At 72.3% G+C, this 55,348-nt stretch carries 59 protein-coding genes (2 of these 59 cut by a window edge); 25 read left to right on the top strand and 34 right to left on the bottom strand.

Annotated features, from left to right (window positions below; translation table 11 throughout):
- Together mgtA and KIT14_20920 are read right to left on the bottom strand one after the other, a co-directional pair.
- Positions 1-1,990: the 5' portion of a magnesium-translocating P-type ATPase gene (mgtA, locus tag KIT14_20925; protein ID MCW5892986.1), read on the bottom strand. Its footprint begins 590 nt before the window's first position; 1,990 of the gene's 2,580 nt are visible here — the first part of the coding sequence; the start codon lies at positions 1,988-1,990; the stop codon falls past the left edge of the window.
- A gap of 43 nt (positions 1,991-2,033) precedes the next feature.
- Positions 2,034-2,318: a hypothetical protein gene (locus KIT14_20920; GenBank protein MCW5892985.1), complete on the bottom strand. Its 285-nt coding sequence runs from the start codon at positions 2,316-2,318 to the stop codon at positions 2,034-2,036.
- A gap of 179 nt (positions 2,319-2,497) precedes the next feature.
- Here KIT14_20920 and KIT14_20915 point away from each other — a divergent pair, with 179 nt between their 5' ends.
- The 7 genes from KIT14_20915 (at position 2,498) to KIT14_20885 (ending at position 9,361) form a co-directional block, all read left to right on the top strand.
- Complete coding sequence (locus tag KIT14_20915) at positions 2,498-3,403, top strand: SMP-30/gluconolactonase/LRE family protein (GenBank protein ID MCW5892984.1); 906 nt, start codon at positions 2,498-2,500, stop codon at positions 3,401-3,403.
- Positions 3,404-4,378: a hypothetical protein gene (locus KIT14_20910; protein MCW5892983.1), complete on the top strand. Its 975-nt coding sequence runs from the start codon at positions 3,404-3,406 to the stop codon at positions 4,376-4,378.
- 126 nt (positions 4,379-4,504) lie between these two features.
- Positions 4,505-5,935: an aldehyde dehydrogenase family protein gene (locus tag KIT14_20905; protein ID MCW5892982.1), complete on the top strand. Its 1,431-nt coding sequence runs from the start codon at positions 4,505-4,507 to the stop codon at positions 5,933-5,935.
- Positions 5,932-6,408 (top strand): pyridoxamine 5'-phosphate oxidase family protein, encoded by a 477-nt coding sequence (locus KIT14_20900; GenBank protein MCW5892981.1) that lies wholly within the window; start codon positions 5,932-5,934, stop codon positions 6,406-6,408. Before KIT14_20905 ends, KIT14_20900 begins: the two co-directional genes overlap by 4 nt.
- On the top strand, positions 6,405-7,226 hold the full coding sequence (locus KIT14_20895; protein ID MCW5892980.1) for an enoyl-CoA hydratase/isomerase family protein: 822 nt from the start codon (positions 6,405-6,407) through the stop codon (positions 7,224-7,226). The genes KIT14_20900 and KIT14_20895 overlap by 4 nt, the downstream gene beginning before the upstream one ends.
- Before the next feature lie 56 nt (positions 7,227-7,282).
- Positions 7,283-7,606: a hypothetical protein gene (locus KIT14_20890; protein ID MCW5892979.1), complete on the top strand. Its 324-nt coding sequence runs from the start codon at positions 7,283-7,285 to the stop codon at positions 7,604-7,606.
- Positions 7,607-7,885: 279 nt separating this feature from the next.
- The gene (locus KIT14_20885) at positions 7,886-9,361 is read left to right on the top strand and encodes a hypothetical protein (protein MCW5892978.1); all 1,476 of its coding nucleotides are present in this window, start codon (positions 7,886-7,888) and stop codon (positions 9,359-9,361) included.
- A gap of 13 nt (positions 9,362-9,374) precedes the next feature.
- Here the strand turns inward: KIT14_20885 and KIT14_20880 are convergent, their stop codons facing one another.
- From KIT14_20880 to KIT14_20850, 7 genes are read right to left on the bottom strand one after another with little or no spacing between them, the layout of a single operon-like run.
- Complete coding sequence (locus tag KIT14_20880) at positions 9,375-9,764, bottom strand: pyridoxamine 5'-phosphate oxidase family protein (protein ID MCW5892977.1); 390 nt, start codon at positions 9,762-9,764, stop codon at positions 9,375-9,377.
- 8 nt (positions 9,765-9,772) lie between these two features.
- Entirely contained in the window at positions 9,773-9,976 is a 204-nt protein-coding gene (locus KIT14_20875) for a TOBE domain-containing protein (GenBank protein MCW5892976.1), read from the bottom strand.
- 47 nt (positions 9,977-10,023) lie between these two features.
- The gene (locus KIT14_20870) at positions 10,024-10,326 is read right to left on the bottom strand and encodes a Smr/MutS family protein (protein ID MCW5892975.1); all 303 of its coding nucleotides are present in this window, start codon (positions 10,324-10,326) and stop codon (positions 10,024-10,026) included.
- On the bottom strand, positions 10,323-11,168 hold the full coding sequence (locus KIT14_20865) for an alpha/beta fold hydrolase (GenBank protein ID MCW5892974.1): 846 nt from the start codon (positions 11,166-11,168) through the stop codon (positions 10,323-10,325). The genes KIT14_20870 and KIT14_20865 overlap by 4 nt, the downstream gene beginning before the upstream one ends.
- Positions 11,161-11,871, bottom strand: coding sequence for a dienelactone hydrolase family protein (locus tag KIT14_20860; GenBank protein MCW5892973.1), 711 nt, complete (start codon positions 11,869-11,871; stop codon positions 11,161-11,163). Before KIT14_20860 ends, KIT14_20865 begins: the two co-directional genes overlap by 8 nt.
- Before the next feature lie 16 nt (positions 11,872-11,887).
- Positions 11,888-13,336, bottom strand: coding sequence for an amidase (locus KIT14_20855; protein ID MCW5892972.1), 1,449 nt, complete (start codon positions 13,334-13,336; stop codon positions 11,888-11,890).
- A 52-nt stretch (positions 13,337-13,388) separates the two neighbouring features.
- Positions 13,389-14,141, bottom strand: a complete 753-nt coding sequence (locus KIT14_20850; protein ID MCW5892971.1) for a 1-acyl-sn-glycerol-3-phosphate acyltransferase — start codon at positions 14,139-14,141, stop codon at positions 13,389-13,391.
- Between the two features lie 46 nt (positions 14,142-14,187).
- On the opposite strand from KIT14_20850, the gene KIT14_20845 reads away from it, so the two are divergent.
- Complete coding sequence (locus KIT14_20845; GenBank protein ID MCW5892970.1) at positions 14,188-14,562, top strand: VOC family protein; 375 nt, start codon at positions 14,188-14,190, stop codon at positions 14,560-14,562.
- On the top strand, positions 14,559-15,485 hold the full coding sequence (locus KIT14_20840; GenBank protein MCW5892969.1) for an MBL fold metallo-hydrolase: 927 nt from the start codon (positions 14,559-14,561) through the stop codon (positions 15,483-15,485). The genes KIT14_20845 and KIT14_20840 overlap by 4 nt, the downstream gene beginning before the upstream one ends.
- Here KIT14_20840 and KIT14_20835 read toward each other — a convergent pair.
- The 10 genes from KIT14_20835 to KIT14_20790 form a co-directional block, all read right to left on the bottom strand.
- Positions 15,443-16,417: a fatty acid desaturase family protein gene (locus tag KIT14_20835; GenBank protein MCW5892968.1), complete on the bottom strand. Its 975-nt coding sequence runs from the start codon at positions 16,415-16,417 to the stop codon at positions 15,443-15,445. The two genes, KIT14_20840 and KIT14_20835, sit on opposite strands and share 43 nt — an antisense overlap.
- Complete coding sequence (locus KIT14_20830) at positions 16,417-17,277, bottom strand: PaaX family transcriptional regulator (GenBank protein ID MCW5892967.1); 861 nt, start codon at positions 17,275-17,277, stop codon at positions 16,417-16,419. The genes KIT14_20835 and KIT14_20830 overlap by 1 nt, the downstream gene beginning before the upstream one ends.
- 32 nt (positions 17,278-17,309) lie before the next feature.
- Positions 17,310-17,447, bottom strand: coding sequence for a hypothetical protein (locus KIT14_20825; GenBank protein MCW5892966.1), 138 nt, complete (start codon positions 17,445-17,447; stop codon positions 17,310-17,312).
- A 93-nt stretch (positions 17,448-17,540) separates the two neighbouring features.
- On the bottom strand, positions 17,541-18,749 hold the full coding sequence (locus KIT14_20820) for a CoA transferase (protein ID MCW5892965.1): 1,209 nt from the start codon (positions 18,747-18,749) through the stop codon (positions 17,541-17,543).
- An 18-nt stretch (positions 18,750-18,767) separates the two neighbouring features.
- Positions 18,768-19,205 carry a PaaI family thioesterase gene (locus KIT14_20815; GenBank protein MCW5892964.1) on the bottom strand — a complete coding sequence of 146 codons (438 nt, stop codon included), beginning with the start codon at positions 19,203-19,205 and terminating at the stop codon, positions 18,768-18,770.
- A gap of 49 nt (positions 19,206-19,254) precedes the next feature.
- Positions 19,255-19,920, bottom strand: coding sequence for an HAD-IA family hydrolase (locus tag KIT14_20810; GenBank protein ID MCW5892963.1), 666 nt, complete (start codon positions 19,918-19,920; stop codon positions 19,255-19,257).
- A complete protein-coding gene (locus KIT14_20805; GenBank protein ID MCW5892962.1) occupies positions 19,920-21,188 on the bottom strand; it encodes an MFS transporter in 1,269 nt (422 codons plus the stop codon). The genes KIT14_20810 and KIT14_20805 overlap by 1 nt, the downstream gene beginning before the upstream one ends.
- Before the next feature lie 5 nt (positions 21,189-21,193).
- The gene (locus tag KIT14_20800) at positions 21,194-22,003 is read right to left on the bottom strand and encodes an enoyl-CoA hydratase/isomerase family protein (GenBank protein MCW5892961.1); all 810 of its coding nucleotides are present in this window, start codon (positions 22,001-22,003) and stop codon (positions 21,194-21,196) included.
- Positions 22,000-22,656: a nitroreductase family protein gene (locus KIT14_20795; protein ID MCW5892960.1), complete on the bottom strand. Its 657-nt coding sequence runs from the start codon at positions 22,654-22,656 to the stop codon at positions 22,000-22,002. Before KIT14_20795 ends, KIT14_20800 begins: the two co-directional genes overlap by 4 nt.
- Before the next feature lie 23 nt (positions 22,657-22,679).
- Entirely contained in the window at positions 22,680-24,005 is a 1,326-nt protein-coding gene (locus KIT14_20790; protein ID MCW5892959.1) for an aminopeptidase P N-terminal domain-containing protein, read from the bottom strand.
- Between the two features lie 93 nt (positions 24,006-24,098).
- Between KIT14_20790 and KIT14_20785 the strand changes: the two genes are divergently transcribed.
- Genes KIT14_20785 through KIT14_20770 form a run of 4 tightly spaced genes read left to right on the top strand, consistent with a single transcriptional unit; the run spans position 24,099 to position 28,044 of the window.
- Positions 24,099-24,650 (top strand): GspH/FimT family pseudopilin, encoded by a 552-nt coding sequence (locus tag KIT14_20785; protein ID MCW5892958.1) that lies wholly within the window; start codon positions 24,099-24,101, stop codon positions 24,648-24,650.
- Between the two features lie 13 nt (positions 24,651-24,663).
- Entirely contained in the window at positions 24,664-25,074 is a 411-nt protein-coding gene (locus tag KIT14_20780) for a hypothetical protein (GenBank protein ID MCW5892957.1), read from the top strand.
- Positions 25,058-25,900, top strand: a complete 843-nt coding sequence (locus KIT14_20775; protein ID MCW5892956.1) for a hypothetical protein — start codon at positions 25,058-25,060, stop codon at positions 25,898-25,900. Before KIT14_20780 ends, KIT14_20775 begins: the two co-directional genes overlap by 17 nt.
- A 14-nt stretch (positions 25,901-25,914) precedes the next feature.
- On the top strand, positions 25,915-28,044 hold the full coding sequence (locus KIT14_20770) for a hypothetical protein (protein MCW5892955.1): 2,130 nt from the start codon (positions 25,915-25,917) through the stop codon (positions 28,042-28,044).
- Positions 28,045-28,081: 37 nt separating this feature from the next.
- On the opposite strand, the gene KIT14_20765 is transcribed toward KIT14_20770, so the two are convergent.
- A complete protein-coding gene (locus tag KIT14_20765) occupies positions 28,082-28,351 on the bottom strand; it encodes a hypothetical protein (protein ID MCW5892954.1) in 270 nt (89 codons plus the stop codon).
- A 51-nt stretch (positions 28,352-28,402) separates the two neighbouring features.
- On the opposite strand from KIT14_20765, the gene KIT14_20760 reads away from it, so the two are divergent.
- Complete coding sequence (locus KIT14_20760) at positions 28,403-28,771, top strand: hypothetical protein (protein ID MCW5892953.1); 369 nt, start codon at positions 28,403-28,405, stop codon at positions 28,769-28,771.
- Here KIT14_20760 and KIT14_20755 read toward each other — a convergent pair.
- From KIT14_20755 to KIT14_20745, 3 genes are read right to left on the bottom strand one after another with little or no spacing between them, the layout of a single operon-like run.
- Positions 28,755-29,600, bottom strand: a complete 846-nt coding sequence (locus KIT14_20755; protein MCW5892952.1) for a 2-oxo acid dehydrogenase subunit E2 — start codon at positions 29,598-29,600, stop codon at positions 28,755-28,757. The two genes, KIT14_20760 and KIT14_20755, sit on opposite strands and share 17 nt — an antisense overlap.
- The gene (locus KIT14_20750) at positions 29,590-31,125 is read right to left on the bottom strand and encodes a GMC family oxidoreductase (GenBank protein MCW5892951.1); all 1,536 of its coding nucleotides are present in this window, start codon (positions 31,123-31,125) and stop codon (positions 29,590-29,592) included. The genes KIT14_20755 and KIT14_20750 overlap by 11 nt, the downstream gene beginning before the upstream one ends.
- Positions 31,122-31,559, bottom strand: coding sequence for a hypothetical protein (locus KIT14_20745; protein MCW5892950.1), 438 nt, complete (start codon positions 31,557-31,559; stop codon positions 31,122-31,124). The genes KIT14_20750 and KIT14_20745 overlap by 4 nt, the downstream gene beginning before the upstream one ends.
- A gap of 1,085 nt (positions 31,560-32,644) precedes the next feature.
- Here KIT14_20745 and KIT14_20740 point away from each other — a divergent pair.
- The 4 genes from KIT14_20740 to KIT14_20725 all read left to right on the top strand — a co-directional run bounded on the left by KIT14_20740 (position 32,645) and on the right by KIT14_20725 (position 35,396).
- Complete coding sequence (locus KIT14_20740; GenBank protein MCW5892949.1) at positions 32,645-33,250, top strand: hypothetical protein; 606 nt, start codon at positions 32,645-32,647, stop codon at positions 33,248-33,250.
- A gap of 25 nt (positions 33,251-33,275) precedes the next feature.
- A complete protein-coding gene (gene arsS, locus KIT14_20735) occupies positions 33,276-34,241 on the top strand; it encodes an arsenosugar biosynthesis radical SAM protein ArsS (GenBank protein ID MCW5892948.1) in 966 nt (321 codons plus the stop codon).
- Entirely contained in the window at positions 34,241-34,927 is a 687-nt protein-coding gene (locus KIT14_20730) for a TIGR04283 family arsenosugar biosynthesis glycosyltransferase (protein ID MCW5892947.1), read from the top strand. Before arsS ends, KIT14_20730 begins: the two co-directional genes overlap by 1 nt.
- Before the next feature lie 109 nt (positions 34,928-35,036).
- Positions 35,037-35,396 (top strand): Hpt domain-containing protein, encoded by a 360-nt coding sequence (locus KIT14_20725; GenBank protein ID MCW5892946.1) that lies wholly within the window; start codon positions 35,037-35,039, stop codon positions 35,394-35,396.
- A gap of 9 nt (positions 35,397-35,405) precedes the next feature.
- Here KIT14_20725 and KIT14_20720 read toward each other — a convergent pair whose 3' ends face one another.
- On the bottom strand, positions 35,406-37,076 hold the full coding sequence (locus KIT14_20720) for a hypothetical protein (GenBank protein MCW5892945.1): 1,671 nt from the start codon (positions 37,074-37,076) through the stop codon (positions 35,406-35,408).
- 78 nt (positions 37,077-37,154) lie between these two features.
- Entirely contained in the window at positions 37,155-38,354 is a 1,200-nt protein-coding gene (locus tag KIT14_20715; GenBank protein ID MCW5892944.1) for an MFS transporter, read from the bottom strand.
- Between the two features lie 88 nt (positions 38,355-38,442).
- On the opposite strand from KIT14_20715, the gene glgX reads away from it, so the two are divergent.
- The 3 genes from glgX (at position 38,443) to KIT14_20700 (ending at position 42,471) form a co-directional block, all read left to right on the top strand.
- Complete coding sequence (glgX, locus tag KIT14_20710; GenBank protein MCW5892943.1) at positions 38,443-40,548, top strand: glycogen debranching protein GlgX; 2,106 nt, start codon at positions 38,443-38,445, stop codon at positions 40,546-40,548.
- Between the two features lie 67 nt (positions 40,549-40,615).
- Positions 40,616-41,539 carry an SDR family oxidoreductase gene (locus tag KIT14_20705; protein ID MCW5892942.1) on the top strand — a complete coding sequence of 308 codons (924 nt, stop codon included), beginning with the start codon at positions 40,616-40,618 and terminating at the stop codon, positions 41,537-41,539.
- Positions 41,540-41,544: 5 nt separating this feature from the next.
- A complete protein-coding gene (locus tag KIT14_20700; GenBank protein ID MCW5892941.1) occupies positions 41,545-42,471 on the top strand; it encodes an SDR family NAD(P)-dependent oxidoreductase in 927 nt (308 codons plus the stop codon).
- Positions 42,472-42,475: 4 nt separating this feature from the next.
- Here the strand turns inward: KIT14_20700 and KIT14_20695 are convergent, their stop codons facing one another.
- The 5 genes from KIT14_20695 to KIT14_20675 all read right to left on the bottom strand — a co-directional run bounded on the left by KIT14_20695 (position 42,476) and on the right by KIT14_20675 (position 45,617).
- Positions 42,476-43,177 (bottom strand): site-2 protease family protein, encoded by a 702-nt coding sequence (locus tag KIT14_20695; protein MCW5892940.1) that lies wholly within the window; start codon positions 43,175-43,177, stop codon positions 42,476-42,478.
- Between the two features lie 147 nt (positions 43,178-43,324).
- A complete protein-coding gene (locus tag KIT14_20690) occupies positions 43,325-43,600 on the bottom strand; it encodes a hypothetical protein (GenBank protein ID MCW5892939.1) in 276 nt (91 codons plus the stop codon).
- A 272-nt stretch (positions 43,601-43,872) separates the two neighbouring features.
- A complete protein-coding gene (locus tag KIT14_20685) occupies positions 43,873-44,325 on the bottom strand; it encodes a TIGR03668 family PPOX class F420-dependent oxidoreductase (GenBank protein MCW5892938.1) in 453 nt (150 codons plus the stop codon).
- The gene (locus KIT14_20680) at positions 44,288-45,298 is read right to left on the bottom strand and encodes a ribonuclease Z (protein ID MCW5892937.1); all 1,011 of its coding nucleotides are present in this window, start codon (positions 45,296-45,298) and stop codon (positions 44,288-44,290) included. Before KIT14_20680 ends, KIT14_20685 begins: the two co-directional genes overlap by 38 nt.
- Before the next feature lie 88 nt (positions 45,299-45,386).
- Entirely contained in the window at positions 45,387-45,617 is a 231-nt protein-coding gene (locus tag KIT14_20675) for a hypothetical protein (GenBank protein MCW5892936.1), read from the bottom strand.
- A 93-nt stretch (positions 45,618-45,710) separates the two neighbouring features.
- Between KIT14_20675 and KIT14_20670 the strand changes: the two genes are divergently transcribed.
- Genes KIT14_20670 through KIT14_20660 form a run of 3 tightly spaced genes read left to right on the top strand, consistent with a single transcriptional unit; the run spans position 45,711 to position 48,594 of the window.
- Entirely contained in the window at positions 45,711-47,225 is a 1,515-nt protein-coding gene (locus tag KIT14_20670; protein MCW5892935.1) for a hypothetical protein, read from the top strand.
- A gap of 3 nt (positions 47,226-47,228) precedes the next feature.
- Positions 47,229-47,498: a DUF4911 domain-containing protein gene (locus KIT14_20665; protein ID MCW5892934.1), complete on the top strand. Its 270-nt coding sequence runs from the start codon at positions 47,229-47,231 to the stop codon at positions 47,496-47,498.
- 22 nt (positions 47,499-47,520) lie between these two features.
- On the top strand, positions 47,521-48,594 hold the full coding sequence (locus tag KIT14_20660) for a ferritin-like domain-containing protein (GenBank protein MCW5892933.1): 1,074 nt from the start codon (positions 47,521-47,523) through the stop codon (positions 48,592-48,594).
- Positions 48,595-48,695: 101 nt separating this feature from the next.
- Here KIT14_20660 and tatC read toward each other — a convergent pair whose 3' ends face one another.
- Both tatC and tatB read right to left on the bottom strand, forming a co-directional pair.
- Entirely contained in the window at positions 48,696-49,529 is an 834-nt protein-coding gene (tatC, locus tag KIT14_20655; protein ID MCW5892932.1) for a twin-arginine translocase subunit TatC, read from the bottom strand.
- Positions 49,530-49,574: 45 nt separating this feature from the next.
- Positions 49,575-49,901, bottom strand: a complete 327-nt coding sequence (gene tatB / locus KIT14_20650) for a Sec-independent protein translocase protein TatB (protein ID MCW5892931.1) — start codon at positions 49,899-49,901, stop codon at positions 49,575-49,577.
- Positions 49,902-49,980: 79 nt separating this feature from the next.
- Between tatB and KIT14_20645 the strand changes: the two genes are divergently transcribed.
- Positions 49,981-51,006, top strand: a complete 1,026-nt coding sequence (locus KIT14_20645) for a histone deacetylase (GenBank protein ID MCW5892930.1) — start codon at positions 49,981-49,983, stop codon at positions 51,004-51,006.
- A gap of 51 nt (positions 51,007-51,057) precedes the next feature.
- Here KIT14_20645 and KIT14_20640 read toward each other — a convergent pair whose 3' ends face one another.
- Both KIT14_20640 and KIT14_20635 read right to left on the bottom strand, forming a co-directional pair.
- Positions 51,058-53,010 (bottom strand): peptidoglycan DD-metalloendopeptidase family protein, encoded by a 1,953-nt coding sequence (locus tag KIT14_20640; GenBank protein MCW5892929.1) that lies wholly within the window; start codon positions 53,008-53,010, stop codon positions 51,058-51,060.
- A gap of 256 nt (positions 53,011-53,266) precedes the next feature.
- Positions 53,267-55,348, bottom strand: partial view of a PBP1A family penicillin-binding protein gene (locus KIT14_20635; protein ID MCW5892928.1) — the 3' portion only. It continues 210 nt past the right edge of the window; the window shows 2,082 of its 2,292 coding nt (coding positions 211-2,292); the start codon falls outside the window, past its right edge — the gene reads right to left on this strand; it ends in the stop codon at positions 53,267-53,269.

The raw sequence follows: 55,348 nt of genomic DNA, 5'->3' as shown, positions 1-55,348 counted from the left end.
TGAACATGTTGCCGAAGTTCGCGCTCGTCGCCATGAAGACGTACTTGAGCGTGTTGGCGAAGGTGCGCCGGCCCTCGCGGACGCCGTCGAGCAGCACGGCGGGGTCGCGGTCGAGGAGCACGAGGTCGGCGGCGTCGCGCGCCACGTCGACGGCGCCCTCGACGGACATGCCGACGTCGGCGGCGTGCAGCGCGGGGGCGTCGTTGATGCCGTCGCCGAGGTAGCCGACGACGTGGCCCGCCTTCTGGAAGGCGCGGATCACGCGCTCCTTCTGGTTGGGCTCGATCTCCGCGAAGACGTCGACCTCGTCGACCCGGCGCACGAGGGCGTCCTCGCTGGTGTCGCGCAGCTCGGGGCCCGTCAGCAGGCGCGGCACCGGCAGGCCGACCTGGCGGGCGACGGTGGTGGCGATGCGGCGGTCGTCGCCGGTGATGACGCACAGGCGCACGCCCAGGGTGCCGAGCTCGGCGAGGGTGGCGGCGACGCCCTCGCGCGGCGGGTCGGCAAAGGTGAGGAGGCCGACGAACGTCATGGCCGCCTCGTCGTCGCGCCCCACGCGGGCGTCGCCGGGCATGGCGCGCACCGCCACCGCGAGCGTGCGCAGGCCCTCGGCGGCGAGCGCGGCGACGCGCGCGTCGATGTCGTCGCGCAAGACGTCCAGGGTGCAGGCGCGGCCGGCGGCGTCCTCGCACTGCGTGCAGACGTCGAGGACGGCGCGCACGGCGCCCTTGGTCAGAAGGAGGCGGCCCTCGGGGCCGTCGAGCAGCACGCTGAGGCGCTTGCGCACGAAGTCGTAGGGGAGGTCGTCGAGCTTGCGCCAGTCCTCGAGGTCGGGCGGCGCGGCGGCGCGCACGGCCTCGTCGATCGGGTTGCGGAAGCCGGTCTGGTGGAGCGCGTTCAGCGCCGCGTAGCGCAGCGTCCGGGCGCTCGGCGTGCCGTCGGGGGCGATCGCGGCGTCGAGGCGGACGCAGCCTTCGGTGAGCGTGCCGGTCTTGTCGCTGCACAGGACGTCGACGCTGCCGAGGTTCTCGATCGCGGTGAGCCGCTTGGTGATGACCTTCTTGCGCGCGAGGCGCTTGGCGCCTGCCGCCAGGTTGACGCTCACGATCGCGGGCAGGAGCTGCGGCGTCAGGCCCACGGCGAGCGCGAGCGCGAAGAGCAGCGATTCCAGCCAGGGTCGCTGGAGGCCGACGTTGACCGCGAAGATCCCGCCCACCAGGAGCAGCGTCACCTGGGCGAGCAGCGCGCCGAAGCGGCGGAGGCCGCGCTCGAACTCGGTCTCCGGCGGGCGCAGGCGCAGCCGATCGGAGATGGCGCCGAACTCCGTGTCGGGCCCGGTGGCGACGACGACCGCGGTGCCCGTGCCGCTGGCGACGTGGGTGCCGAGGAAGAGCGCGTTCGTGCGCCGCGCGAGCGGCAGGTCCGGCGCGAGCACGGCGGGCTCCTTCTCGACCGGAAACGTCTCGCCCGTGAGCGCCGCCTCGACGACGTGGAGGTCGCGCGCCGCCAGCAGGCGTGCGTCGCCGGGGACGGCGTCGCCCGCCGAGAGGGTCACGACGTCGCCCACGACGAGATCGCCGATCGGGATCTCCTCGGCCCTGCCGTCGCGCAGCACGCTCGCGGTCGTGCGTACGGTGGCCATGAGGCTGCGGACGGCGTCGGCCGCGTCGTGCTCCTGCCACACGCCGAGCCCCGCGCTCGCGAAGACGATCACCAGGATGATGGTGCCGTCCTGCGCGTCGCCGAGGCCGAACGAGAGCACGGCGGCGCCGAGGAGGAGCAGGACGATCGGGCTGCGCAGCTGCTCGGCGAAGAGGGCGCCGATGCCGCGCTCGTCGCGTGGCGGGCGCCGCGCCGCCGCCGCCGCGAGACGCTCCGCGGCCTCGGCGGCCGCGAGCCCGGTCGCGCGCGTGCCGAGGCGCGCCAGGAGCGCGTCGGCCGGCCTCGGACCAGAAGGGCGCGGGCGCCGCCATCGTGCGTGCGCCCGCAGTGCCCGGTGCCGCGCCGCGGTGCAAGCCGCGCGGCGTCCGGGCTCAGTAGCAGTAGGTCTCGTTGCCCCAGCGCTTGCAGGTCGACGGGTCGTTCGTCCAGCGCTGGACGAAGAGGCCGGACTGGTCGATTTGCTTGCGCGGGATGGCGCCGGCGAATCCCTGGGCGCGGGTCTCGACGTTGGCGTTGGCGTCGGTCTGCGTGCCGAGCGTCACCGGCAGGCCGCTCCAGTCGCACTTCAGCTGGCTGCCCACGCGCTCGCAGGCGACGGCAGCGCTGAGCGGTGCTGCGGCGAGCGCCGCGGCAAAGAGCAGAATCGCGCGGGTCATGGGGAACCTCCTTGTCGTCGATCGGATGCCGCGACGGCGCGAACGTGTCGTCCGCACGCGGGGGAAGGCACGCCGGGCGGACGTCCGCGCGGCGCGGCCATCGCTTCCGTTGCAATCGCGTTGCCAGCCGGCGGCGGCGCCTGCTGGTGCGCCGCGCGCGCCCCGTGCTAGCCGGCGCCATGCGCCAGATCGCGTCCGGGCTCCAGTTTCCCGAAGGCCCCATCGCCATGGCGGACGGCAGCGTCCTCGTGGTGGAGATCCGCCGCGGCACGCTGTCGCGGGTCGCGACGGACGGAACGGTACACGTCGTCGCGGAGTGCGGCGGCGGCCCGAACGGGGCGGCCATCGGTCCCGACGGTGCGGTGTACGTCTGCAACAACGGCGGCTTCGAGTGGCACGACATCGCCGGCATCGTCGTCCCCGGCAACCAGCCGCCCGACTACATCGGCGGACGCATCCAGCGCGTCGAGCCGGCGACGGGACGCGTCACCGATCTCTACGTCGCCTGCGACGGCCGGCCGCTGCGCGGGCCGAACGACATCGTGTTCGACGATCGGGGCGGCTTCTGGTTCACCGACCACGGCAAGGGGCGCGAGCGCGAGCGCGACCGCACCGGGCTCTTCTACGCGCTGCCCGACGGCAGCAGCATCCGCGAGGTGGTGTTCCCGCTCGAGGCTCCGAACGGCGTCGGTCTGTCGCCCGACGGGAAGACGCTCTACGTCGCCGAGACGTTCACGGGACGCGTCTGGCAGTGGGAGGTGGTCGGGCCGGGCGAGCTCGCGGCCGCCATGCCGTTCGCGCCCGGCGGCGCCGCGCTGCTCGCGGGCCTGCCGGGGTTCCAGCTGCTCGACTCGCTGGCGGTCGACGGCGCCGGCAACGTCTGCGTCGCCACGCTCGTGAACGGCGGCATCACCGTGATCGCACCCGACGGCACGATCCTGGAGCACGTGCCGACCGGCGATCCGCTGACGACGAACGTCTGCTTCGGCGGGCCCGATCTGCGCACCGCGTACGTCACCTGCTCCGGTACGGGTCGGCTGATCGCGCTCGAGTGGCCGCGCCCCGGCCTGCGCCTGGCGTACTGAGTGGGCGCCCGCGGCGACGTCCACGGCTGGGGCGGCCTGTGGCTCCGGCGCGGCCCGCTCGCGCTCGGCCTCGTGCCGCAGGTCGGCGGGCGGATCATGAGCCTACGCTGGCGCGAGCGCGAGCTCGCCTGGGTCCATCCGGCGCACCGCGGCGCGCGGCTCGACGTCGGCGCGGCTGCCGATCTCTCGGCGCTGCGCCGCCGGGTCGGCTTCGTCCACTGGGGCGGCGACAAGACGTGGCTGGCGCCGCAGGAGCGCTGGCCCGATGCGGTCGCGTTCCTCGACCTCGACGCCGGCGTCTGGACCGCGACGCCGTCGGGCGCGGGCGCGGTGGCGATGACGAGTCCGGTCTGCCGCGAGACCGGGATGCGGATCACGCGCGTCGTCGCGCTCGGCGATGCCGATGGCGTCTTCACCGTGACCCACGTGCTCGAGAACGCCGGGCGCGCCCCCGCGACCTGGGGCGCCTGGGACGTGCAGCAGCTCGCCGCTCCCGGCGTCGCGTTCCTGCCGCGGCGCACGGCGGGCTCGGCGTTCGCCGACGGCGTCAAGGCGTATGCGGCCGAGGGCGACTCGGAGGGCCTGCGCGCGACGGTGCTGCGCCCGCTCGGCGACGTCGTCGCGATCGACTGCGCGACGCCGCGCTGGTGCAAGTACGGCGCCGACGCCGACGAGGGCTGGGTGCTCGGCGTGCAGCGGCTGGGCGACGTCCACATAGCGCACGTGAAGGCCGTCGTCCCGGATCCGGCGCGCCGCTGGGGACACGGGTGCGCGGCCGAGGTGTTCTGTGCGGTGACGCATCCCTACTTCGAGCTCGAGGTGCACGGGCCGCTCGCGACGCTCGCACCGGGCGAGCGCGCGATCTGCGTCGAGCGCCGCTGGGTGGGCGACGTCGACGCCGTGCCCGCGACGCGCGACGCGGTGCGCGCGTTGGTCGCGCGCGCCACGTCGGCGTGCGCGTCCCTGCTGCGTTGACCGTTCTTCGCGACCGGTGTTAGGTCGGCGCGAGCACGCCCATCGCTCGCAGGAGGTGTCGTCATGGGAGCCGCAGCGCAGCTGGAGCCCGAGGTCGCCCGCTTCGTCGGCGCGACCGCCCGCAAGATGCTGATCGACGGGAGGTGGGTCGACGCCGCGTCGGGCAAGACCTTCGAGACCCCCGACCCCGCCACCGGCAAGACGCTCGCCCGCGTCGCCGAGGGCGACGCGGAAGACATCGACCGTGCCGTGAAGGCGGCGCGCCGCGCCTTCGACGCCGGCACCTGGACGCGGCTCGGTCCGCACGAGCGCGAGCGGCTGCTGCTGCGTGTGGCCGACCTGATCGAGCAGCACGCGGGCGAGCTGGCGCAGCTCGAGACGCTCGACAACGGCAAGAGCCTCTTCGAGACGACGAACGTCGACGTGCCGCAGGCAGCGACCGTGTTCCGCTACTACGCTGGCTGGGTGAACAAGATCACCGGCGACACGAATCCCTCCGACCTCGACTTCTTCAACTTCACGCTGCGCGAGCCGGTCGGCGTCTGCGGGCAGATCATCCCCTGGAACTTCCCGCTGCTGATGGCGGCGTGGAAGCTCGGCCCGGCGCTCGCCTGCGGCAACACCGTGGTCTTGAAGCCCGCCGAGCAGACGCCGCTCACGGCGCTGCGCCTCGGCGAGCTGCTGCTCGAGGCCGGCATCCCCGAGGGGGTCGTCAACATCGTGCCCGGCTTCGGCGAGACGGCGGGCGCGGCGCTGGTCCGCCATCCGCTCGTCGACAAGATCGCCTTCACCGGCTCGACGGAGGTCGGCAAGGAGATCCACCGCGAGACCGCCGGCACGCTGAAGCGCGTGTCGCTCGAGCTCGGCGGCAAGTCGCCGAACATCGTCTTCGCCGACGCCGACGTGGAGGCGGCGGTGAAGGGCGCCATCACCGGCGTCTTCTTCAACCAGGGCCAGGTCTGCTGCGCCGGCACGCGGCTCTTCGTCGAGGCGAAGGTGCACGACGACTTCGCCGACGCGCTCGCGAAGGCCGCCGGCGGCATGAAGCAGGGCCCGGGCCTGGCGCCCGGCACGCAGGTCGGACCCCTCGTCAGCCAGGAGCAGCTCGAGCGCGTCACCGGCTACCTCGACGTCGGCAAGCGGGAGGGCGCGACGGCGCTCACCGGCGGCGAGCGCAACACGGGGCCGGGCCTGGAGGGCGGCTACTTCGTGAAGCCGACCGTGTTCACCGGCGTCCGCAACGACATGCGCATCGCCCGCGAGGAGATCTTCGGGCCGGTGGTCTCGGTGATCCCGTTCACGGACGAGAACGACGCCGTCCTCCAGGGCAACGACACGTTCTATGGGCTCGCCGCCGGCGTGTGGACGCGCGACGTCTCGAAGGCGCACCGGGTGGCGCGCGCGATCCGCGCGGGCACGGTGTGGGTCAACTGCTACAACGTCTTCGACGCGGTCTCGCCGTTCGGCGGCTACAAGCAGAGCGGCTACGGCCGCGAGCTCGGCAAGCAGGCGCTCGAGCTCTACACGCAGACCAAGGCCGTCTGGATGCGCATATGAGGAAGGTCGCCGACTTCGCCGAGATTGCCGACGAGTTCGCGCGTCGCTGGAAGCGCACCGTCTGGGCGCCGATGACGACGGTCGACGCGCGGGGTCGTCCGCGCAGCCGCATGATCCATCCCTACTGGGAGGGCAGCGTCGGCTGGGTGATCACGTTCCGGCACTCGGCGAAGGGCCGCGACCTCGACGGCGTGCCGTTCGCGTCGTTCACGTACTGGGACCAGACCAACGAGCAGGTGCACGTCGAGTGCGCCGTCTCCTGGGTCGACGACCTCGCCGAGAAGCAGCGCGTGTGGAACGTCTTCAAGGACGCGCCGCCGCCGCACGGCTACGATCCCGGCATGTTCTTCAAGGAGGGGCCGGCCGATCCGCAGTGCGGCGTCGCCCGCCTCGATCCCTGGCGTCTCGAGCTGTGGTCGCTCGCCGACATGATGCGCGGCGTGCAGCCGCAGGTGTGGAGGCCGCGGCGGTGAGCGACTACCAGGCGCTGCGCCTGCGCGTCGATCGCGGCGTCGCGTGGGTGACGATCGACCATCCGCCGATCAACCTGTTCGACGCCGTGCTGATGCGCGACCTCATGGAGGCCGGTGCGGCGCTCGAAGCGGACCCCGCGGTGCGCGTGATCGTCCTCGAGAGCGCCGACCCCGAGTTCTTCATCGCCCACGCCGACGTCGCGCTGATCCAGACGCTGCCGCAGGAGCCGCCGCCGAAGCCCACCGAGCTGGGCTTCTTCCACACCCTGGTCGACCGCTTTCGCACCATGCCGAAAGCGACCATCGGCAAGGTCGCCGGCATCGCCCGCGGCGGCGGCAGCGAGCTGCTGCTGTCGCTCGACATGCGCTTCGGCGCGCTCGGGAAGACGATCCTCGCGCAGCCCGAGGTCGCGCTCGGCATCATCCCGGGCGGCAGCGGTACGCAGCGCCTGCCGCGGCTCGTCGGGTGCGCGCGGGCGCTCGAGGCGATCCTCGGCTGCGCCGACGTGCCCGCCGACCTGGCCGAGCGCTGGGGCTGGCTCAACCGCGCGCTGCCCCCCGAGGAGCTGGACGGCTTCGTCGAGGATCTCGCGCTGCGTATCGCGTCGTTCCCGGCGGACGCCATCGCGCTCGCCAAGGCGGCCGTGAATGCCGCCGAGCTGCCGACGCGCGAGGGCCTGCTCGAGGAGGCCGACGCCTTCAATCACACGCTGGCGACGCCCGAGGCCCGCCGTCGCATGGCCCGCTTCCTCGAGCTGGGCGGGCAGACGCGCGAGGTCGAGCGCGACATGTCGGGGCTGCTGCGCCTGCTCGTGTGAGCGCACGCAACCATCCGCACCTCCGCGTGTTGCTGGTGGACGAGGAGGGTTCGATCATGTTGCGGAAGGTCATGCTGCTCGGTGCCGCGCTGGTGCTCGCCGCCGCGCTCGTACCGCGGAGCGCCAGCGCGGGTGTGAATTTCTCGTTCGGGTTCGGCTTCCCGATCCTCCCGCCGGTCGTGGTCGCGCCCCCCGTCATCGTCGCCCCGCCGCCGGTCTACTACGGCCCGCCGGCCTACTATGCGCCCCCGGTGGTCTACGGCTACGGCGGCTACGTCGGGGGCTACTACGGCCGACCCTACTGGGGGCCGCGCTACTACGGCGGTCCCCGCTACTACCGCGGCGGCTACTACCGGGGCGGCGGCTATCATCGCCGCTGACGCGGTCGGCGTCGATTTCGATCGGGCCGCTCGGGCATGCGCTCCGCGCGCGTGTCCGAGCAGCGGCCCGGCACGAAGGCGCGCATACCGCCCGCGAGTCTCGTGCCCGCGACCGCGAGCTCCGCGAACTCCTGGAACGCCGTATCCGGGAGTGATACTGGCGCTCGAGCACCGACGCCCGAGCGAGAGGAGAAGGCGGAGATGGGGACGTCGCGAACCGACCGGAAGGACCGGAGGGACGCTCGGTCTGGGCACGTTCGCCGGCGCGTCGCGAGCTCGATGCTGCTGCTCGTGGCGGCGCTCGTGGGTGCCGCGCGCACGGCGTCCGCGCGTGAGCCCACCCGCGCCGAGCTGGAGGAGCGCATCCGGCGGCTCGAGGAGATCATCCGCGCCCACGGCCTCGATCGCCTGCCCCCGGCGCCGCCGTCCGCCGGGCCTGCCGCCGCACCCCCGCCCGCTGCCCCTGCGGTCGCTCCGCCCGCGGCGACGGCCCGGCCGCTCGACCAGCCTGCGGTCGAAGCGATCGTCGACGACAAGCTGGCGAAGCAGAAGCCGCTCGCCGGGTGGAGCGACGGCTTCTACCTCCAGTCCCCGAACGGCGACTTCAGGATGAAGCTGCGCGGCTACATGCAGACCCAGGCGCGCAACTTCGTGCTCGAGAACGGCGACACCGGCACCGACAGCGTCTTCATGCGGCGCGTCCGCCCCGTCATCGAGGGCACCGTCTACCGCTGGTTCGACTTCAAGCTGATGCCGTCGTTCGACTCGGGCGACCCGTCGCTCCAGGACGCGTACTTCGAGATCACGTACCTGAAGCCCTGGGTCAGCCTGCGGGGCGGCAAGGACAAGGTGCCGATGAGCCTCGAGCGCCTCCAGTCGGGCGCCGATCTGCTCTTCCCCGACCGCTCGATCGCCAACAACCTCTCGCCCAACCGCGACGTCGGCTTCCGCCTCGCGGGCGACGTCGGCGACGGCATCTTCGTGTGGCAGGCGGGCGTCTACGACGGCGTTCCCGACGGGCTCTCGACCAACGGCAACAGCACCTCCGACAACGAGGGCGTCTTCCGCGCCCTGGTGGCGCCGTTCCGCGGCTCCGGCGTGACGCCGCTCGAGGGCGCGATGGCCGGCTTCGCGGCGACGTACGGCAGCCAGAAGGAGGGCGACGACCTCTCGGCCGTGCGCTACCGCACGCCGGGGCGCTCGACGTTCTTCCGCTACGCGGCCTCGAGCGACACGTCGTTCGCGGCGAACGGCGTGAACTACCGGCTCGACCCCCAGGGCTACTGGTACTGGGGACAGTTCGGTCTGATGGGCGAGTACATCTACTCGAGGCAGGCGGTGCGGAAGACGACGACCGGCGACGCCGGCACCACGATCGAGGACGGCTCGTTCGCGAACCAGGGCTGGTTCGCCCAGGCGTCGTGGGTGCTGACGGGCGAGGCGGCGTCGTACAAGGGCGTCGTTCCGAAGAGCCCGTTCGATCCGCTGAACGGCGCGTGGGGCGCGTTCGAGCTCGCCGGCCGCGGCAGCATCGTCGACGTCGACCCGGGCCTCTTCCGCCGCGGCTTCGCGAAGCGCTCGCAGTCGACGACGCGCGCCACCGAGCTCGGGCTCGGCGCGAACTGGTACTTCAACAAGAACTTCAAGCTCCAGGCCGACTGGGAGCACACCACGTTCGCGAACGCGATCGACTTCGGGGGCGACCTCCGCGACCACGAGGACGTGCTGCTGTTCCAGTTTCAGATCCAGTACTGACCCGCACCGCGCTCTAGCGTTCCCGCTTCTCGGCGTCGAGGAGCGACACGCAGTCCGCGCCGCACGCCGGCGCCGCGGGTGATGCCGCCGGTGCGGCGCGGTGCAGGACGGCGTGCCGCGCAACCACGAAGACGCGCCTCGCGTCGACGCTCGCCGTGCCGTCGACGATGAGGCTGTAGTCTCCCCCGCGCCGCACCGGGTAGAGGAGCGATACCTGCGGCCGCGCGGCGGCGTTCGCCGCCGTGCGCTTCCCGACCTCGGCGACGAGTCGGTCGCCCTCCCAGGCGAGCGCGGTGTGCACGGCGTGCGGCGAGCCGTCGTCGGAGACGGTGAGGAGGTAGGCCGTCGCGCCGCGCTCGGCGATGGCGGCGCGCAGGTCGTCGAGCGGAACCGGAATGCTCATCGGTGCTCCTACTTCCCGATCATGACCTCGGTGGCCTTCACGATGGCGACGACGCTGTCGCCGACCTGGAGCCGCATCCGTTCGACGGATTTCTTGGAGATCATCGCGACGACCTCCTGTCCGCCGACGTCGACGACGACCTCGCTCATGACCGCTCCGGGCGTGATCCCCGTGATGCGGCCCTTCAGCTGATTGCGCGCGCTGATCTCCATGCGCACCTCCGGGGTCCGGAGTAGCCAGGGACGCGCGCCCGTACAAACTACGTGGCCTCCCGACGCAGCCATACCTGCGTCGCGCCGAGGCCGCCGCGCTCGGGCGGCGCGTCGGCGAAGCGGACGACGAGCGGGTGCGACGCGAGCACCGCCTGCACACGACGGCGCTGGACCCCGATGCCCTTGCCGTGGATGAGGCGCACCTCGGCGAAGCCGGCGGCGTGCGCGGCGTCGAGGTAGTCGGCGACGACGTCCGGAACGTCGCGCGGCGCGAAGGGGTGCAGGTCGAGCGCGTCTTCGATCGGCACGACGACGGGGTCGTCGACCGGCTCCGGCTCGTCCTCGCTCATGGCAGCGCGCGCAGGAACCCGACGACCGCACGGGTGAAGGCGTCGTTGCGGTCGCCCGCGACCATGTGCCCGGCGCCGGCGACGTCGGCGTAGCGCGCATGCGGCACGACCTCGAGGAAGTGCGCCGCACCGTCCTCGCTGACGACGTCGCTCATGCGCCCGCGCACCAGCAGGGTGGGGACGCGCAGCGTCCGCGCGCAGGCTTCGAGCCGCTCGGGGTTCTGGGTCGCGTTCGGCGGGCGGTCGCCGCGGATGAACTGCGGGTCCCAGTGCCAGCGCCAGCGGCCGTCGGCGCCCTGGCGCAGGTTCTTGCGCAGGCCGTCGAGCTGCGACGGCCGCGGGCGGTGCGGCGTGTAGGCCGCGACCGCGTCGGCCGCGTCCTCGAGCGTGGCGAAGCCGTCGGGCGCGCCCGTCATGAACGCGATGATGCGCCCGATGCCGACCTGATCGGCGCGCGCGGCGATGTCGACGAGGACGACCGCGGCCGCGGGCGGGTCGGGACGCTCGCCCATCGCGACCAGCAGCGCGAGGCCGCCGAGCGACGCGCCGACGACCGCCGGCTTGCGGCCGAGCTGCGCCGCGACGGCGCAGAGATCGTCGGCGAAGGCGTCGACGCGGTAGTCGGCGTCGGGTGCCCAGCCGGAGTCGCCGTGGCCGCGCAGGTCGAGCGAGACGGCGTGGAAGCCCGCGTCGGCGAGCGTCGCGGCGGTGCCGCCCCAGGCGTGACGGGTCTGGCCGCCGCCGTGCAGCAGCAGGACCGGCCGATGCGCGGGGTTCCCGTAGGCGTCGCCGGTGAGGACGACGGGACCGGTGTCGAAGGTGACGGGGCGAGGCTCAGGCATCGGGCTTCGGCTCCGGGAGCGGGCGCGCGAACTGCTCGGGGATCCAGGTCCGGAGGCGCGCGCGCATCGCCTCCCCGGCCTCGGTGAGGAGATGGCCGGCGCCGGGGAGGAGGACGATCTCCCCGCTGCCCGCGAGCGCGCGCACCGCCTCGCTCGCCATCGGCGGCAGCAGCTCGTCGCGGTCGCCGTGGAAGAGGAGGAGCGGGCGGTCGCCGAGCGCGGCGGCGCGCTCGCAGCCGGCGGACTGGGTCGCGAAGGTCACGATGCCCGAGAGCATCGGGCGCAGGCGGATGCCGGCGTTGATCGCCACCGCGCCGCCGAACGAGTGGCCCATGACGACGAAGCGGCGCCCGCCGTTGCGGTGCGCGAGATCGGCGGCGGCGCAGACGTCGTCGACGCAGGCCACGAGGTCGTTCGGGCGGCGGTAGCCGACCCGCACCGTGCCGACGCCCTGGTCGGCGAAGTGCTCGCCCAGCTCGTGGTACAGCCCCGTCGCCGGGCCGAGGAGCCCGCCCATCGCGCCGCCGCACGCGAGGATCACGCGCTCGGCGCCCGGGTCGCCGTGCCACAGGAACGTCAGCAGGCCTTCGAGCGTATAGGCCTCGACGTGGCGCAGGCGCGGGGTCACCAGCACGTCCTGCTTGGCGAGGACACGCAGCCGATCGAGCGGGCGCTGGTACGACGAGGACGCCGCGTCGCTCATGCGCTGCCGCCGGCGCTCACGCGACGAGCGCCGGCCAGCGGTCGGCCCACGGCGCGGCCGCCTCGAGCTGGCCGGCCACGCGCAGCAGCAGGTCTTCGCGGCCGTAGGCACCGACCAGCTGCACGCCGAGCGGGAGGCCGTCGTCGGTCCAGTGCAGCGGCAGCGAGATCGCCGGCTGGCCGGACAGATTGAAGGGCGAGGTGAACGCCGCGTACATCTGCGCCCGCGCGCCGGCGACGAGCGGGTTGTCGGCGGCGGGCGCGAAGGTGCCGTGCGCCGGCGGCGGCTCGGGCAGCGTGGGCGTGAGCAGGAGGTCGAAGCCCGACGTCCACCACGTGGCCATGCGCCGCGTCCAGCCCTGGAGCCAGTCGACGGTGGCGAGGTACATCGGCGCCGACATCGCGCGGCCGGTCTCGGCCATGGCCCAGTTGAGCGGATCGACGTCGTCCGGGCCGAGCGTGCGCCCGAGCAGCTCGCCGAAGGCGTCGAGCAGGCGCGCCGTGCTGGTGCAGTACATCACGCTGAAGTGCTGCGGCATCGGCATCTCGTCGAGCGCGTCGGGGTGGCTCTCCTCGACGGTGTGGCCGGCGTCGGCGAGGAGACGCGCCGCCTGCGCGACGGCGCGCCGGGCCTCGGGATGCACCGTGCCGATGTTGCACGGCGGCCGCGTGAGCATGCCGACGCGCAGCCGTCCCGGCCACGCCCCGGGCTCGAGCCGATACGGACGCAGCGGCGGCGGCGCGGTGTAGGGGTCGCCGGGCATGGCACCGGCGATCGCGTCGAGCACGGACGCGGTGTCACGCACCGAGCGCGAGACGACGCCCTCGGCGACGAGCCCACCCATGCCGTCGCCGACGTCCGGCCCGAGCGACGTGCGCCCGCGCGAGGGCTTCAACCCGACGACGCCGCAGGCGCTGGCCGGGATGCGGATCGAGCCGCCGCCGTCGTTCGCGTGCGCGACCGGCGTGAAGCCGGCGGCGACGCTCGCCGCCGAGCCGCCGCTGGAGCCGCCGGTCGAGTGCCCGAGCTTCCAGGGGTTGTGCGTGGCGCCGTAGGCGTCGGGCTCGGTCGTCGGCAGCGTGCCCAGCTCGGGCGTGTTGGTGCGGCCGAGGACGACGAAGCCGGCGGCCTTCAGCTTGCGGGTGAGATACGCGTCGTGCGGAGCGACGAAGCCCGCGTCGCGGAGGAAGCGCGTGCCGAGGTGGATCGGCTCGCCCTCCAGGTGGCAGAGGAAGTCCTTCACCAGCAGCGGCACGCCGTGGAACGGGGCGTCGCTGCCGTGCGCGAGGCGGTCGGCCTCGGCGCGGGCGGCCTCGAAGCGCGGATGGATCACCGCGTTCAGCTGCGGATTCAGGCGCTCGATGCGGGCAATGGCGGCGTCGACCAGGTCGCGCGGGGAGGCTTCCCCGCGGCGCACGATCTCGGCCTGCGCGGTGGCGTCCAGGCGGGCGAGGGCGTCGGGCATCGGGGAACCCTACGCCGCGCCGGAGCGCCGAGTCCAGCGCGAATGCGCCCGTTCAGGCCCGGGCGGCGATCGGCAGCCCGGGCTCGCCGAGCTCGCGTGCGAAGAGCGCGTGGACGTGGTCGCTCAGCGCGGCGACGTCCCAGCCCGCGAAGCGCTCGTAGGGGATCGGCTCGAGGACGCGCACGCGGATGCGATGGTTGCCCTTCAGCACGAGCCCCTTCTTCGGCAGCGCGTCCGAGGTGCCCTCGATGACGATCGGCAGGATCGGCACGCGCGCCCGTAGCGCCAGCGTGAACGCGCCGTGCTTGAACGGCTTCAGGTGCCCGTCCTCGGAGCGCGTGCCCTCGGGGAACATCATGATCGAATTGCCTTCGGCCATGGTGTCTTCGCACTGGACGAGCATGCGGGCGATGCTCTCGGCGTCGCCGCGCACGAGCGGGACGTAGCGGTTCAGCGACATGTTCCAGCCGACGCACCAGATGCGGAACAGCTCGGCCTTCGACACCCACTTGAAGTGCACGAACAACCGGAACAGCACGAGGATGTCGAGCAGCGACTGATGGTTCGCCACCATCATGTAGGTGACCTCGGGCCGGATGTGCTCGCGCCCGCTGACGGTGACACGCCACACCGGGTTCAGCCACGTATAGAGCGACGCCCAGAAGCAGGTGAAGCGATGCAGCGCGACCAGCCGGCGGTCGAACGCGACCGTCGCCGCCCAGAAAAGGAGCGCGATCGGGAACAGCGCGATCGACGACACGATGATGAACGCCCAGAACAGCGGGGACAGCACGCGTCGGAGCACGAATCGCCGTCTAGCACCGTGGCTGCGGCTGGGCTAGACCGACGCCATGCTCGCCCGCGGCCTCGGCCACGTGTCGTTTCCGGTCGCCGACCTGGAGCGCTCGCTGCATTTCTATCGCGACGTTCTCGGCCTCGCGGAGATACCGCGCCCCGACCTCGGGTTCCCCGGCGCCTGGCTCGGCGTCGGCGACGGGCAGGTGCACCTGATCCAGCGCTTCCCCGGCGTCGACGTGGGGACGGCGCCGCCGGCCCTCAACCCGACGGCGCAGCACGTCGCCTTCCTCGTCGACGACTACGCCACCACGCTCGCGCGCCTTGGCGACGCGGGCCTCGCCGTCCTCTCCACCAGCCCCGAGGCGGGACAGATGTGGGTGCAGGATCCCGACGGCCACGTGATCGAGCTCACCGCCGCACCGCGATGACGGCGATCGCGCGCCGCGAGCTGGGCGCCCACACGGCGGTGCTGGGCGGCATCGACCGCGGCAAGTACCCGCACGGCAACAGCCTCCTCGTCCGCGGCGGCGAGGAGACGGTCGTCATCGATCCCTCGCTCACGCTGGCCGAGGCGCCGGGCGTGCCGCCCGCCGACCGCGTGCTGAACAGCCACTGCCACGAGGACCACGTCGCCGGGAACGGCCGCTACCCGGACGCGTCGTGGCACCTGCCCGAGGCCGATCTGGCGGGCATCCGCTCGCTCGACGGCCTGATGGCGATCTACGGCTTCGACGGCGAGATCGACGCGGACTTCCGCCGCGTCGTCGTCGAGCGCTTCCACTTCATGCCGCGCGCGACTGCTCGGGGCTTCGCGCCGGACGCGGTCTTCGACCTGGGCGGCGGCGTGACGGTGCGGGCCATCGCCGCGCCGGGCCACACCCGCGGGCACACCTGCTTCCACGTCGAGCCCGACGACGTCGTCTATCTCGGCGACATCGACCTCTCGAGCTTCGGCCCGTACTACGGCGACGCGTGGTCGTCGCTCGCCGATTTCGAGCGCACGCTGGCGACGGTGCGGGACCTCGACGCACGCTGGTACGCGACCTTTCACCACGTCGGCGTGCTCGAGGGCCGCGACGCCTTCCGCGAGAAGCTCGCGCGGTTCGCGGCGGTGATCGCGCGCCGCGAAGCGGCGCTGCTCGAGTACCTGAAGGTGCCGCGCACGCTGGGTGAGATCGCCGGCCACCGCTTCGTCTATCGCCCGGGCGATCCGGTCGCGTTCGCCGAGCCGGTCGAGCGGCGCAGCATGGGCCAGCACCTCGATCGGCTCGAGGCGGCGGGCCGCGTCGTGCAGGCGGAGCCGGGCCGCTACGTCGTCCGCGACGCCGCCAGCGCCAGCACCGCCGGGTAGCCGCGCACGACGCACGCGCCGCCCAGCACCCCGCGGTCGCGCAGCAGGCGGTGCAGGCGGGGCAGGTGGTAGTGCGGCACCGTCATCAGCAGGTGATGCTCGAGGTGGTAGTTGACGCGGTTCGGCGCCAGGAAGAGCCGCTCCCACCAGCGCGCGATCGTGGTGCGCGTGTTGCGCAGCTCGTCGGCGGGCTCGGGGATCATCGCGTGTTCGGCGATCGAGCGGATGCGCATGACGAGGCTGTAGGTCGTCATCCACGACACCACCCACAAGAGGTAGAGCCACGGATGGCCGGCGAGCCAGAGGATCGCGAGCAGCACGGCGTTGGTGATCGCGACGCCCTTGAACGCCTCCATGCCGGCGTCGAAATTGCGCTTCACGCGACCCTCCGACATGCCGAGGTCGCGACGCACGGTGGCCTTGAGGCGCTTCCACCCGGTCTGCCCGGAGAGGTCGCGCCAGACCTTGCGGCGCAGGCTCGCGGGCGTGATCGGGAAGGGCATGGCGAGGCCGATGTCGGGATCCTCGGCCGTCCAGTTCTTGGCGTGGTGCTGGAGGTGGTAGGGGCGGTAGGGCCGCGTGTCGCTCCAGATCGGATAGGCGCACAGCCAGTTGCCGACCCAGTCGTTGACCCTGCGGTCGGCGAAGAGGCTGCGGTGCGCGGCTTCGTGCATGAGGATCGCGAAGCCGAGCTGCCGGGCGCCGATCACGAATAGCGCGAGCACGATCGTCAGCGGGTTCGGCCAGCGCGCCACCATCGCCATGGCCGCGAAGACGAGACCCCAGTCGACGGCGAGCGACGTCCAGCTGCGCCAGTCGCGCATGCGCAGCAGGTCGCGGATCTCCTCGCGCGTGAGCGCGCGGCGCCAGGCGGGCGGGAGGCGGTCGGCCGCCTGGTCGGCGACCGCTTCGGGAGCGGCGGTGTCGGGCATCAGCGGGAGCCTCCGGCGGCACGGGGAACGTCGGGGTCGAGACGGAGATCGGCGGGCGCCTGGCCACGCGTGACGCCGAAGCCGCGCAGGAACTCGCCCCAGGCGGCGCGCCCGGCACGGTCGTAGCGGCGCATGGCGTCGACCAGCTGGTCGCGCTCGCCGTCGGGCACGATGGCGTCGGGCAAGAGCGGATCGGTGGCGAGGAGACGGATGGCGCGCCCGCCGAGCAGGAACGACTCGGTCATGGCCTGCGGCGGTGCCAGGCGCGCGAGCCGTCCGAGGCTGTCCTCGATGGCGGCGCGCATGCGGCGGTAGTCGGTGCCGAGCGCCGTCACCGGCCAGAGCGCCCGGGCGCGGGCTTCGGTCGCGGCGTCGAGCTCGCGCAGCACGAAGACGGGCGCGGCGGCCTCGAGCCCGAGGCCGTGCAGCTCGCGGCGGACCTGCTCGATGCCGCCGGCGAGGTTGTCGGGACGCACCTCGAGGCCCGGCGTCAGCTCGCGAAAGCCGAGGAGGCGCAGCGCGCGCTGGCGCCCGCGCGCCCGCCGGCTGCGGCCGCCGGGCAGCCCGGCCGTGTGGACGCCGAGCCAACCGCCGCTCCAGGTCCGGCACCGCGCGTCGAGGCGGCGCCAGCCGCCGACCTGCTCGGCGACGGCCTGGGTGCGCGGCGCCAGGCGATAGAGGCCGCGCTCGTCGCGCTCCACCTGGCCCCCCGCGAGCAGCCGCGCGAGCGCGACCCGCATGGGGTTCTCGGCGAGGTCGAAGAGGCCGCCCGTCGCCACCAGCGCGCGCACCGGCATCGCGCGTCCCGGCATCGTCGACAGCAGGTCGAGGATGATGTGCTTGGCAGCCGGACGATCCACGGGGGGACATTACCGACCAATGCCTCTGCGAGTCAATGAGTGTAATGAGGTCCGACGCCTCGGCTCGACGCGGCCGTTCGGCGTGCGTTGGCGTCGCAGCCGTCGCCGGAGACGAGGTTGCCGTCATCGCACGGCTCGCTGAGCTCTGGGACGCCGTCGCCGCAGGTGATGGTCCCATCGGCGCCGGCGTCGACGGGCGGAACGGCGTCCGGAGGCGTTGCTCGTCCGCCGCGACGCCGTGGCCCGGCGCCGCGGCGGCGCCCCTACGGGATGATCCCGGCCTCCTTCAGCGCCCCGATCCGCTCCCAGTCGCAGCCCAGCTCGAGCAGCACCTCCTCGGTGTGCTGCCCGCATTCCGGTGACGCCCCCGCCGGCGCCCAGCGCGTGGCGGAGAAGTCGACCGGCGACGCCACCATGCGCGCCGTGCCGCCCTCGGCGACGGGGACGTCGACCCACGCGCCCGCCGCGGCGGCCTGCGGGTCGTCGACCACCTCGTTCACGGTCTGCACCGGTGCCCACCACATGCCGGCGCGGTCGAACGCGGCGCCCCACTCGTCGCGCGCCCTTTCGGCGAAGAGGGCGTCGAGCAGCGGCACCAGCTCGCGGACGTGCTCGCGCCGGGCGCGCATGGTCGCGAAGCGCGGGTCGGTGAGCCACTCGGGCTTGTCGATGGCGCGCACGAGGTCGGGCCAGTGGCGCTGGCCCTGGAGGCCGAGCAGCCAGAACCAGCGGCCGCAGCCGGCCTTGTAGGCGCTGATCACCGGGTTCGGGGTGTAGTCGCGCGTCATCGGCGTCGCCTGGATGCCGAGGCGCAGGGCGGCGTTCGTGTCCCAGCCGAGCACGTAGACGCCGACGCGCAGGAGCGAGGTGGTGACGAGCTGGCCCTGGCCGTTGCGCTCGCGCGCGAGCAGCGCGGCGCTGATGCCGCCGGCGAGCGTCATGCCGGCGGTGTGATCGCCCATGGCGCCGCGCTGGAAGGGCGGGTCGCCGTCGGGCGGGGCGAGCGCGGCGGCGATGCCCGAGCGCGACCAGAAGGCGCCGATGTCGTACGACGGCCGATCGGCGTCGGGGCCGTCCTCGCCGTAGCCGGTGACGCGGCCGTAGACGAGGCGCGGGTTGCGCGCCTGCAGGTCGGGCCAGTCGAGGCCGAGGCGGCGCAGCGCGGCGGGGCGGATGTTGGTGAGGAAGACGTCGGCGCGGTCGATCAGCGCCAGCGCGAGCGCGCGGCCCTCGGGCGTCTGGAGATTCAGCGCGACGCTGCGCTTGCCGCGGTTGTCGAGCTCGAACGGCGGATTCGCCGGCAGCTCGGCGCCGGCGACGGCGAGGTACATGCCGCGGAACGGGTCGCCGCCGTCGGGCGGCTCGATCTTGACGACCTCGGCGCCCCAGTCGGCGAGGATGCCGCCGGCAGACGGACCCGCCACCCAGACGCCCAGCTCGACGACGCGGAACCCTTCGAGCGGTCCTGCCATGTGTCGGTCCTCCTCCGATCAGGGCGCGATCGGCGAATGGTCGCGCAGGAAGAACTTGCCGGTGGAGCGGGCGACGCGCTCGCCGCCGGCGTGGATCGCGCCTTCGACCACCCAGTACCGCGGGTGCGAGCGGTCGGCGACGCGCGCGCTCATCTCGAGCGCCGCGTCGACCGGACAGGCGCGCTCGTAGCGCACGGTGATCTCGCCGGTGACGACCCAGTGGTCGCTCAGCGCGAAGATGGCGACGCACGACACCTCGTCGAGCAGCGTCGCCACGATGCCGCCGTGCACCACCCCCGGCGCGCCGTGGAACTGGTCCGCGACGGTGTACGCCGCGTGCACGCCCTCGCCGCGCCGCCGGAAGCGCATGCGCAGCCCGGATGGATTCGTCTGCGAGCAGCCGAAGCAGCCGCCGTCCTCGGTGAAGCGCACCTCCGCGCCGTCGGGTGTAGGCACGGGCGACGGTATGGCCCGCGCCCCGCGGCGTGACAAGCCGCGACGCGGGTCAGAAGCCGAGGTCGGCCGGCGTCAGGTCGTGCAGGGAGTCGAGGACGAGGTCGGCGTCGGCGTAGCGGGCGCGATCCATGGCCGGGTCGGGCACCGCGATCACCTGCATGCCGGCGGCGCGGCCGGCGGCGACGCCGGACGGCGCGTCCTCGATCACCACGCACGACGCGGGCGTCGCCCCGAGGTCCCGCGCCGCGACGAGGAAGATGTCGGGCGCCGGCTTGCCGTGCACGACGCGGGGGTCGTCGGCGGTGACGACCGCGCCGAAGCGCGCGAACCAGTCGCGGTGGCGCGTCGTCTTCAAGTCGTACAGCGGACGTGCGGAGCTGGTGGCTACGGCGACCGGCACGCCGCGCGCGTCGAGCCCCTCGACCAGCTCGCGCGCGCCGGGCATGGCGTCGGCCGTCGGCATGAGCGTCCGGAAGAGGATCTCGCGCTCGGCGAGGTACTGCTCGGGGCCGATCGGCAGCGCGAGCGCGCGGACCAGGTAGCGTGCCGAGTCCATCGCCGGCCGGCCGATCATGTTGCCCTTCACCGACCAGTCGAAGACCTTGCCGAAGCGGCCCACGATCCGTTGCGTCGCCTCGGTGTAGAGCTTCTCGGTGTCGAGGAGGACGCCGTCCATGTCGAAGAGGACGTGGGTGACGGGACGCACGAGCCGCATCAGCCGCGCCCGTCCTTGTCGCTGATGGTCTCGAGCTCGCGCCGGCTGGTTTCGGGAAGGAAGAGCAGGGTGAGGCCGCTCAGCAGCACCGACACCGAGAGGATGCTCGTCATGTAGGCGATGTGGCTGCCCGCCTCGGTGCCGAGCCCGACGACCCACAGCCCGAGCGCCCAGCCGAGCGTCTGCGCCAGCGTCGCCCAGCCCGACGACGTGCCGCGCTGTGCGGTGGGGAACAGCTCGGTCGAGAACGCGCGCACCATGACGGCGCCGGCCGTCTGGCAGAAGACGAGGCAGGCGAACGCGACCGGCATCGACCAGCTCGGGCCGTTGTAGAAGACGATCGCGCCGACCGGGAACAGCGCGAAGAACGCGGCGCCGACGACCCGCCGGCCGATGCGGTCGGCGAGGCGTCCCGCGACGATGTTGCCGACGATGCCGAAGCCGCCCGCGGCGACGACCATGAGCGAGTACTGGCGCGGCTCCCAGCCGTGCACGCTCTGCGCGAACCAGCCGGTGAACTGGAACACCGACACCTCGCCGATGCCGAGGAGCCCCGCCGCCGCCGCGACGCCGAGCGCACGCCCGGGATGCGCCCGCGCCAGTGCCACGAGCGGCGCCCACACCGGCGTGCGCCCGGTCGCGCCCGCGGCGCGCATGCGGGCGAAGCGCCGCGTCTCGGGGACGCCGCGCCGGAACGCCGGCATGAGCAGCAGGGGTACGACGCCCACCGCGTAGAGCCCGCGCCACCCGAAGGGGATGTGCTCGATCATCGCGAAGAGGACGGCGCCGAGCCCGTGGCCGCAGGCGGAGAGCGCGCCGACCATGCCGATCGCCCAGCCGCGGTGCTCGGCCGGGAACTCCTCGGTGACGATGACGACGGCGACGACGGCGCTGGCGATGAGGAACGTCCGCGTCACCATCTGCACGACGACGAACTGCCCCTCCGTCTGCGCGAACGCGGTCAGCACGGTGCCGACGCTGCTGCCGACGATGGTGCCGAGAAAGACGCGCCGCCGCCCCCAGCGGTCGGCGAGCGGCGCGATCGCGAACGCGGGCAGGGCGCCGAGCCGGATCGCCGCCATGGCGCCGCCCAGCTCGGTCTCGGCGATGTCGAGGTCGTGGGCGATGTGCTTCAGCGCCGCCGTCAGCATCGAGACGTCGTACGACTCGAAGAACAGCGCCAGCGACACCAGCCCGAGCAGCGAGACGAGGCGGGGCTCCATCTCGGGCACGCGCCCGAGGAAGGGGGGGATCCACCAGACGCGCACGCGGCTCAGCGTCCCCGGAAGACGGGCCGCCGCTTCTCCACGAAGGCGCGCTGGGCCTCGCGTGCATCCTCGGTGCGGCGCAGCGGGCGGCCCAGCTCCTCCTGCCGCCGGTAGGCTTCGGGGAGCGGCAGCGTCAGCAGCTCGCGCACGCCGGCGCGCGTGGCGGCGACGGCGAGCGGCGCGTTGCGGGCGATGGCCTCGGCGGCGTCGAGGGCGACCTCGAGGAGATCGTCGGGCAGGACGATCTCGTTGACGAGGCCCCACGCACGCGCCTGCTCGGCGTCGATCGGGCGCCCGGTGAGCAGCAGCCACTGCGCGTGTACCCACGGGATCTGGCGCGGCAGCAGCACCGTGGCGTGGCCGGTGGGGTAGAGGCCGAGCGCGACCTCCTTGAGCGCGAAGGTCGCCTGCGGCACCGCGAAGCGGATCTCCGCGGCGAGCATCAGGTCGAAGCCGCCGCCGCGCGCGTGGCCGTTCACGGCCGCGACGAGGGGCTTGCCGAGATCGAAGGCGGCGAGCGTCGCCGTGCCGGCGTCGCGCAGGCCGGCGAAGGTCGCGTCGTCGAGGCGCTCGCCGCGGGCGAGCGCCTGCGCGGCGGGGATCGTCGACGTGAGGTCCATGCCGGCGCAGAAGCTGCGCTCGCCGGCGCCGGTGAGGACGACGCAGCGGACGTCGTCGTCGCCGGCGGCGCGCCGCCAGGCCTCGGCCAGCGCGTGCAGCGCCGGCGGGTCGAGCGCGTTCGCCTGCGCCGTCCGGTCGATGGTGACGACGGCGACGTGGGGATGGCCGTCCGGCCGTTCGTAGCGGACGCTCATCCGCGATGGTTGCCCCAGTCGTCCCAGTGGATGGCGTCGCCGGGGTTCGCCCGCTTCGCGGGCTTGAAGTCGGCGCCGGTGTAGTAGGCGACGGGCAGCAGCGCGGCCTGCGTGACGCCGTCGGGCACGCCGAGGATCTTCGCCGCGTCCTGCTCGAACATGAGGTGCAGCGTCGTCCAGGCCGCGCCGAGGCCGCGCGAGCGCAGCGCCAGCATGAACGACCATGCGGCCGGCAGGATGGAGCCGTACACCGACGCCTGCCCGAGCACGCCGCCGTTCTCGACGCGCCCCTCGATGCACGGGACGACGTGCACCGGCACCTCGGCGAGGTGGTGCGCGAGGTAGTCGGCGGAGTCGATCACCCGCGGCAGCTGCTGCGTGCGCGGGTCGTCGGCGGGGAAGGTGGGGCGGAGATCGGGATTCGCCCGGTAGAGCTCGAACGCCTGCTGGTAGAGGGCGGCGATCGCCTTGCGCTTGCCCGCGTCGGTGACGACGAGGAAGTGCCAGCCCTGGACGTTCGAGCCGGTCGGCGCCTGCATCGCGATCTCGAGACAGGTGCGGATCACGGCGGGGTCGACCGGGCGCGACAGGTCGAGGCGCTTGCGGACGGAGCGGGTGGTGGTGAGGAGCTTGTCGACGACGGCGAGATCCATGGGCGGTCCTCCGGGGAGCGGGATCAGGCGAACGCGGCGCGGCGCAGCTCTTCGATCTCGGGAGCCAGCTTCGGCGCGTCCTTCGACAGCACCTCGCAGCCGGTGTCGGTGACGAGGACGTCGTCCTCGATGCGGATGCCGGTGCCGCGCAAGCCGGCGGGCAGATCGTCCGCGTCGGCCGGCACGTAGCAGCCGGGCTCGATCGTGAAGACCATGCCCGGGGCGAGCGGGCGGGGCGCGTCGGCGACCTTGTAGCGGCCGACGTCGTGCACGTCGCGGCCGAGCCAGTGGCTCGTGCGGTGCATGTAGAGACGCTTGTACGTCTCCTTCTCGACGATCTCGTCGACGCCGCCCGCGAGCAGCCCGAGGTGGACGAGCGCTTCGACGAGGACGCGCAGCGTGAGCGCGTGGAGGCCGTCGAGCGTCGCCCCGGGCTTCACGGCGCCGATGGCGGCCAGCTGGGAGGCCAGCACGGCGTCGTACAGGTCGCGGTGCGCCGGCGAGAAGCGCGGGCCGATCGGAAACGTGCGGGTGATGTCGGCGCAGTAGCCGGCGCGCTCGGAGCCGGCGTCGATGAGGAGGAGCGCGTCGGCGGCGAGCTCGGCGGCGTTGTCGGTGTAGTGCAGCACGACGGCGTTGGCGCCGCCCGCGACGATGGACGGATAGGCCGGTCCGACCGCGCCGCGGCGGCGGAACGTATAGTCGACGAGGGCTTCGATCTCGTACTCGCGCATGCCCGGCCGCGCCGTGCGCATCGCTTCGCGGTGCGCCTCGGCGGCGATGGCGATGGTCTCGCGCAGCAGCCGCAGCTCGGTCGGGTCTTTGAAGAGCCGCATCTCGTGCAGCACCTCGCCCGCCTCGTGGAGGACGTGCGGGCCGGCCCCGCTGCGCGGCCGCTGTGCCTGCGCGGCGCGCACGACGGCCATCAGGCGCTCGCCGAGGACGTCCTGGCGCCCGAGGGGCAGCCACACCTCGTCGGCCTTCGCCAGCCAGCGCCCGATCTCCTTCTCGAAGTCGGCGATGGGATGCGCGACCGCGGCGTCGAAGTCGGCGACGGCCCCCTCGACGCCCGCGCGCCGGCCGACCCACTGCTCCCGCTCCGCATCCTTCGGCCGGACGAAGAGCGCATACGGCTCCGCATGACCCGGCGCGAGCACGGCGATGGCGTCGGGCTCGGAGAACCCGGTGACGTAGTCGAAGTCGCTGTCCTGGCGGAACGGGAAGTGCGTGTCGGCGGTGCGGATCTGCTCGCTCGCCGACGCGAGCAGCATGACGCCGCCGGGCATGGCGTCCGCGATGCGGCGGCGGCGATCGGCGAGGAGCCGGCGGGCGTCGGCCGAGAGGGGCATCGACGGTGACCCCTACCATGCGGGCTGCCGCATGGCACGTCGCTCGCTTTCCGATGAAGTCTCCGACCGGGGTGGGGAATGGAGCTACGGTAGATGCGAGCGATTCGAATGCGAGGCGGGCGGGACGCATGGCACCCGCGCGACGCGGCGATGGCGGAGCGGCACGTTCGCGAACGCGGCTTCACCCTCATCGAGGTGATCGTGGCGTTCGCGCTCGCCGCGATCGTCATGGGCATCGCCGTCCCGCACCTGCCCGATCGCAATTTCGGATTGTGGAACGGTCACAGCCAGGTGATCGCCGACATCCGGCAGGCGCGCGCCGATGCCATCGTGAAAGGTGACCATTTCCTCGTCGTCATCGACACCGAGAGCAGCTACCGCGTGTGGCGTCTGCGTGATCCGGACGGCGACGGACAGTGGGGGGCAGATCCCGAGCCGCTGCGTGCCCGGCAGCTTCCCGACGGAGTGCACTTCATCCAGGGTGTCGGCGGGGCTTTCGAGTTCAACACGCGTGGTCTCATGGTGACGCCCGAGGCTGCGGATTCGCTGCGGCTGCGGGACGACAGGACCGGTCGGGAGCGTGTGGTGACCGTGTGGCCCTCGGGTCAGGTCGCCCCAGCCGAGATACCCGATCTGGAGAGCTGAGGAGGTCGACGTCATGCGGATGCAGCGCATGTGCACGGGGTGCGGCGGCGAGTCCGGGGTGTCCTTGGTGGAGACCCTGGCGGCGACGACGCTGTTCGCGATCGTTGCCGCTGGCGTCGCAACGATGGCGGGCACCTCGATGCGACACACGACGAACAACCGCCAGTCGAGCGCGGCGCAGCTTCTCGCGCAGGAGGAGCTCGAGAACCTGCGAGGGCTGCCCTTCGCCCAGGTCACGTCGCGCCAGGCCGTGCGCACCGTGAACGGCGTGCCCTATCAGGTCGCGTCGCAAGTCACGGCGGGCGATCCGGCGCCGGGCATGAGTCGTATCGTCACGACGGTCACGTGGGACGGACCGCTGGGGGAGCGCAGCTATGGGGTCGAGACGATCTTCACCTCGTTGGTCGGTGGCAGCCAGCTGTAGACCCGGCACCGCCGGGTTCTCGTTCATCGAGCTCCTGGTGTCGCTCGGCGTCGTCGGCGTCGTCATGACGGGCATGGTGCAGTTCTTCGGAATGCATGCGCACGAGATGCGCGAGCACGGGTTCCGCGTGGAGGCGCAGCAGGCGCTGCGCGGCGCGCTCGACGCGATCACGCGCGACGTTCGGCTCGCGGGTGCCTGCCTGCCGACGGACGGCGCCTACGTCGCGCTCGACGGCACGAATGACCCGAGCGGCGACAGCATCACGGTGCGGACCGGCCTCGTGCGCAGCGATCTCACCTGCGTGACCTCGCCGCTCGCCGCACCGCTGGCTTCGGGCGGAACGCAGGTGTCGGTCAGCAACGCCGACGGCTTCATCGTCGGCAAGATGGCGTTCGTCCGTCGCAGCGATGGGAGCGGCGAGCTCCGGCGCGTGACCGCGGTGAACACGGGGGGCAACACGGTGACCCTCAGTGCAGGGGTCACGCAGCCCTACGGGTTTCCCGGAAGCTCGCTCTATGCGGTCGATCAGCGCACGTATTCCCTGCGTGCCGACGTCGAGCCGCCGCTGCTCATGTTCCAGATCGACCAAGAGCCGCCGCAGCCGTTCGCGGCAGGCGTCACGCGCCTCGATTTCCGCTACGTGCTCAACCAGAACTGCCCCACGTGCACCGTGGTCGACCTCTCCTCGCCGCTACCGGCCGCGACCTGGTGGCTGGTGAACGAGGTCCTGGTGACGATGACCGTCCAGACGGTCGGCGGTGTCGTGGAGGCCGACTCGACCGAGCTCACGCAGACCGCGCGCACGAAGCCGCGCAACCTGTTGTAGGGGAGGATGATGCCATGCGGGTGAGCCCCATCCGGAAGGCCGAAGGCGGATTCGCGCTCATCGGGGCGCTCATCGTCATGATGCTGCTGATGGCGATCGCAGGCGCCATGCACGTGGGTGTGCTCTCCGAGACCAGCTTGCGAGGGGCGCACGCCCACGCGACGGCCGGATTCTACGCTGCCGAAGCCGGCATCAACCGTGGGATGGGTGACTACCGCAACCTCTTCATGGGGTTCGGCATCCCGAGCCAGAACGCCGGCGACTTCGACGAAAACGTTCTCACGATCGGCCCGCGCACCGTGCGCTATCGGTTGACGCCGGCGGCTGGGAACTGGCCGGTCGTCCAGCCGATCCCGGCGGGCCGGACGTTCGCGGGGCTGCGCTCGTCGCTCTATCGCTACGTCGCGGTGGCGACCTCCGAGGTCCACCCCGGCGACGTGGAGGTGAGCCTCGGCACGCAGTTCGACGTGAACAACGTGCCCCTCTTCCAGTTCCTCGCCTTCTACAACAACGACTTGGAGATCAACCCGGGCCCGGTGATGACGTTGCACGGGCCGATTCACACGAACGGCTCGCTGTACTTCAACTCGAACAACACGCTGACCATCGAGGACGATCCCGCCACCGGCATGAACACCGTGTCGGTCACCGCGGCGGGCAACGTCTATCGGGGGCGCAAGGACAATCAGAACAGCCCAAAATGCGGCGGTATCGTGAACATCGACATGCTCACAGACCAGACCGGGGGGACCGACCTCGAGGCGCGCCCTCTCGACTGCGACTCCTCGAGCGCCGCGACGAACCAGACGGACGCCATGCTCGCGCCCTGGCTTGGTGCCATTCGCGCGCGGCAGTCGGTGGTGGCGGTTCCGGAGCCGAGCGCGCTCAGTGTCGGCGGCAGATACTGGGATGAAGCCGATCTGCGCATCGCCCTCGATCTGAACTACGTCGATCCGGGCAGTCAGCTCCATCGCATCGTCGCCCTCGACAAGAACCTGGCGATCGACGAGGATCAAACGACCGCCCTTCGAAACTTCGTCGTCGCCGTTCCGGGTGGGCTCTCGTACAACGACGTGCCGGTGCTCGGAGGCAACGCGGACACGAACAATCGCTGCACGACCTCGTCGCCGGATTCCGGCACGTACTGTCACCCGAACAGCTATCTGCCGGTGTTCGACTCGGCGCCGAACCACATGCGGATGTACGCCTGCCCGTGGAGCAGCCTGAACCTCTACCCGGGCTGTACGATCATGCCGTACCGGACGAACTCCACCGGCGAGCGCGTCTACCGGCGGGGCGGGTTCTACAACAACCGCGAGCAGGCCTGGGTCTGGATGCTCAACCTGAACCTGCACGACCTGCTCGAGTGGAACCGTGGGCCCGGCGCCGAGGCCCTCTTCGATCCGGACGAGACGGGCACGAGCGGCGGCAACGTCATCTTCATGACGGTTCGCGGTCCGAACTCGACCGGTACGCTTCCGAACGATCGCCGATACGGGGTCCGGGTGTTCGGCTCACGTAATCTCGCCTTCCCCGGGCCGCTGCCCGCAGACCCCAACGGAGTCACCGTGATCTCGGATCAGGCGATCTACGTCGAGGGTCACTACAACGTGAACACGGATGCGGCCGTGGCCGGGCTGTACGATCCGAACTTCCCGAAGAACCCGTCCGCGTTCATGGGCGATACCATCAACGTGCTGTCGTCGAACTGGACCGGCAATCCCACCGACACGACGCGATGGACCAGCCTTGGCGGCGTGAGTGGGTGCCGCAACGATTGCCAGAGCCGGCGAACCGTCACGCAGCGCCCGGGGCTCGCGACGTACATCAATGCCGCGTTCCTCTCGTCGGTTGATACGACCACGTCGGAGTCGAACGGATATAACGGCGGCTTGGAGAACTATCCGCGGTTCCACGAGGACTGGCGGCAGCCGCTAAACTATCGTGGTAGCTTCGTGAGCCTCGGCGTGCCGCAGCGCGCCAATGGCAAGTGGTGTGGGACCGGCGCCACCTGCAACATCTACAATGCGCCGGGTCGTAATTGGGACTTCGATCGGGATTTCCTGAACGCAGCCCTGCTGCCGCCGGCTACGCCGACCGTCGTGTCGGTCGAGCAGATACTCTTCACCGAGAACTTCCGCTGAGCCCACCGGCGCCCCGTCTCGCGACGGGGCGCCGCGCTCAGGGGAACACCTGCGTGAACGGCTTCACCTCGACGCGCGCGAAGACGCCCTCGGTGACGTAGGGGTCCTTGGCGACCAGCGCCCAGACCTCGGCGGCCGAGTCGGCCTCGACGACGATCAGGCTGCCGGTCTTGTCGAGGAACGGGCCCGCGAGCTTCACGCGGCCGGCCGCGGAGAGCGGGCGCAGGTGCTCCAGGTGCGCGGGGCGTACCGCCGGGCGCTTCGCCTGGCCGTCGGGGGCGTCGTGGCCGATGATCACGAAGAGCATGCGAGGGTCTCCTTGCGGGCGCCGCGGGCGCTCGCGTAGCGTGCACGCTGGATGGCGGACCACGACCACCGCGTCGCGTTTCCCGAGGCGCTCGAGGCGTTTCTCGGACGCACCGACGAGCTGAAGGTCGTCCTGGGGTCGCAGGCCGCGGCCGGGGTGGACGCGCTGGGCGCGCGCATCCGCGAGGGGCTGGCGGCGCGCGAGCGCGGCGACGTCCTGGGCGCGGTGGCGCGCATCGTCGAGGCGATGCGGATGCTGGCGGAGCTCGCGTCGCGCAGCGACGCGGCCGAGGGGCCGATGCTGCGCGCGATGGCCGAGCGCTTCGCCGCCGCGCTGGTCCACGGCACGGTGGCCGAGGCGCGCGAGCACGCCGAGACGATGCGCGTGCGCTCGGGCACGACGCTCATTCCGCGGAAGTAGGCGCGGTGCCGAGCAGCCGGTCGGGGTCGGCCAGCGTCGCCGCCACGTGCTCGAGCGCCCGCGCGGCGTAGAAGCCGTCCTCGACGCGCTCGTCGTAGGTGTAGCGCATCTGGAAGACCTCGTGGCTGCCGACGCTGCCGTCGTCGTGCACGACTACTGCGCGGTGCACGCGGCCCATGGTCGCGAAGATCGGGATCGAGCCGTAGTCGTAGAGGTGGTGGAAGGCGGCGTCGAGGCCGACGCTGCCCAGGTTGGCGACGAACGCCGACGCGTAGAGCGGGTCGTCCTGGGTGAGCGCCTTCGGCAGCAGATTCCAGCCGTCGAACGTGCGCTGGAGCTTGATCGCCAGGCGCAGGACGGGAGCCGGGAGCCGCAGGAAGCCCTTGATCTCGCGGTCGGTCGCGGTCTCGCGCCCGGAGCGGCCCTCGCGCACGCGGTCGAGGATGCGGTCGACCATCGCGACCAGCGGCTCCTTCGGGTCGAAGACGAGCTTGCTGGTGTAGATCGGCGCGTCGCGCTCCATGCGCTGCTTGCCGCTGAACGACAGCAGGATGGCGTTGCGATCGTAGAACCGGCTGCCGGCGACGAAGCGGTTGAGGCGCGGGTAGGCGTGCAGGCCGAGGCCGATCGCGCGCAGCACGCAGTGGAAGAGCGTGACCTTGCGGTCCGCCGGGCGGGTGGCGTTGACGGCGTCGAGGAGGGGACGGAGCGGCGCGGTGGGGACGTTCTGCTCGAACAGCACCCAGGCGCCGTTGCGGACCGGCATCAGGAACGGGACGATGCGCCGGACCGGATGGACGTTCGCGACGAGGGTGCCGTCAGGACGCATCGAGCCAGCGTTCCACGTTGCGCAGGGTGAGTGCGATGATGGTCTCCTGCGGGTTCACGCCGATCGACGAGGGCAGGACGCTGCCGTCGGCGACGACGAGCCCGCGCACCCCGTGCACGGCGCCGGTGGCGTCGGTGGCGCCGCGGCTCGGGTCGGGCGACATGCGCGCCGTCGTCATGATGTGCACCGTCATGAGCTCGATGGTCTCGCGGATGCGCTTGCGCTGGGCGATCTTCCCGAGCTCGTGCGGGCCGGCCAGCGACGGCAGGTCGGCGAAGGGGAGGAGCACCGTGTGCGCGCCGGCGGCGAACAAGAGCTGCGCGGTCAGCGTGACGCCGCGGTGCAGGCGCTCGATGTCGGCGTCGTTCAGCGTCTGCACCATGTACGGCTGGCGGTCGGGGCCCATGACGATGCGGCCCTCGGTGTCGTCCTCGACCAGCGTCGCCGCCGTCAGCATGTGGTTGTAGAGCGCCATCTTCTCGGCGTTGTCGGGTCCGAGCCCGGGCATCGCCGCCGCCAGCAGCCCGGGCGGGATCGCGGCGTAGCCGATGAGGATGCCCTCGTCGCGGAAGTGGTGGACGTGGAACGCCTGGTGCGTGCCCTTCCAGGGCTCGATGCGCTGCGCGAAGATGCCGACGCACTTCGCGTTCGGGTGCGTGTGCAGCCCGCGGCCGATGGTGCGCGCGCGCATGCGGCTGCGCTTCAGGATGCCCGGCGTATGGCGCGCCCCCGCGGCGAGGACGACGAGCCGGGCCTTCACGCTGAAGCGTCCGGTGCGCCGCCCGCGGTCGTCGACGAATGCGCCCCTGACGCCGACGGCGGTCGACCCGCGCCACAGCACCTTGTCGACGCGTGCGCCGGTGAGGAGCTGCGCGCCGGCGTGCAGCGCGCGCGGCACCTCGGTCACGTGCATGCCCTGCTTGGCGCCGGTGATGCAGCCGAGCGCGCAGTTGTTGAGCCCGACGCAGCGGCGCATGTTGCGCGGCGCGCGCGCCAGCGGCCAGCCGAGCGCCTGCGCGCCCTTCACGAAGAGGTGCGTGTTCTCCCCGAACGTGTCCTCGTCGTTCGGCTCGACGTGCAGGATATCCTCGGCGCGCACGAAGTAGGGCTCCATGCCCTTCGGCCCGAGCCCCTGGAGGCCGAGGTCGCGCTCCCAGTGCTCGAGCACCCGGTCCGGCGTCCGCCACGACATGCCGCCGTTGATGACGGTGGAGCCGCCGACGCAGCGCCCCTCGGCGAAGATGATCGGCGGGTTGCCGAGGATCATCGCGGTGCCCGCGTCGCGATAGAGCCGGCGGACCATCGTGCCCGGGTCGGTGTTGAAGCTGTCGACCGGGTGGAGGCCGCCCTCCTCGAGGATCAGCACGTCGCGGCCGGCATCGCGGAAGCGCGCTGCCGCCGTGGCCCCGCCGGCGCCGCTGCCGACGACGACGACGTCGGTCGAGAAGGTCCGATCGCCGCCCAGCGCCGTCCCGTTCGTGACGTTGGGATAGGTGATGGCGTACTCGGGCGGCAGCGCGGTCATGACGCCTTCCCCGCCAGCAGCTCCGCCCGCCGCGCCGTCAGCAGCTTCGCCCGCCCGGCCCAGTCGACGCCCATGTCGTTCAGCACCTGCGGGTGCTGGTAGAACGCGAGCAGCACCAGCGCCCGCAGCCCCATGACGAGCGCGGTGCGCGGCCCGCCCGCATGCAGGAAGTCCTCGAGGTACGCCCGCGCCTCGTCCGCCGGCATGCTGCTGAACCGCGTCAGCCGTCGCGCGAACACCGGCGGACCGTACTCGAGCAGCCGCAGCCCCATCGGAAACGCCAGTCGCATCGGCGCCGGCAGATGCAGGAAGAACTGCTGCATCTCGGCCAGCACGTCCTCGTCGATGCGCTGATCGAACCCATGTCCCCGAGGACGAATCGCCGCCACCGCGGCGCGGAGGATCCGCGTCGTGCCGCGGTCGTTGGAGGGCATGGTGGTGCAGGGATAGGCAAGGCGGATGTCGGGCGCAACAGGTGGGAGGGGGTGGACGCGGAACTGCGCGGGCTCAGGTGGGCGAGGTGTCGGCCTGCGACACGTTTCCCGATCCCTCGAGGCCCGCGGCGCCCGCGTGGCGCCTCGTCCGGAGCGAGCAGCCCGTGCCGTCGCCACCCCCACCGCGCCAGCCAGGTCCGCGCCGTGACCACGGGTGACGAGAGCGTCGCCGTCGTCCCGCTCTTCCACCCATCGAACCACGGCGCGGACGAGCACGGGTCGAGACGCGGACCGCGATCGTGGCCGTGCTCGCGGTGGTTCTGGAGCACGTAGACGAGAGCGTTGCGCACCTCGCGAGGCGTCGTGAGCTCCCGCGCATGATAGCGGTCGCCCCAGACCGCGCCGCGGCGACCGAGCACCCGGTTCACCGCCTTCGCGACGCGGATCGCGAGCCCTGGAGGCCGCGCGCCAGGGCGGGCGTCGTGTCGGCTTCGACCAGGAGGTGCGCGTGGTCGCGCCGGACGGAGAACGCGATCACCCGCAAGGAGGTACGCGAGGCGCGGGCGATGGCCGCACGCACGGCGACGAACACGCGCGGCGTCCGGAGGGACGAGGGCAGTGCGGCCGCGCGGAGCGTGACATGCATGGGGATGCGGCCGTCGTGCGCCGCCCGTGCCCGATGGGGAACGCCGGGGCGTCCCGCCGCCTTGCGGCCGGCTCCGGCCCGCCGGCCGCCGTGCTGGCGAATGTCGAAACACAGCTGGGTCGCGCCCTTAGTCATGGCGTGATTGTCAGATATTGATAGCATTCTGGTAAGCGTGTCAAGTCGCGATGGGCCGGCGGGTCGGGCTCCGGTGGCGCGCAAGATGGTCTGCGAGTGGCGATGGGCGAGATGCTGCGGCCGCGGCGCGCCGCGCTCCGTGCGCCAGCGGCGGGTTCGAGGGCCGCACCCATCGCCGAACGCGATCGGCGCCACCTGGCGTCCGCGTGGCAGGCTCGCTGGCTCGCGGCCTGCGGTGTCGCGCGCCGCGCCGCAGCCCTGTGCGCGGTTGCGCCCGCCGAATCCGCGCCGCTACAACTCCCGCATGTCCACCCCCGGCGAGCGCCTGAAGCAGCTCCTCACCCCCGAGCGCCCCGACATGGCGGAGGTCGCCGCCTTCCTCGACGGGCTCTCGCACGCCGGGCGGGTCGAGGCGACGCGGAGCCTCCAGGGGCCTGCGTTGCAGCGCAAGCTCTGGGAGGGTGCGGCGAGCGGGCCTGCGATCACCACCGCCGACCTCGTGCCGCCCGATTACGGATCGCTGCGTGAGGTCGTCTTCCACGGCAAGAACTCGTTGCCGGTGTTCACCGAGTTCCAGAAGCGGTTCTGTCGGCCGAGTGTGGGACGGGGCGACGGTGAGGACGTGCTGTGGGGGTACAACCATCAGCAGCTCGGGTGGCTGATCGGGCCCGGGTACTTCGTCGTACACGCCGAAGGGCAGGCGCCGGCGGCGATCGACTATCGGTGCGTGCCGCCGGAGCACCCGGCGGCGTGGCCGGCGGTGCGGCCGAACGAGCAGGGGCTGTCGCGGCTCGTGTACATGAACATGGTCGACTATCTGCGGCGGGTGTCGCACGACGTGCTCATCGGGTCGGCGTGGAAGAAGGGCAAGCCGCTCGACAGCTACTTCCTGCTCTGTCGGGAGCTCTGACGGGCGCGACCTCCGTGAGCGGCCGGTGACGCCGGATTTCGACACACTCCTCGCGACGCACGGGCTCGGACCGCTGCGCCGGGATGCGGTCGGCACGCTCCAGGTGAACGTCGGCAAGGTCTGCAACCAGGCCTGCCACCACTGCCACGTCGACGCCGGGCCGACGCGCACCGAGCGCATGTCCGCCGACGTGGCCGCGCGTGTGCTGCACGTCCTCGAGTGCAGCCCGGCGGTCGCGGTGCTGGACCTCACCGGCGGGGCGCCGGAGCTGTCGGACCAGTTCCGCGGGCTGGTGGTCGGCGCGCGGCGGCTCGGGCGGCGCGTGATCGACCGCTGCAACCTGACCATCCTCGAGCAGCCGGGGCAGGAAGACCTCGCCGCCTTCCTCGCCGCCGAACGCGTCGACGTCGTCGCCAGCCTGCCGTGCTACGGCCCGGACAACGTAGACGCCCAGCGCGGCCGCGGCGTCTTCGCGCGCAGCATCGCCGCGCTCCGGCGGCTGAACGCGCTCGGCTACGGACGTCCCGGCACGGGGCTGCGGCTCGACCTCGTCTACAACCCGCTCGGTCCACGCCTGCCGCCGCCGCAGGCCGCGCTCGAGGCCGACTACCGGCGCGAGCTCGGGACGCGCTTCGGCATCGTCTTCGATCGGCTGCTGACGCTCACCAACATGCCGATCGCGCGTTTCGCCGCCGACCTCGCCCGGCGCGGGGAGGCGGCGGCCTATCTCGGGCTGCTCGTGAACCACTTCAACCCGCAGGCGATCGGCGGGCTCATGTGCCGCTCGCTGGTGAGCGTCGCGTGGGACGGGCGCCTCCACGACTGCGACTTCAACCAGATGCTGTCGTTGCCGCTCGGGGCGCCGGCGGCGCGCACGATCTGGGACGTCGACGACCTCGCCGCGCTCGCGGGCGCCCCGATCGCCACCGCCGCGCACTGCGTCGGCTGCACCGCGGGCGCGGGCTCCAGCTGCGGCGGCGCGCTCGCCTGATGCGGCTGACGGTCGTCGTCCCCGTCCTCGACGAGGCGGCCCGTATCGGGGCGCGCCTCGGCGCGCTGCGGGCGACGGCGGGCGTCGCCGAGATCGTCGTGGTCGACGGCGGCAGCCGTGACGGCACGGTGGCGATCGCGGCCCGCGTCGACGGCGTGCGCGTGCTGCGTGCGCCGCGCGGGCGCGGGACGCAGATGAACGTCGGCGCGCGCGCCGCGACGGGCGACGTGCTGTGCTTCCTGCATGCCGACGCCGTCCTGCCGGCCGATGCCGCGGCCCACATCGCGGCGGCGCTGGCGGCGCCGGGCGTCGTGGGCGGCGCCTTCCGCCTCCACACCGTCTGCGACGACGGCATCAACTGGCTCGGGCCGCTGCTGCGCCTCGCCGACGTGCGCTCGCGCGTCACACGCTTTCCCTACGGCGACCAGGCGATCTTCGTGCGGCGCGACGTCTTCGTCGGCGTCGGCGGGTTCCCCGATCAGCCCATCATGGAGGACGTCGAGCTGGCCCGCCGCCTGCGCCGCGTCGGCCGCCTGCGGACGGTGGCGGCGGAGGTGCGGGTGTCGGGGCGGCGGTTTCTCCGCGATCCGGTGCGCGCGGTGCTCGCCATGCGCCTCCTGCCGCTGCTCTATCGCCTAGGCGTTTCGCCCCGGACGCTCGCGCGTCTCTACGGCAACCCGCGCTGAAGCGTGACAATTTCGACGCTGGCGTCGGCTACGCGGCGGCAGATGCGGGGTGAGCCGTTGACGGATCGGCAGGTGGCTGGCGGCATGCGGCTTGCTGCGGGGGCACGCCATGGTCTCCGGCGATGAACAGGTTCTGGACCGCGATGCATTGCTCGAGCAGGCCGGGGGCGACCCCGAGCTGGTGCTGCGTCTGATCGAGCTGTTCGCGGAGGATCGGGCGGAGACGCTCGACGCCATCCAGGAGGGCATGGCCGCGGCCGACGCGAAGCGCGTCGAGCGTGCGGCGCACCGACTGAAGGGCTCGCTCGGCACGCTCGCGGCGCGGGCCGCGCACGCGGCCGCGCTGCGGCTCGAGACGATCGGACGCACCGGCAGCCTCGTCGACGCGGGCGCCGCCTGGGTCCGGCTGCAGAGCGAGCTGGCGCGTCTCCAGCCCGCGCTCGATCGGGTGATGCGCGAAGGCGCCTGAGCGCGGCCGCTACTTCGTGCGGTAGGTCACGTCCTCGATCGTCGCCACCACGGCGGGGGCGAGCCGGGCGCGCGCGGCGGCGTCGCCGCGCAGGGTGGCGTCGAAGAAGTTGAGGCCGAGGTAGTTCACGATGTCGTGGGCGTGGCGCCAGGGAAGGTGCCGCGGCTGGCACGCCTCGTCGAAGCCGCCCAGGAACGCGACGATCTGGCGCGGCGGCTCGCAGAAGTCCGAGAACGTGAAGTGGCCGGCGTTGCGCAGCTCGGCGAGCGCGACGATGGCCGCCCCGGACGGGATCAGCGCGTAGGGCGCCTTCTGCTGGCTCGGGAACGGCGTCGTCTCGTCGATCGAGCCGCCGACGATCATCACGGGTACCGTCATCCCGGCGTAGAACTCGGGCGGGAACGGTGCCGCCGGCGCCTGCGGGAAGATCGCCTTCACGCGCACGTCGCGCAGCGGATCGGCGCCGGCGAGCCGCAGCGACGTGAAGCCGCCGAACGAATGGCCCGAGGCACCGATGCGCGTGCCGTCGATGGCGCCGGCGAACGGGCTCTGCGGGTCGGCGTCGAAGGCGAGGAAGCGGTCGATCAGGAACGACATGTCGCGCGGGCGGTTGTTGGCGACGTCGGGGTCGACGATGCCGGCGAGCGCGTCGGTGAAGGTGTTGCCGTGGTGGTCGGGGCTCACGACCACGTAGCCGTGGCTGGCGAGGTGCGCGGCGAAGAAGAACGACTGGATGCGGATGCCGCCGTTGCCGTGCGAGAAGAGCACGAGCGGGAAGCGGCCGGACGCCCGCGCCACGTCGCGGTAGGCGGGGGTCACGACGACCGGGATGCCGAGCACCTCGGCGACGTCGCGCGGCACGCCCGCGACCGCCGCCTCCGTGGAGGGGTAGTAGACCTCGACCGTCACCGGGCGTGGGCCCGTGCCCCGCGCGTTCGTGCGCGCCGGATCGGTGAGGGCGAGCGTGCGGATGCCGACCGCATACGGGCCGAAGTCGGCCGTCGGGCCGAGATCGTTCGGCGGGTATACGCGCTGCGCGTAGTGGCGCCCGCGGACGACGACGGTTTCGAGGAGCGCGTCGAGGGGACCCAGGCGCAGCGACGCGTAGCGCGCCCCGCAGCGCTGCCCGATGCGGCGCGCGATGCGGGCGCGCAGCTCCGCGATGCGGGCGTCGCGCTTCGCCCGCCGGCAGCCGCCGCCACGCGCCGCGGCCAGGTTGCAGTCGCCCCACAGGCGCAGCGTCGCGGCGCCGAGGCGGGCCGTGCGGTTCGCGACCTCGCGCTGGCAGCGCAGCAGCGCGCCGCCGGGCGAGCCGAGCGTGTCGGCGTAGACGAGGTCGGTGATCTCGTCGCCGAAGTCGGCGCACGACTCGCGCGTGCGCAGCGGCACGTCGTCGGCCGACGTGTAGCCGAGCGGCTCGGCCGCGGCGTCGCCGCACTTCGCGGCCGCCGGCGTCTCGACCGTCGCGAGGATGGTCGCCAGCCGGCCGCCCGGCGCGCGCAGCGCGGTCTCGCAGGCGGCGTCGCGGCGGCTGCGGCGGCGCCGCAGCGCCGCGGTGTAGGCGGCGAGGCAGCGCTGGCCGGCGTCGCCCGAGGCGCGCAGGCAGGCGAGCGACGGATCGCCGGCGAGCGCGGGCGGAGCGAGCAGCAGCGACGCGAGCAGGCCGACGACGAGCGACATGCGGGCGGCATACGCGACCGCCGCCGAGGGTGTCCACGACTTTCACGTCGCGCGCCGCGTCGGACGGCGGGCACGCGCTCAGGCGGTGCGTGGCGACCGCGTGCGGCGATCGCGCGCGGCGAGGGCGGTCGCGACCAGCGTCGTCACGCAGCCGCCGGCGGCGAGGGCGCCCGGCACGCCGACGTGGTCGCCGGCGATGCCGAGGCAGAGCCCGCCCAGCGTCGAGAAGCCGAAGAAGATCACCGTCAGCATGCTCATCACCCGGCCGCGTAGCGCCTCGGCGACCTCGACCTGGAGCGTCGTCGTCAGCGACGCGATCGTCACCGTCTGGAGCGCGCCGAGCAGGAAGAGGAGGGCGCCCACGGCCGGCGGCGTGCGCACGACGGCGAAGCTCATGACGGCGATCCCGAAGCCGACCGAGCCCGCGGCGGTGAGGAGACCGCGCGGGACGCGCTGCCCGAAGGACGCGAACAAGCCGCCGATCACGGCCCCGCTGCCGACCGACGCCATGAGCAGCCCGAGCCCGCGCGCGTCGAGGTGCAGCACGTCGCTTGCGATCGCCGGCAGCAGGATGATGTACGGGAAGCCGAAGAGGCTCATCGCCGCCGCGAGCAGGATGTGCGGCCCGATGACCGGATGCGCGCGCACGTAGCGCACGCCCTCGCGCACCGCGCGCCAGATCGGCGGCGGCGCGACCGCCGGCCGCGGCGGCAGGTGGATCGAGGTGATGACGCCTGCGAGGACGAGGAAGCCGACCGCGTTGATCGCGAAGCACCACGCCGGTCCGACGGCGCCGTAGAGCACGCCGGCGACGGCGGGGCCGACGGCCCGCGCGAGATTGAACTGGACCGAGTTGAGCGAGATCGCGTTGAGGAGGTCCTTCTCGGGCACCAGCTGCGGCATGACCGAGTGCATCGCCGGCGTGTAGAGTGCCGTCGCCGTGCCGCCGATCACGGCGGTCACGAGTACCCAGCCGACGGCGATGTGGCCCGTCGCGGTGAGGGTCGCGAGCAGCAGGGCGCTGCCGGCGAGGACGAGCAGCGACACGATCATGATCGCACGCCGGCTCATGCGGTCGGCGATCGCTCCGCCGAGGAGACCCAGCGCGAACGTCGGCAGGTTGCCGACGAAGCTGACGGCGCCGAGCCACGACGCCTTGCTCGTCAGCGCATAGACGAGCCAGCCGAGCGCGATCGACTGCACCCAGAGCCCCAGGTTGGCCACCAGGGAGCCGAGCCAGAAGCGGCGATAGTCGGGGGAGGCGAGGGCGCCGCGCACGGCCGGCGCAGGTCACCACGCGACACCGACAGCGTCAAACCGCGGCCGCGCCTTGCCGCGGACCGGGGCCTCTGGCATCCGGGCCGTCATGCGCGTGTGGCCGGGGGTGCCGTATCCGCTCGGGGCCACGTGGACCGGCGAGGGCGTCAACTTCGCGCTCTTCTCCGAGCACGCGACCGGCGTCGAGCTCTGTCTCTTCGACGCGCCCGACGATCCCCGCGAGAGCGCGCGCATCACGCTCACCGAGCGCGACCAGTTCGTGTGGCACGCGTACCTGCCCGACGCCCGCCCCGGGCAGCTCTACGGCTGGCGCGTGCACGGTCCGTACGATCCGGCGGCGGGGCACCGCTTCAATCCCGCCAAGCTCCTCATCGATCCGTACGCGAAGGCCATCGCCGGCGGCGTGCACTGGAACGACGCGCTCTTCGGCTACGCCGTCGGCGATCCGCAGGCGGATCTCGTCGCCTCGACCGCCGACAGCGCGCCGTTCGTGCCGAAGGGCGTCGTCGTCGAGACCGCCTTCACCTGGGGCGACGACCGCCCGCTGCGCACGCCGTGGAACCGCACGGTCATCTACGAGTGCCACGTGAAGGGGCTGACGCAGCTCCACCCCGACGTCCCCGAGCCGCTGCGCGGGACGTACCTCGGCCTCGCGCAAGACGCCGTCCTAGACCACCTGCTGTCGCTCGGCATAACGGCCGTCGAGCTGATGCCGGTGCACCACGTGGTGTCGGAGCGGAGCCTCGTCGAGCGCGGACTCACGAACTACTGGGGCTACAACTCCATCGGCTTCTTCGCGCCCGACGTCCGCTACGCGAGCGGCGCCGGCCGCGGCGCGCAGGTCGACGAGTGGAAGACGATGGTGAAGCGCCTCCATCGCGCCGGCATCGAGGTGATCCTCGACGTCGTCTACAACCACACCGGCGAGGGCAACGAGCTCGGGCCGACGCTCTCGCTGCGCGGCATCGACAACGTCGCCTACTACCGCCTCGAGCCCAAGGACCTGCGCCGCTACGTCGACTTCACCGGCTGCGGCAACAGCCTCAACATGCTGCACCCGCGCACCATCCAGCTGATCATGGACAGCCTGCGCTACTGGGTGCTCGACATGCACGTCGACGGCTTTCGCTTCGACCTCGCCCCGGCGCTCGCGCGCGAGCTCTACGAGGTGAACCGTCTCGGGACGTTCTTCGACATCATCGCGCAGGACCCGGTGCTCTCGCAGGTGAAGCTCATCGCCGAGCCGTGGGACCTCGGGCCGGGCGGCTATCAGGTCGGCAACTTCCCGCTCGGCTGGACGGAGTGGAACGGCAAGTACCGCGACACCGTGCGCCGCTTCTGGCGCGGCGACCCCGGGCAGGTCGGCGACCTCGGCTATCGCCTGACGGGATCGAGCGACCTCTACGGCCCCACCGGCCGCAACCCGTTCGCCAGCATCAACTTCGTCACCTGCCACGACGGCTTCACGCTGAGCGACGTCGTCGCCTACGAGCGGAAGCACAACGAGGCCAACGGCGAGGACAACCGCGACGGCGCCGACGACAACTGGAGCCGCAACTGGGGCGCCGAGGGCGACACGGACGATCCGGAGGTGCTCGCGGTGCGCGACCGCGTCGTACGCAGCTTCCTCGCGACGCTGGCCTTCTCGCAGGGCGTGCCGATGCTGTGCGCCGGCGACGAGCTCGGGCGCACGCAGGGCGGCAACAACAACGCGTACTGCCAGGACGGGCCGATCGGCTGGGTCGACTGGACGCTCGACCGCCGGCGGCGCGCGCTGACGGAGTTCACGCGCCGCGTGTTCGCGCTGCGCGCGGCGCATCCGGTGCTGCGCCGCCGCTCGTTCTTCCACGGCGCGCCGACGCAGGGCGGGACCAAGGACGTCGCCTGGCTGCGGCCCGACGGCGCCGAGATGCGCGGCGACGACTGGCACGACGCCGACCGCCGCTGCCTCGGGCTCCTCGTGCACGGCGCGGCGAGCGAGGAGCGCGACGCGCGCGGGCGGCCGGTCGACGGCGACTCGGTGATGCTGCTCCTCAACGGCGGCGACGAGACCTGCACGTTCGTGCTGCCGGTGCTCGGCGGGCGCGGCGGCTGGCGGGTCGAGGTCGACACGGCCGATCCGGCGTCGCATCGGCGTCCGACCGCCGCCTGCGACGTTCCCGCCCACGCGGTCGTGCTCCTGCGTCACGCCTGACCGCGCCGCGGGTTGAGCGCCGCCGCGCGTGCGGGCTATGACCCGCGGCTCGGGAGGGACGCTCGACATGGGAGACATGCTCGCCGGCCGCGTCGCGGTGGTGACGGGCGCGGGCCGCGGCATCGGCCGCGGCGTCGCGCGCGCGCTGGCCGACGCCGGGGCGAAGGTCGTGGTGAACGACTACGGGGTGGGGCTGGACGGCTCGCAGCCGTCGAGCGGCCCGGCCTTCGACGTCGTGCGCGAGATCGAGGCGGCGGGCGGCGAGGCCGTGGCCAGCACCGAGTCGGTCGCCGAGTGGGACGCCGCCAAGCGCATCATCGAGACCGCGATCGCGCGCTTCGGTCGCATCGACGTGCTGGTCACGTGCGCCGGCATCATCCGCGATCGCATGGTCTTCAACATGAGCGAGGAGGAGTTCGACGCCGTCCTCGCCGTGCACCTGAAGGGCACGTTCAACTGCCTGCGCCACGCGGCGCCGTTCATGCGCGAGCAGCGCTACGGCCGCGTGGTCACGTTCACGTCGGGCGCCGGGCTCTTCGGCAACCCCGGGCAGACGAACTACGGCGCGGCGAAGTCGGCGATCGGGGGGCTCACGAAGGTCGCGGCGCGCGACCTCGGGCGCTACGGCGTCACCGTGAACGCGGTGTCGCCCGTCGCCGGCACGCGCATGACGGTCACCGAGGCGTACCTGAAGGGCCGCGAGCTGCGGAAGCAGCAGGGGATCGTGCGCGAGGATCGCGGCACGGGCGACATCGAGCACCTCGATCCGGACGACGTCGCGCCGATGGTCGTCTACCTGGCGAGCGAGTACGCCTCGGCCGTGAACGGCCAGTTCTTCCTGTGTTGGGGCAGCGCGATCGCGCTGCTGTCGCAGCCGCGGCTCGTGCAGACCCTCTACAAGGACGGCGTGTGGACGCTCGACGAGCTCGACCGGCTCGCGCCGAGCACCGTGCTGGCGGGCGTGAAGAACCCCGCCCCGGCGAAGGAGTGACGACGATGGGAAAGCGACTCGAGGGGCGGGCGGCCATCGTCACCGGCGCGGGGCGCGGCATCGGGCGCGCGATCGCCGAGCTGCTGGCGAAGGAGGGCGCGGCGGTGGTCGTGAACGACCTCGGCGGCGGCATGGACGGCTCCGGCGCGCAGACGAGCGTCGCCGACGAAGTCGTCGCGGCGATCCGCGCCGCCGGCGGCACGGCCATCGCGAACCACGACAGCGTCACCGACTTCGCCGCCGCCGAGCGCATGATCGCGCAGTGCGCGCGTGAGTTCGGCGCCGTCGACGTGCTCGTGAACAACGCCGGCATCCTGCGCGACCGCATGCTGTGGAACCTCACCGAAGAGGACTGGGACGCGGTGATCGGCGTGCATCTGAAGGGCACGTTCAACTGTACGCGCCACGCCGCCGCCCGGATGCGGCAGCAGAAGCGCGGCCGCATCATCTCGATGGCGTCGACCTCGGGCACGATCGGCAATTCGGGGCAGTCGAACTACGGTGCGGCCAAGGACGGCATCGCGGGGCTGACGCGCGTGGTCGCGCGGGAGATGGGGCGCTACGGCGTCACCGTGAACGCGGTGTGCCCGGCGGCGTCGACGCGCATGACGCAGTCGGTGTCCGCCGCCGCCCGCGCCGCGCGCGTCAAGTCCGGCGTGCAGTCGCCCGGCGGACAGCGCACGTTCCAGCTCGGCCACACGGGCCCCGAGAACGTTGCGCCCTGGGTCGCCTGGCTCGCCACCGATGCGGCCCGCGACGTGAACGGGCAGGTCTTCGTCGTCATGGGCGGCATCGTCGCCCTGATGAACGATCCCGCGCCCGTGCGCACGATCCAGACCGAGGGGCGCTGGACGCCCGAGGCCGTCGCGACGCTGTTCTCGCGCACGATGGGGCTCGACCTCGTGAACCCGGCGCCGCCGCGCGAGCCGTGAGGCGTCAGCCGTAGGCGGCGGTCCCGCTCCAGAGCAGGTTGGCGGCGGCGAGGAACAGCCGTCGCATCGCCGGGCCGACCACCTGGAAGGCGAGGAGCAGGCCGAGCGCGGCGAACACCGGGCTGCCGAGAGTGAGCCGCCGCCAGGTGCGGCCGGCCTCCTCGGGCAGCAGCAGCGGCACGGCGCCGCCGCCGTCGAGCGGCGGCACCGGCAGCAGGTTCAGCACCGCGAGCGTCAGGTTGAGGGTGAAGAGGACGCTCAGCAGCGTCGCCGCCGCGGCCCAGGCGCCGTGGCCGACGGCGAGCCCGGCCGGCGCCAGTGCCGCGGGCGGGCCGAAGACGCCGGCGGCGACGCCGGCGCGGATCGCGATGGCGGCGAGCAGCACGAGGAGCAGGTTCGCGAGCGGCCCCGCGAGCGCCATGGCGGCCGCACGCCGCGGCGAGCGCATGGCCCAGACGGGATCGTAGGGCGCACTCGCCCAGCCGAGCATCATGCCGCCGCCGGCGAGGGAGAGCAGCGGCACCACGACCGTGCCGATCGGCTCGCGACGCACGTGCGCTCGCGGATCGAGGCTCACCTGACCGCCGTGGTAGGCGGTGGGATCGCCGAGGCGGAAGGCGACCCAGGCGTGCGCCGCCTCGTGCAGCACGGTCGAGGCGAGGAAGGCGCCGTACCACAGGAGCACGCGCTCGAGATCGAGTCCCACGCCGTCCACATGGAGCGGGGGTGGGGCGTCCTGCAAGGGACGCGTCCGGTCGCGTGCGGCGGCGCGCCGCGGCGGCGCCTCCGACCTGCGTCGGAGGGAGGGGAGCGGCGACGGGACGGCCGCCCCGTCGCCGCGGGCGGGGTGTGTTCAGGAGGGAAGCGGTTCGGACTTCTTCGCGGGAGCGGCGGCGTTGGGGCCTTCCTCCTCGCGATTCGCATCCATCAGGGCGCGCAGGATGCGCTCCATGACGGTGATCTCGGTGTTCATGCTCATGAGGCTGTCGAGGGTGCCGGCCCAGTGTTCCTCGGGACCGTTGTTGCCGTTCGAGAGCACCGCGAGGTGGCGTGCGGTCGTGAGGACGGCGTCGGAAGCGAGCTTGAGGTGGACGGCCAGTTCGGTGAAGGTCTCGCGGTCGATGATCATGGCTGGTGTGAGCCCCCTTGGGAGTTCCACGAATAGCGAATCCGGTGCCATTCGGGTGTTCTCCGGGCCCACCGGGCGCGGGCGCCCAGGACACGCAAGGCATTTCGGCGCGAGAAGGCTTCGCGTTGGATATCGAGAGCTTGGGGGCAAATGCGCAGCTGCGGGCCAGCTGCGACACGCGCCGTGTCCAGGCCGGCACGTCGTCCCATCGGGTGGCCGGGTCGTGCAATCGCGCCCGTCGTCACGACGCTCGGGCACGGACGCAATGCGAGCTAGTATGACCGCAAAGCGCCGTCCACACTCCACGACGTCACGTGCGCTGCGACGATGCGCACGATCGGGTGCGCATCCGGGTCGTCGAGCGCCATCGCGCGGTACTGGGGATAGCGCGCGCGCAGGCGTGCGAGGGCGTCGCCATGCGCCGCCGCGTCGTGCAGCGTCGCCGCCGGGCCGCGCACCATCACCCAGGCGAGCCGCGCCCAGGCGTCGTCGTAGTCGTCGACGACGAGCGCGGCGCGCGGGTTCTCCCGGAGATTGCGCAGCCGCGCGAGCGTGCGGGCGGGGCCGCGCTTCGGCTTCAGGTCGGCGACGAAGTAGACGGCGGCGTCGTCGAGCGCATAGCAGACGGGGACGACGTGCGGTGCGCCGTCCGCACCGGCGGTCGCGAGGTGCCCGATCCGGTGCGCCTCAAGGAAGCGGCGCGTCTCGTCCGTCCAGCTGGGCATAGCGCATCTGCCGCCCGGCGTACTCCGCCTGCGCCTCGGCCACCAGCTCGCCGTAGCGGCCCTCGTAGCGGGGCGAGAAGTGGAACACCTGGAGCCGCTTCGCGCCGGCGGCGCGGGCGAGCGCCCCTGCCTGGCGTGCGGTCAGATGGTAGCGCTTGCTGGCTTGGTCGATGTCGGCGTCGAGGAAGGGCGACTCGCAGAAGAACACGTCGGCGCCGCGGGCCAGGCGGACGATCCGGGCGGCGTTGGGCGGCGAGAAGAGGGTGTCGACGACGTAGGCGATCTTCTGGCCCGGCGTGACCGTCAGCAGGGTCGCGCGCAGGTCGGCGACCGTGCGGCGGTCGCCGGGGGCCACCTCGATCGGCATGTCGTCCGGGGCGTCGCCGCGCACGGCGCTCTTGAGGACGTTCAGCCACGGCCCGGGGCGGAGCCCCTCCGCCTCGAGCGCCTCGGGACGGACGTTCAGGTGCGTGCGCTCGGTGACCGCATACCCCATGGAGACGATCTTGTGGTCGAGCGGGGCGGCCTCGACGGTGACGATCGCGTCCCGGAAGCAGACGCCGTCGAACGGCGCCGTGCCGAGCGGCTCGCGCGCGAAGCGGCGCGCCGCCGCGAAGCGCGTCGTCGTCATCGTGTCGGCGCCGATCTCGGTGACGTCGATGGTGAAGGCGTACTCGTCCGTCAGGTTCCAGGTGTAGCCGTGCAGCTTGCCGTGGACGCAGTCCGCGATGCCCTCGGGGCCGTAGAGACGCAGGTGCGACTCGCGCGCGAGGAAGATGCGCAGCAGCTGGTCGAACCCCATGAAGTGGTCCATGTGGGCGTGCGAGACGAAGACCGCTTCGATGGGCAAGAGGACGGCGCCGGGGGTGCGGTCGATGCGGCCGAGGTCGACGAGGAGCGCGCGGCCCTGCCAGCGCAGGCCGACGAGGAGGGCGGGGTCGCCCGTCTGCCCGTTCAGCAGGCGCGCGCGCAGGGTGGACTTGTTCACGGCGGGAGCTCTGGGTGCTTGGTCGTCGCGGGAAGCGCTTGCTATGGAGCAAGCCGTGCGCGCCTGGCGGCCGTCAGCCCTGCACCATCTGGAGAACCTCGTGCATCGCCTCGGTCATCATCTCCTGGGCGACTTCGCGCAGCGGCTTCTCCTCCGTCTCCAGCTTGTCGACCAGCTTGGTGAGGACGGAGAAGTAGGTCTCCTTCATCTCCGGGCTCATGGCGGGCACCCGCGCGTCCATCGCCTTCACGAAGCGGCGGTGCGTGGCGGCGATCAGACGGTCGACTTCGCGGGGCTGGCTCATGGGCGGAGTATAGGGAGGGCCCCCCGCCCCGGCAACAAAACGCGCGCGGCGCTGGCGTGCGCGCTCGTGCTCGTCGCCGGTGCGGCGCGGGCGGTGGACCTCTCGGTCGGCGGCTACGTCGACGGCCTCGCGATCGTCGATACGGGCACCGGCTCCCGCCAGCGGCCGCAGGCGGTCGGCGTCGTGCGCGTCGACGGCAACGCCGCGCGCTGGCTGCGGGGCCATCTCGAGGTGCGGGGTCGCATCGGCGGACCGTTCGAGGGCGGGCAGGGCATCGGCGTCTACGAGTATGATCAGGCGTTCCAGAACCGCTCGCCGGCCTTCGACGTGACCGAGGGCTGGCTCGAGCTGCGCGCACGGCGCATGGAGCTGCGCGCGGGGCTCCAGCGCGTCGCCTGGGGGCGGCTCGACGGTGCGCCGCCGACCGACGTCGTCAACCCGCGTGACTGGCACGATCCGTTCGTCGACGAGATGGAGGAGCGGAAGTTCGGCATCCCCATGCTGCTCGGGTCGTCGCCGCTGCCGGACGTGGCCGTGCTGTCGCTGCGGGGGCTCGAGCTCGAGCTGCTCTACGTGCCGATCGCGGTGCCGCCGCGGCTCGCGCTCGCCGAGGAGCGCTGGTTTCCGTCGAGCATCTCGTTCGACGAGGGTGGAGTGCGGCTCGGAGGCAAGGTGCCGGTCGCGACGCCGATCGGCGTCCGGGAGGTGATGCTGCCGAAGGAGGTCGCGATCGACTTCGGCACGCAGAACAAGACGCCGGCGCGGACGCTCGCGAACGGCGCGATCGGTGCGCGGCTCTCGGGCAGCGTCCGGCGCGTCGACTGGAGTCTGTACCACTACACCGGGCCGGAGACGAACCCGGACGCGAGCCTGCCGGTTTGGGTGCGGGCGCGCCGGCCGTACACCGGCGGGTTCGGGACGGCGGAAGACCTGCTGGCGTTCGCGGCCGCCATCCCGGACACGCGCCCGCTCGCGACCGCGCGGCTCACGCAGGAGCACGACGGCATCCACATGACCGGCGCCGACTTCGCCGCTCCGCTCGGCGACGCGACCGTCCGTGCCGAGGCGGCGTGGTTCATCGACCGCCCGTATCTCGCCAGCACGCGCGCGCTGCTCGGCCGCCGCCGCCTGATCCGGGTCGCCAGCGGCAAGCCGTGCCCGATGCTGCGCGACGTGAGCGCCGGCAAGTGCCCGCTCTTCACCGGCCCGCAGGTCCCGTTCGACATCGGCGACGTCTTCCCGGAGCTGGATTCGGTCGAGTGGGGGCTCGGCGTCGACTATCTGTGGAACGGGTTTCAGCCGATCCTCCAGGTGAACCAGATCGTGTTCCTCGAGCGCACGCCGGACCTCCTCGTCGGCGATCCGGACACGCGCTTCACGGGGGTGCTGCGCAAGCGGGTGCTCGAGGACCGCTTCGAGCTGGAGTTCCGGGGTGTCTACATGGTGGAGAAGGGCGGCTGGTTCGCGTTTCCGCGCATATCGTGGGACGTACGGGACGATCTGCGGGTGCGCGTCGGCTATCTGTGGATCGGCGGCTCGGAGAACTCGATCATCGGACAGTTCAAGGGGAACGACGAGGTCGTCTTCCAGGCCCGCTGGAGCTTTTGACCCATGGACTCGTCCGATATCTTCGCCGTGTATCTGCGCGTCCCGCGCCACGAGATCGCCTACGTGAAGTTCATCTTCGAGTCCTACGAGGACCTCGCCGTCTGCCGCACGCTCGATCCGCGGCTGGCGACCATCGCGATCATCGCAGCACCCGACTTCGCCGCCCAGGTGGAGCGGGTCACGTCCGCGCTCGAGGCCGAGGGGGTCTGCGTGCGCATTCCACGTCCGGAGGGCGAGGCGGGTGACGTCCTCGGTCCGGACCCCGTCGGCTGACCACGTCGATCCAGGAGGTTGCATGGCGTCGCATCAGATCCCGCTTCCCCCGCAGGGCCGCATCGAGCCCATCCCCGCCGCGTCCGACACGGTCTTCAACTGGGAGTACGACTGTCGGCGCGAGGCGCTGAACAACCTCTACGAGAAGGGGAAGCGTCTCCAATGGAACGCGACCACCGACATCGACTGGACGATCGACGTCGATCCCGAGCAGTTCCCCGAGTTCTTCCCGCCCGAGGCGTTCAACGCGATGCTGAACCCGCCGCGCCCGCTCACGCTCGCCGAGCTGAAACGGATGCGCGTCCACCAGCTCGGCTGGATGCTCTCGCAGTTCATGCACGGTGAGCAGGGCGCGCTCCTCGCCACCGCGCAGATCGTCGAGACCGTGCCCTGGACGGAGGCCAAGTTCTACGCCGCCAGCCAGGTGGCGGACGAGGCGCGCCACGTCGAGGTGTATCGCCGCTACCTCACCGAGAAGCTGCCGTTCGCGTTCCCGGTGAACCCGCACCTGCACACGCTGCTCGGGCAGATCGTGCGCGAGTCGCGCTGGGACATGACCTACCTCGGCATGCAGATCATGGTCGAAGGCCTCGCGCTGGCGGCATTCGGCATGATGCATATGATGAACCCGCACGAGCGCCTGCTGCACCAGATCACGAACTACGTGATCCGCGACGAGGCCCGGCACGTCGCCTTCGGCGTGCTGTCGCTGGAGGAGGTCTACAGGGACATGACCTCCTCCGAGCTGCGCCAGCGCGAGGATCTCGTCATCGAGGCGGCTCACCTCATGCGTGACCGCCTGCTCATGCACGAGGTGTGGGAGCGGCTCGGCTTCGACGTCGACCAGTGGGTGCAGTGGTCGCTCGAGACCCCGTTCATGGGCGGGTTTCGGCAGCTGCTCTTCTCGAAGATCGTACCCAACCTGCGGCGGCTCGGGCTGCTGACGCCGCGGGTGCGCGAGGCGTTCGAGAAGATCGGGGTGCTGCACTTCGAGACCTTGCCGGACTCGACGGAGGACGAGGGCGTGACGATGCCGGCGTCTCTGGCGTCGTTCATCGCCGGGGTCTCCGGGGCTTCGGCTTCGACGCCGGGGTGATGCGGCCGGCAGGCGGGCGTGGGGCCGTTCGCGCCGCGCGCCCGCCGCCGTCCGGCGGCGCGATCCCACCCGAGCTTTGGCGACGAGCTCCGGACGCGGGACTAGCGGGCGGGCGCGACGCCGCGGGGCTCGTCGTCGTCGCTCTCGTCCTGCTCGTCGTCGTCCTCGTCCCGGTCGTCGTCGGGGTCGTCTTCGTCGTCTTCTTCGTCGGATTCGGATTCGGGCGGTCTGGGCTTGCCGAAGACGTAGGCCACACCGATGCTGAGGCCGTAGAGGACGAGGAGGGGAGTCGCCATCAGGAGCTGGGAGGCGATGTCGGGGCCGGGCGTGAGGAGGGCGGCGACGATGAAGATCGCGACGATGGCGTAGCGGGTGTAGGCGATCAGGGTCTGGTGGGTGACGAGGCCGATGCGGGCGAGGAAGAACGTCACCACCGGCAGCTCGAAGGTGACGCCGAAGGCGAGGAGCATGCGCGAGACGAACGTCAGGTACTCGGTGATGCGGATCTGCGGCGCGATCCCGACCGAGCCGAACTCGTTCAGGAAGAACGAGAAGGCGACGGGAAGCACGAGCTGGTAGCAGAACGCCGCGCCGGCGACGAAGAAGACCGTGGCCGCGAACGAGAAGGGCAGCGCGATGCGCTTCTCCTTCTCGTACATGCCGGGGGCGACGAACGCCCAGAGCTGGAAGAAGACCCAAGGGCTGGCGACGAAGATGCCGCCGATGAACGACACCTTCAGCTTGGTGAAGAAGGCGTCGGTGACGCCGGTGCCGATGACGATCGCGTCCTGCGGCGCCAGCGCCGTCAGGGGCTCGGTGAGGAACGCGACCAGGTGCTCGGAGAAGCCGTAGCAGACGCCGAAGCCGATGAAGGCGCCGATCATGATGCGGATCAGCCGGGTCCGCAGCTCCTCCAGGTGTGCGGTGAGCGGCATCCGCACATCGTGTTCGGCCCCCATCGGCGATCGATCGGGGACGGATCAGGCCGTGCCCGGCTCGGGGGTGTCGGCGGGCGGAGTCGCCGCCGTCGCGGACTCGGGCTGCTCGGCGGGCGCGGCGGCGGCGCCCTTCGCCATGGTACCCGGAGGCGGGCCGCTCGGCGGCTTCGGGCGCGTGCGCCGGCGCTTCTCCTCGTCGTCGATGCGCGCCTGCGCCTGGAACTCGTCCATGATCTCCGACGACTGGCGGCGGAACTCGGACATGGCCTTGCCGAGCGTGCGCGCCACTTCGGGGAGGCGCTTCGGCCCGAGCACGACGAGCGCGACCACCAGGATCACGATCAGCTCGGGCATGCCGATGCCGAACATCGCGGCGAGGGTAGTCTGCTCGCTGCAGGGAGTCAATTTCGCGGTCGCGGGCTCACCTGGCCTCTGGTATGCGTCGCCCATGGCCGGCGGTACGGGGCTCGTGTTCGACGATCGCATGCTCGCGCACGACCCCGGCCGCGGACATCCGGAGCGTCCCGACCGCCTGCGCGTCCTGCACGATCACCTGCGCGACGCGCATGGTTTCGTACGTCTGCACGCGCGCCCGGCGACCGAAGCCGAGATAGCGCAGGTGCACACGCCGGCGCTCGTCGACCGCGTCGCAGCCACGGCCGGGCGAGCGCACACGATGTTCGATCCCGACACGCACGCGTCGGCCCGGTCGTGGGAGGCCGCGCGTCTCGCCACCGGCGGGCTGCTCGAGCTGTGCGACGCCGTGGTCGACGGCGCCGTCGACAACGGCATGGCCCTGGTACGGCCGCCCGGACACCATGCGGAGCGCGATCGGGCCATGGGTTTCTGCTTCTTCAACAACGTCGCCATCGCGGCGACGCACCTCCGCCGCCGCGGCCTCGAGCGCGTGGTGGTGATCGACTGGGATCTCCACCACGGCAACGGCACGCAGCATCTCTTCGAAGCCGACCCCGACGTCCTCTACGTCTCCACGCACCAGTGGCCGTGGTACCCGGGCACGGGGGCGGCCGACGAGGTGGGCAGCGGCGCGGGGGCGGGACGCACGCTGAACCTGCCGCTGTCCGCCGGCTTCGGCGACGCCGAGCTCGCCCGCGCCTTTCGCGAGGCGGTCCTGCCGGTGTGCCGGCAGTTCCGCCCCGACTTCGTGCTCGTCTCCGCCGGCTTCGACTGCGACCTGCGCGATCCCCTGGGCGGGCTCGCGGTCACACCGGGCGGCATCGCCGCGATGGCGGGGGTCTGTCGCCAGATCGCCGAGGAGACGGCGGGCGGCCGCATCGCCGCCGTGCTGGAGGGCGGCTACGCCCTCGACGCGCTCGTCGACGGCGTCGACACGGTGCTCGGCGTGCTGCGCGGCAACGCGTCCCGCGCGGCGCTCGCGACCGGCGATCCGTATCGCTTCGACCCGGTGCTCGAGCGCGTGCGCGCGGCCCACGCGCCGTACTGGGACTTCTAGGCACGACGACCGGACGACGGGCTCGCTTCGGCGATGCGTGCCGGGCGACGTCTACGGCTCGCCTTCGATCACCACCACGGCGTCGGGTACGGAGCCGCTGCGCGGGAAGCGATCGCCGAGCTTCGCCTTCATGCCTTCGATCAGTGCGATCACGCGGTTGCGGCTGTCGTCGAGCGCGATGCGGGAGTCGGCGTCGCGCAGGCCGACGGCCGGATTGAGGCAGCCGATGCTCGACAGGTAGCCGTGTGCGTGATGTGCCGGATGCACGAGGATCGCGGTGCGTACTCCGGTATCGATCAATCCGAGACCCGGTAGGGGCGAGCCCGCCGCCGCGTAGCGATAGGTCCGGTACTTCGTGCCGGCGTGGATCACGATCGGGTAGCGGCCCGCGGCGATGCGGCGATGGCTCGACACGCCGAGCGGGGTGTTGTCACCGGGGCCGCCCCGCTCGACCATCTGGCCCTCGAGGTCGTGAATCGGCTCGCCGTTCCAGAAGCACTGGTAGTCGCCGACGGTACGCGCGTAGCCCATGCCGGTGCGCTCCTCCTCACGCCGGCGGCGTATGTGGAGACAGAAGCCCGTGCCGGGGATGCTCGGCGGTGCCGGTGTGGATGCGTCCGCGCTGCGCCCGGCTGCGGCGGCGGGAGGGATGGCCACGGGCGCGGCCGTCACGGGCAGATGCCGGTGCCAGCGCTCCAGGTACGGCTCGGGGTTGGTGAGGTCTTTGCGACGCATGTAGGCGCGCCCGTCGGGCGCGATCGCGCTGCTCGCCTTCGGCACCGTCAGGGGACCGTGCGCCGTCTTGTCGTAGAGCTCGAGGTGCAGCATGTCGCTCGGGACCGAGATACCTACGAGGTGTCCGACACGCGCGATCGGCTGCCCCGCGACGACGCGATCGTTCTGCCGTACCATCGTGTCCTGCTGGATCTCGCCGTAGCGGGCGAGGACGCTCCCGTGGTCGATCTCGAGCGCGAACGTCCCGGCGTAGAAGGCGTACGGGCCGCGCACGACGGTGCCGTCCATGACCGCGTAGATCGTCGAGCCGGCCGGAGCGTACAGATCGCTGCCTGCGTGCACGCGATCCCTCGAGCGGGCGGCGCCGAAGCGGCGTGCGTCCTTCGTCCAGTCCGCGGCCGGTATCGCGGCGAGGGGGAAGCACTCCCGCCCGGTGCTCGCCGCCGCCGCGCCCGACGCCACCACGCCGCCGCCGACGATGCGGACGAGCTCCTGCCATGTGCGCCCGCCGGGCTCCATCACCCCGTCCGGCTTCGACATGAACCGCTCCTGCAGGGCCACGATCGCCTGTACCGTGTTCGACTTCGCCGACTTCGCCGCGATCGATCCATCGATCGAGCCGGGATCGAAGCGGGCATCGCCGAGGATCATGGCCGCGCTGCGCAGCATCGACTGGACGGTCTCGACGTCGGTAGGGTCGTTCTTCGCGCGGTCGGCGCGCCCGACGGAGCCGCCGATTCGCCAGTCGTGGGCATCCGCGAGCGGCGCGGGGGCCGGGCCGCTCGCCGTCTTTCCTGCCCCCGGGTCGACGAGCGCAAGCCCCGCGGTGAGCTCGGCCTCCGGCACCTCGAAGCCGCCGCCGATCTCGTACGCAGCCATCGCCGCGAACAGGCGGCGCAGCTGTCCGACGTCGTCGACGTTCCCGTCCTCGTCGAACAGCTCCAGCGGCTGGTCGATCGCAATGCCCATGCGGTTCGAGACGAAGACGGCGTACTGGCTGGGGTTGTTGTGCGGGTTTCCGGGCAGTGAGCCGATCGTGTCGGAGGCCGGCGCCCAGCGGGACAGGATCGCCAGGACGGTGCGGCAGCGATGCTTCACGAAGTAGGTTCGCAGCTGGCGGAGGCCCGCCCGCACGCCGTACGCCGGATCCGCGAAGACCGCGTGGCCGCGGGCGTCGGTGCGCGACGGCTTGCCGTGCGCGTCCATCCACGGATCGGGGCCGTTCTTCACGTTCAGGTAGTTGTTGTTCTTGATTCCGACTGGGGGCATCGCGGCTCGCTTTCATCCGGTCGAGTGGGTGCCGGCGTTGTGGAGCGCCACGAGATCGTTCGTGGAGGCGTGCGCGGTCGCGCAGGCGCCATACCCGCAAGCAAGGCGCGCACCATCGCGCGGCGCGGTCCGGACGCCCTGTCGGCAGGGGTCGCGACGCCACGATGCATCGCAGCCGTCCATCGGACGAGACACCCGGTCCGCGCGCCGAGACGGCGGGGCTGCCGGCGGGCGTCGCCGGCCGAGCCCTGACCGATCAGAAGCCGTCGGTGCCGGCGGGCGACTCGGCGCTCGGCGCCGGGGCCGTGGCGCTCGCCGGATCGGCCGCGATGGCCGCATCGGGGTCGACGGCCTCGGGGGCGTGCGTGAACTCGGTCGGCTCCGAGCCGGCGGCGAACACCTCGAGCTTCTGCGCGCTGCCGGAGACCGCACGCAGTCCGTTGCCGGGATCGATCTGCGCGAACGAGACGCCGTCGGGAACGGGGAAGTCGACCACCGGACGCCCGGCCAGCGCCGCCTTCATGAAGTTCGTCCACACCGGTGCGGCGGCGACGCCGCCCGTCTCCTTCGGGCCGAGCGAGCGCTCCGAGTCGAAGCCGATCCACACCCCGGTCACCAGCTCCGGGGTGAAGCCGACGAACCAGGCGTCGTGCGTGTCGTTGGTGGTGCCGGTCTTGCCCGCGGCGGGTCGCTCCAGCTCGGCGGCGCGGCGGCCGGTGCCGTTCTGGACCACCGACTCCATCATGCTCGTCATGATGTAGGCCGTGGCCGGGCTCATCACGCGCTCGAAGCGAGGGCGCGTGTTGCCGAAGTCGATCGGCCGGCCCTCACGGTCGGTGACGGCGGTGATGAAGATCGGCTCGAAGCGCTTGCCGAGGGTCGCGAACACGCCGTAGGCGCGCGTCAGCTCGATCGGCGTCACCTCGTGGCTGCCGAGGGCCAGCGACAGGTTGCGCGGCGCCGGCTTCGAGAAGCCGAAGCGGTCGAGGTACTGGCGCGTGTAGTCGAGCCCGATCTGGTCGACCAGGCGGACGGTGACGGTGTTGAGCGAGCGCTGGAGCGCGTTCCGCAGCGTGACCGCACCGTAGTACTTGCCGCCGTAATTCTTCGGCGTCCACAGCTTGCCGTTGCCGCCCGGGAAGGAGAGCGGGGCGTCGACGACGACCGACGCCGGCGTGAAGCCGTGGTCCATCGCGGCGGCGTACAGCAGCGGCTTGATCGACGAGCCCGGCTGGCGGCGCGCCTGGACGGCCCGATTGAACTGGCTGCGCCCGAACGAGTAGCCCCCGACCATCGCCTTCACCTGTCCAGTGTAGGTGTCGAAGGAGACGATCGCGCCCTGGACCTGCGGGTCCTGGTCGAGCACGAAGCGCGCGACGCCGTCGCCGGTCTCGGCGGTGCGCGTGACGACGAGCACGTCGCCGGGCTTGAACCCCGCCGTGCCGAGCGCCCGCTTGCCCCAGACGAGCGCCGACGCGGGGATCTCGCCACGCTCCCAGGCCGTGCGCACCTGGAGACCGCCGGTGCGTACGGCGGTGACGACGGCGTGGCGGTGGGGGTCGTCGGGCGACTGGAGCGCCGCTTCGTGGGCGAGGAACGCGTCGATCTTGCGCGGCTCGAGCTTGCGGACCGGCCCGCGGAAGCCCTGGCGGCGGTCGAGATCGCGGAGACCCTCCTGCAGCGCCTCTTCGGCCGCCGCCTGCATCTGGAGGTCGACGGCGGTGTAGACGCGCAGCCCGAGCTGCGCCGCCGCCGTGCCGCCGTAGCGCTCCTCGAGGAGGCGGCGGACGTGCTCGACGTACCAGGGCGCCGCCAGGTACGTGGCCGGCTTGCGCGGCTGGACGACGATCGTCTCGTCGAGCGCGTCGAGGTACTGCTGCTCGGTGATGAAGCGCTCCTTGCGCATGCGGTCGAGGACGTAGCGCTTGCGGGCGTGCGCCCGCTTCGGGTGGCGCTGCGGATCGTAGAAGCTCGGCAGCTGCGGCAGGCCGGCGAGCAGGGCGGCCTGGGCGATCGTCAGATCCTCGACGTCGGCGTCGAAGTAGGTGCGCGCCGCCGCCGCGACGCCGTAGGCACCGCCGCCGAAGTAGATCTGGTTGACGTACAGGTAGAGGATGTCGTCCTTCGTGAGCTTGGTCTCGAGGCGCAGCGCCAGGATCATCTCCTTGGCCTTGCGCTCGTAGCTGCGCTCGGGGTTGAGGAGCAGCGTCTTCACCACCTGCTGGGTGATCGTGCTGCCGCCCTGGACGACCTGCTTGCTGGCCAGGTTGCGCACGAACGCGCGCGCGACGCTGACGGGATCGACGCCCGGATGCCGGTAGAACTCGGCGTCCTCGGC

The organism is bacterium (assembly GCA_026129405.1).
Taxonomy (GTDB): Bacteria; Desulfobacterota; Binatia; order DP-6; family DP-6; genus JAHCID01.
This window is presented reverse-complemented; position numbering and strand designations above follow the sequence as displayed.

Coding starts and splice junctions, on each gene's coding strand:
- KIT14_20920 (MCW5892985.1), bottom strand. CDS start 2,318: ATGACCCGCGCGATTCTGCTCTTTGCCGCGGCGCTCGCCGCAGCACCG.
- KIT14_20915 (MCW5892984.1), top strand. CDS start 2,498: ATGCGCCAGATCGCGTCCGGGCTCCAGTTTCCCGAAGGCCCCATCGCC.
- KIT14_20905 (MCW5892982.1), top strand. CDS start 4,505: ATGCTGATCGACGGGAGGTGGGTCGACGCCGCGTCGGGCAAGACCTTC.
- KIT14_20900 (MCW5892981.1), top strand. CDS start 5,932: ATGAGGAAGGTCGCCGACTTCGCCGAGATTGCCGACGAGTTCGCGCGT.
- KIT14_20890 (MCW5892979.1), top strand. CDS start 7,283: ATGTTGCGGAAGGTCATGCTGCTCGGTGCCGCGCTGGTGCTCGCCGCC.
- KIT14_20885 (MCW5892978.1), top strand. CDS start 7,886: ATGCTGCTGCTCGTGGCGGCGCTCGTGGGTGCCGCGCGCACGGCGTCC.
- KIT14_20880 (MCW5892977.1), bottom strand. CDS start 9,764: ATGAGCATTCCGGTTCCGCTCGACGACCTGCGCGCCGCCATCGCCGAG.
- KIT14_20875 (MCW5892976.1), bottom strand. CDS start 9,976: ATGGAGATCAGCGCGCGCAATCAGCTGAAGGGCCGCATCACGGGGATC.
- KIT14_20870 (MCW5892975.1), bottom strand. CDS start 10,326: ATGAGCGAGGACGAGCCGGAGCCGGTCGACGACCCCGTCGTCGTGCCG.
- KIT14_20865 (MCW5892974.1), bottom strand. CDS start 11,168: ATGCCTGAGCCTCGCCCCGTCACCTTCGACACCGGTCCCGTCGTCCTC.
- KIT14_20860 (MCW5892973.1), bottom strand. CDS start 11,871: ATGAGCGACGCGGCGTCCTCGTCGTACCAGCGCCCGCTCGATCGGCTG.
- KIT14_20855 (MCW5892972.1), bottom strand. CDS start 13,336: ATGCCCGACGCCCTCGCCCGCCTGGACGCCACCGCGCAGGCCGAGATC.
- KIT14_20845 (MCW5892970.1), top strand. CDS start 14,188: ATGCTCGCCCGCGGCCTCGGCCACGTGTCGTTTCCGGTCGCCGACCTG.
- KIT14_20840 (MCW5892969.1), top strand. CDS start 14,559: ATGACGGCGATCGCGCGCCGCGAGCTGGGCGCCCACACGGCGGTGCTG.
- KIT14_20835 (MCW5892968.1), bottom strand. CDS start 16,417: ATGCCCGACACCGCCGCTCCCGAAGCGGTCGCCGACCAGGCGGCCGAC.
- KIT14_20820 (MCW5892965.1), bottom strand. CDS start 18,749: ATGGCAGGACCGCTCGAAGGGTTCCGCGTCGTCGAGCTGGGCGTCTGG.
- KIT14_20810 (MCW5892963.1), bottom strand. CDS start 19,920: ATGCGGCTCGTGCGTCCCGTCACCCACGTCCTCTTCGACATGGACGGC.
- KIT14_20800 (MCW5892961.1), bottom strand. CDS start 22,003: ATGAGCGTCCGCTACGAACGGCCGGACGGCCATCCCCACGTCGCCGTC.
- KIT14_20795 (MCW5892960.1), bottom strand. CDS start 22,656: ATGGATCTCGCCGTCGTCGACAAGCTCCTCACCACCACCCGCTCCGTC.
- KIT14_20790 (MCW5892959.1), bottom strand. CDS start 24,005: ATGCCCCTCTCGGCCGACGCCCGCCGGCTCCTCGCCGATCGCCGCCGC.
- KIT14_20785 (MCW5892958.1), top strand. CDS start 24,099: ATGCGAGCGATTCGAATGCGAGGCGGGCGGGACGCATGGCACCCGCGC.
- KIT14_20780 (MCW5892957.1), top strand. CDS start 24,664: ATGCGGATGCAGCGCATGTGCACGGGGTGCGGCGGCGAGTCCGGGGTG.
- KIT14_20770 (MCW5892955.1), top strand. CDS start 25,915: ATGCGGGTGAGCCCCATCCGGAAGGCCGAAGGCGGATTCGCGCTCATC.
- KIT14_20765 (MCW5892954.1), bottom strand. CDS start 28,351: ATGCTCTTCGTGATCATCGGCCACGACGCCCCCGACGGCCAGGCGAAG.
- KIT14_20760 (MCW5892953.1), top strand. CDS start 28,403: ATGGCGGACCACGACCACCGCGTCGCGTTTCCCGAGGCGCTCGAGGCG.
- KIT14_20755 (MCW5892952.1), bottom strand. CDS start 29,600: ATGCGTCCTGACGGCACCCTCGTCGCGAACGTCCATCCGGTCCGGCGC.
- KIT14_20750 (MCW5892951.1), bottom strand. CDS start 31,125: ATGACCGCGCTGCCGCCCGAGTACGCCATCACCTATCCCAACGTCACG.
- KIT14_20745 (MCW5892950.1), bottom strand. CDS start 31,559: ATGCCCTCCAACGACCGCGGCACGACGCGGATCCTCCGCGCCGCGGTG.
- KIT14_20740 (MCW5892949.1), top strand. CDS start 32,645: ATGTCCACCCCCGGCGAGCGCCTGAAGCAGCTCCTCACCCCCGAGCGC.
- KIT14_20730 (MCW5892947.1), top strand. CDS start 34,241: ATGCGGCTGACGGTCGTCGTCCCCGTCCTCGACGAGGCGGCCCGTATC.
- KIT14_20725 (MCW5892946.1), top strand. CDS start 35,037: ATGGTCTCCGGCGATGAACAGGTTCTGGACCGCGATGCATTGCTCGAG.
- KIT14_20720 (MCW5892945.1), bottom strand. CDS start 37,076: ATGTCGCTCGTCGTCGGCCTGCTCGCGTCGCTGCTGCTCGCTCCGCCC.
- glgX (MCW5892943.1), top strand. CDS start 38,443: ATGCGCGTGTGGCCGGGGGTGCCGTATCCGCTCGGGGCCACGTGGACC.
- KIT14_20705 (MCW5892942.1), top strand. CDS start 40,616: ATGGGAGACATGCTCGCCGGCCGCGTCGCGGTGGTGACGGGCGCGGGC.
- KIT14_20700 (MCW5892941.1), top strand. CDS start 41,545: ATGGGAAAGCGACTCGAGGGGCGGGCGGCCATCGTCACCGGCGCGGGG.
- KIT14_20690 (MCW5892939.1), bottom strand. CDS start 43,600: ATGATCATCGACCGCGAGACCTTCACCGAACTGGCCGTCCACCTCAAG.
- KIT14_20685 (MCW5892938.1), bottom strand. CDS start 44,325: ATGCCCAGCTGGACGGACGAGACGCGCCGCTTCCTTGAGGCGCACCGG.
- KIT14_20675 (MCW5892936.1), bottom strand. CDS start 45,617: ATGAGCCAGCCCCGCGAAGTCGACCGTCTGATCGCCGCCACGCACCGC.
- KIT14_20665 (MCW5892934.1), top strand. CDS start 47,229: ATGGACTCGTCCGATATCTTCGCCGTGTATCTGCGCGTCCCGCGCCAC.
- KIT14_20660 (MCW5892933.1), top strand. CDS start 47,521: ATGGCGTCGCATCAGATCCCGCTTCCCCCGCAGGGCCGCATCGAGCCC.
- tatC (MCW5892932.1), bottom strand. CDS start 49,529: ATGCCGCTCACCGCACACCTGGAGGAGCTGCGGACCCGGCTGATCCGC.
- tatB (MCW5892931.1), bottom strand. CDS start 49,901: ATGTTCGGCATCGGCATGCCCGAGCTGATCGTGATCCTGGTGGTCGCG.
- KIT14_20645 (MCW5892930.1), top strand. CDS start 49,981: ATGGCCGGCGGTACGGGGCTCGTGTTCGACGATCGCATGCTCGCGCAC.
- KIT14_20640 (MCW5892929.1), bottom strand. CDS start 53,010: ATGCCCCCAGTCGGAATCAAGAACAACAACTACCTGAACGTGAAGAAC.